This window comes from Rubellimicrobium sp. CFH 75288 (genome assembly GCF_009904055.1).
Taxonomy (GTDB): domain Bacteria; phylum Pseudomonadota; class Alphaproteobacteria; order Rhodobacterales; family Rhodobacteraceae; genus Rubellimicrobium.
The window spans coordinates 332,248-385,711 of sequence record NZ_WYDP01000001.1 but is presented as its reverse complement, the minus strand read 5'-3'; the positions used below and the strand labels follow the sequence as shown (position 1 = coordinate 385,711).

General features: G+C 73.4%; 61 protein-coding genes, 1 tRNA gene and 1 pseudogene (2 of these 63 running past the window's edge). 43 read left to right on the top strand and 20 right to left on the bottom strand.

Translation table 11 applies throughout. The annotated features are described in order from the left end of the window. The 8 genes in view from secD to GT358_RS01860 are tightly spaced (at most 41 nt apart) and all read left to right on the top strand, a layout consistent with a single transcriptional unit that may run on beyond the window. A protein-coding gene (gene secD / locus GT358_RS01895; RefSeq protein WP_166580863.1) for a protein translocase subunit SecD crosses the window boundary here: on the top strand, positions 1-1,449 show its 3' portion. 213 nt of this gene lie to the left of the window's left edge; only the last 1,449 of its 1,662 coding nucleotides appear in the window; its start codon lies off the left edge, out of view; it ends in the stop codon at positions 1,447-1,449. A 3-nt stretch (positions 1,450-1,452) separates the two neighbouring features. After that, positions 1,453-2,424, top strand: a complete 972-nt coding sequence (gene secF, locus GT358_RS01890; protein ID WP_166580862.1) for a protein translocase subunit SecF — start codon at positions 1,453-1,455, stop codon at positions 2,422-2,424. 6 nt (positions 2,425-2,430) lie between these two features. Next, positions 2,431-2,784, top strand: a complete 354-nt coding sequence (locus GT358_RS01885; RefSeq protein ID WP_166580861.1) for an Mth938-like domain-containing protein — start codon at positions 2,431-2,433, stop codon at positions 2,782-2,784. Continuing rightward, positions 2,781-3,407, top strand: a complete 627-nt coding sequence (gene ccmA / locus GT358_RS01880) for a heme ABC exporter ATP-binding protein CcmA (RefSeq protein WP_371416193.1) — start codon at positions 2,781-2,783, stop codon at positions 3,405-3,407. Before GT358_RS01885 ends, ccmA begins: the two co-directional genes overlap by 4 nt. Continuing rightward, the gene (gene ccmB, locus GT358_RS01875) at positions 3,404-4,060 is read left to right on the top strand and encodes a heme exporter protein CcmB (protein WP_166580860.1); all 657 of its coding nucleotides are present in this window, start codon (positions 3,404-3,406) and stop codon (positions 4,058-4,060) included. The genes ccmA and ccmB overlap by 4 nt, the downstream gene beginning before the upstream one ends. Before the next feature lie 41 nt (positions 4,061-4,101). Then, positions 4,102-4,836, top strand: coding sequence for a heme ABC transporter permease (locus tag GT358_RS01870; RefSeq protein ID WP_166580859.1), 735 nt, complete (start codon positions 4,102-4,104; stop codon positions 4,834-4,836). After that, on the top strand, positions 4,836-4,982 hold the full coding sequence (gene ccmD / locus GT358_RS01865) for a heme exporter protein CcmD (protein WP_371416192.1): 147 nt from the start codon (positions 4,836-4,838) through the stop codon (positions 4,980-4,982). Before GT358_RS01870 ends, ccmD begins: the two co-directional genes overlap by 1 nt. After that, entirely contained in the window at positions 4,975-5,523 is a 549-nt protein-coding gene (locus GT358_RS01860) for a DsbE family thiol:disulfide interchange protein (protein ID WP_166580858.1), read from the top strand. Before ccmD ends, GT358_RS01860 begins: the two co-directional genes overlap by 8 nt. Here GT358_RS01860 and GT358_RS01855 read toward each other — a convergent pair. Both GT358_RS01855 and acnA read right to left on the bottom strand, forming a co-directional pair. Beyond that, positions 5,520-5,846, bottom strand: a complete 327-nt coding sequence (locus GT358_RS01855) for a TM2 domain-containing protein (protein ID WP_371416191.1) — start codon at positions 5,844-5,846, stop codon at positions 5,520-5,522. The two genes, GT358_RS01860 and GT358_RS01855, sit on opposite strands and share 4 nt — an antisense overlap. A gap of 121 nt (positions 5,847-5,967) precedes the next feature. Next, entirely contained in the window at positions 5,968-8,658 is a 2,691-nt protein-coding gene (acnA, locus tag GT358_RS01850; RefSeq protein WP_166580857.1) for an aconitate hydratase AcnA, read from the bottom strand. A 231-nt stretch (positions 8,659-8,889) separates the two neighbouring features. Between acnA and GT358_RS01845 the strand changes: the two genes are divergently transcribed. Next, positions 8,890-9,594, top strand: a complete 705-nt coding sequence (locus GT358_RS01845) for a thioredoxin family protein (protein ID WP_166580856.1) — start codon at positions 8,890-8,892, stop codon at positions 9,592-9,594. 3 nt (positions 9,595-9,597) lie between these two features. Here the strand turns inward: GT358_RS01845 and GT358_RS01840 are convergent, their stop codons facing one another. The 3 genes from GT358_RS01840 to GT358_RS01830 form a co-directional block, all read right to left on the bottom strand. After that, positions 9,598-10,518, bottom strand: coding sequence for a lysophospholipid acyltransferase family protein (locus tag GT358_RS01840; protein WP_166580855.1), 921 nt, complete (start codon positions 10,516-10,518; stop codon positions 9,598-9,600). 264 nt (positions 10,519-10,782) lie between these two features. Next, complete coding sequence (locus GT358_RS01835; protein ID WP_166580854.1) at positions 10,783-11,820, bottom strand: FliG C-terminal domain-containing protein; 1,038 nt, start codon at positions 11,818-11,820, stop codon at positions 10,783-10,785. Between the two features lie 82 nt (positions 11,821-11,902). Continuing rightward, on the bottom strand, positions 11,903-12,058 hold the full coding sequence (locus GT358_RS01830; RefSeq protein WP_166580853.1) for a carbohydrate-binding module family 14 protein: 156 nt from the start codon (positions 12,056-12,058) through the stop codon (positions 11,903-11,905). A 154-nt stretch (positions 12,059-12,212) separates the two neighbouring features. On the opposite strand from GT358_RS01830, the gene GT358_RS01825 reads away from it, so the two are divergent. Continuing rightward, entirely contained in the window at positions 12,213-12,890 is a 678-nt protein-coding gene (locus GT358_RS01825; protein ID WP_243730642.1) for a LuxR family transcriptional regulator, read from the top strand. Positions 12,891-12,895: 5 nt separating this feature from the next. On the opposite strand, the gene purB is transcribed toward GT358_RS01825, so the two are convergent. Further along, entirely contained in the window at positions 12,896-14,209 is a 1,314-nt protein-coding gene (gene purB, locus GT358_RS01820) for an adenylosuccinate lyase (RefSeq protein ID WP_166580852.1), read from the bottom strand. A 103-nt stretch (positions 14,210-14,312) separates the two neighbouring features. Here purB and GT358_RS01815 point away from each other — a divergent pair, with 103 nt between their 5' ends. Continuing rightward, positions 14,313-14,726 (top strand): DUF6314 family protein, encoded by a 414-nt coding sequence (locus GT358_RS01815; RefSeq protein ID WP_166580851.1) that lies wholly within the window; start codon positions 14,313-14,315, stop codon positions 14,724-14,726. A gap of 59 nt (positions 14,727-14,785) precedes the next feature. Beyond that, entirely contained in the window at positions 14,786-15,427 is a 642-nt protein-coding gene (locus GT358_RS01810) for a biotin transporter BioY (RefSeq protein WP_166580850.1), read from the top strand. 39 nt (positions 15,428-15,466) lie between these two features. On the opposite strand, the gene GT358_RS01805 is transcribed toward GT358_RS01810, so the two are convergent. From GT358_RS01805 to GT358_RS01795, 3 genes are all read right to left on the bottom strand, one after another. Beyond that, entirely contained in the window at positions 15,467-16,399 is a 933-nt protein-coding gene (locus tag GT358_RS01805; RefSeq protein WP_166580849.1) for a hypothetical protein, read from the bottom strand. A 293-nt stretch (positions 16,400-16,692) separates the two neighbouring features. Then, positions 16,693-18,096 (bottom strand): type I glutamate--ammonia ligase, encoded by a 1,404-nt coding sequence (glnA, locus tag GT358_RS01800; protein ID WP_166580848.1) that lies wholly within the window; start codon positions 18,094-18,096, stop codon positions 16,693-16,695. A gap of 70 nt (positions 18,097-18,166) precedes the next feature. Beyond that, positions 18,167-18,505: a P-II family nitrogen regulator gene (locus GT358_RS01795; protein ID WP_166580847.1), complete on the bottom strand. Its 339-nt coding sequence runs from the start codon at positions 18,503-18,505 to the stop codon at positions 18,167-18,169. A gap of 164 nt (positions 18,506-18,669) precedes the next feature. Between GT358_RS01795 and GT358_RS01790 the strand changes: the two genes are divergently transcribed. Further along, positions 18,670-20,298 (top strand): NAD(P)H-hydrate dehydratase, encoded by a 1,629-nt coding sequence (locus tag GT358_RS01790; protein WP_166580846.1) that lies wholly within the window; start codon positions 18,670-18,672, stop codon positions 20,296-20,298. Between the two features lie 6 nt (positions 20,299-20,304). Here the strand turns inward: GT358_RS01790 and GT358_RS01785 are convergent, their stop codons facing one another. Further along, the gene (locus GT358_RS01785) at positions 20,305-20,757 is read right to left on the bottom strand and encodes a Hint domain-containing protein (protein WP_166580845.1); all 453 of its coding nucleotides are present in this window, start codon (positions 20,755-20,757) and stop codon (positions 20,305-20,307) included. Between the two features lie 150 nt (positions 20,758-20,907). On the opposite strand from GT358_RS01785, the gene GT358_RS01780 reads away from it, so the two are divergent. Together GT358_RS01780 and tig are read left to right on the top strand one after the other, a co-directional pair. After that, positions 20,908-20,992: transfer RNA gene (locus tag GT358_RS01780), tRNA-Leu, on the top strand. 141 nt (positions 20,993-21,133) lie between these two features. Further along, positions 21,134-22,465, top strand: coding sequence for a trigger factor (tig, locus tag GT358_RS01775; RefSeq protein WP_166580844.1), 1,332 nt, complete (start codon positions 21,134-21,136; stop codon positions 22,463-22,465). A 327-nt stretch (positions 22,466-22,792) separates the two neighbouring features. Here the strand turns inward: tig and rplI are convergent, their stop codons facing one another. Genes rplI through rpsF form a run of 3 tightly spaced genes read right to left on the bottom strand, consistent with a single transcriptional unit; the run spans position 22,793 to position 24,002 of the window. Beyond that, positions 22,793-23,362, bottom strand: coding sequence for a 50S ribosomal protein L9 (gene rplI, locus GT358_RS01770; protein WP_166580843.1), 570 nt, complete (start codon positions 23,360-23,362; stop codon positions 22,793-22,795). A 10-nt stretch (positions 23,363-23,372) separates the two neighbouring features. After that, positions 23,373-23,600 carry a 30S ribosomal protein S18 gene (gene rpsR, locus GT358_RS01765; protein ID WP_166580842.1) on the bottom strand — a complete coding sequence of 76 codons (228 nt, stop codon included), beginning with the start codon at positions 23,598-23,600 and terminating at the stop codon, positions 23,373-23,375. Between the two features lie 18 nt (positions 23,601-23,618). Then, positions 23,619-24,002 carry a 30S ribosomal protein S6 gene (gene rpsF / locus GT358_RS01760; protein ID WP_166580841.1) on the bottom strand — a complete coding sequence of 128 codons (384 nt, stop codon included), beginning with the start codon at positions 24,000-24,002 and terminating at the stop codon, positions 23,619-23,621. Between the two features lie 254 nt (positions 24,003-24,256). On the opposite strand from rpsF, the gene GT358_RS01755 reads away from it, so the two are divergent. From GT358_RS01755 to fabG, 3 genes are all read left to right on the top strand, one after another. Then, on the top strand, positions 24,257-24,847 hold the full coding sequence (locus GT358_RS01755; protein WP_166580840.1) for a hypothetical protein: 591 nt from the start codon (positions 24,257-24,259) through the stop codon (positions 24,845-24,847). A gap of 69 nt (positions 24,848-24,916) precedes the next feature. Beyond that, positions 24,917-25,858 (top strand): ACP S-malonyltransferase, encoded by a 942-nt coding sequence (gene fabD / locus GT358_RS01750; protein ID WP_166580839.1) that lies wholly within the window; start codon positions 24,917-24,919, stop codon positions 25,856-25,858. Between the two features lie 17 nt (positions 25,859-25,875). Beyond that, a complete protein-coding gene (gene fabG / locus GT358_RS01745) occupies positions 25,876-26,613 on the top strand; it encodes a 3-oxoacyl-[acyl-carrier-protein] reductase (protein WP_166580838.1) in 738 nt (245 codons plus the stop codon). A gap of 126 nt (positions 26,614-26,739) precedes the next feature. On the opposite strand, the gene GT358_RS01740 is transcribed toward fabG, so the two are convergent. Then, complete coding sequence (locus tag GT358_RS01740; protein WP_166580837.1) at positions 26,740-26,940, bottom strand: hypothetical protein; 201 nt, start codon at positions 26,938-26,940, stop codon at positions 26,740-26,742. A 340-nt stretch (positions 26,941-27,280) separates the two neighbouring features. On the opposite strand from GT358_RS01740, the gene GT358_RS01735 reads away from it, so the two are divergent. The 25 genes and pseudogenes from GT358_RS01735 to cysE all read left to right on the top strand — a co-directional run bounded on the left by GT358_RS01735 (position 27,281) and on the right by cysE (position 48,822). Beyond that, a complete protein-coding gene (locus GT358_RS01735) occupies positions 27,281-27,514 on the top strand; it encodes an acyl carrier protein (RefSeq protein WP_166580836.1) in 234 nt (77 codons plus the stop codon). 205 nt (positions 27,515-27,719) lie between these two features. After that, positions 27,720-28,643 carry an arginase family protein gene (locus tag GT358_RS01730; protein WP_166580835.1) on the top strand — a complete coding sequence of 308 codons (924 nt, stop codon included), beginning with the start codon at positions 27,720-27,722 and terminating at the stop codon, positions 28,641-28,643. 199 nt (positions 28,644-28,842) lie between these two features. Further along, positions 28,843-29,649: a hypothetical protein gene (locus GT358_RS01725; protein ID WP_166580834.1), complete on the top strand. Its 807-nt coding sequence runs from the start codon at positions 28,843-28,845 to the stop codon at positions 29,647-29,649. Further along, positions 29,646-30,794: a radical SAM protein gene (locus GT358_RS01720; protein WP_166580833.1), complete on the top strand. Its 1,149-nt coding sequence runs from the start codon at positions 29,646-29,648 to the stop codon at positions 30,792-30,794. Before GT358_RS01725 ends, GT358_RS01720 begins: the two co-directional genes overlap by 4 nt. Beyond that, positions 30,713-30,925 (top strand): hypothetical protein, encoded by a 213-nt coding sequence (locus tag GT358_RS01715; RefSeq protein WP_166580832.1) that lies wholly within the window; start codon positions 30,713-30,715, stop codon positions 30,923-30,925. Before GT358_RS01720 ends, GT358_RS01715 begins: the two co-directional genes overlap by 82 nt. Positions 30,926-30,997: 72 nt before the next feature. Then, positions 30,998-32,260, top strand: coding sequence for a beta-ketoacyl-ACP synthase II (fabF, locus tag GT358_RS01710; protein WP_166580831.1), 1,263 nt, complete (start codon positions 30,998-31,000; stop codon positions 32,258-32,260). 28 nt (positions 32,261-32,288) lie between these two features. Beyond that, positions 32,289-33,476: an endolytic transglycosylase MltG gene (mltG, locus tag GT358_RS01705; RefSeq protein ID WP_166580830.1), complete on the top strand. Its 1,188-nt coding sequence runs from the start codon at positions 32,289-32,291 to the stop codon at positions 33,474-33,476. Between the two features lie 322 nt (positions 33,477-33,798). Next, positions 33,799-34,131, top strand: a complete 333-nt coding sequence (locus tag GT358_RS01700) for a hypothetical protein (protein ID WP_166580829.1) — start codon at positions 33,799-33,801, stop codon at positions 34,129-34,131. Between the two features lie 96 nt (positions 34,132-34,227). Continuing rightward, on the top strand, positions 34,228-35,589 hold the full coding sequence (locus GT358_RS01695) for a DNA-packaging protein (protein ID WP_166580828.1): 1,362 nt from the start codon (positions 34,228-34,230) through the stop codon (positions 35,587-35,589). Between the two features lie 255 nt (positions 35,590-35,844). Beyond that, positions 35,845-37,053: a phage portal protein gene (locus GT358_RS01690; protein ID WP_166581067.1), complete on the top strand. Its 1,209-nt coding sequence runs from the start codon at positions 35,845-35,847 to the stop codon at positions 37,051-37,053. Further along, a complete protein-coding gene (locus GT358_RS01685) occupies positions 37,046-37,261 on the top strand; it encodes a hypothetical protein (RefSeq protein WP_166580827.1) in 216 nt (71 codons plus the stop codon). Before GT358_RS01690 ends, GT358_RS01685 begins: the two co-directional genes overlap by 8 nt. 11 nt (positions 37,262-37,272) lie before the next feature. Then, the gene (locus tag GT358_RS01680; RefSeq protein ID WP_166580826.1) at positions 37,273-37,815 is read left to right on the top strand and encodes an HK97 family phage prohead protease; all 543 of its coding nucleotides are present in this window, start codon (positions 37,273-37,275) and stop codon (positions 37,813-37,815) included. 31 nt (positions 37,816-37,846) lie between these two features. Beyond that, positions 37,847-39,034, top strand: a complete 1,188-nt coding sequence (locus GT358_RS01675; protein ID WP_166580825.1) for a phage major capsid protein — start codon at positions 37,847-37,849, stop codon at positions 39,032-39,034. Between the two features lie 76 nt (positions 39,035-39,110). Next, positions 39,111-39,710 (top strand): hypothetical protein, encoded by a 600-nt coding sequence (locus tag GT358_RS01670; protein WP_166580824.1) that lies wholly within the window; start codon positions 39,111-39,113, stop codon positions 39,708-39,710. Continuing rightward, positions 39,707-40,042 (top strand): head-tail adaptor protein, encoded by a 336-nt coding sequence (locus GT358_RS01665; RefSeq protein WP_166580823.1) that lies wholly within the window; start codon positions 39,707-39,709, stop codon positions 40,040-40,042. The genes GT358_RS01670 and GT358_RS01665 overlap by 4 nt, the downstream gene beginning before the upstream one ends. Further along, entirely contained in the window at positions 40,039-40,473 is a 435-nt protein-coding gene (locus tag GT358_RS01660; protein ID WP_166580822.1) for a DUF3168 domain-containing protein, read from the top strand. Before GT358_RS01665 ends, GT358_RS01660 begins: the two co-directional genes overlap by 4 nt. A 5-nt stretch (positions 40,474-40,478) precedes the next feature. Further along, positions 40,479-40,934, top strand: a complete 456-nt coding sequence (locus GT358_RS01655; RefSeq protein WP_166580821.1) for a phage major tail protein, TP901-1 family — start codon at positions 40,479-40,481, stop codon at positions 40,932-40,934. After that, positions 40,934-41,256, top strand: a pseudogene (locus tag GT358_RS01650) (gene transfer agent family protein). Before GT358_RS01655 ends, GT358_RS01650 begins: the two are co-directional and overlap by 1 nt. Then, positions 41,253-41,492: a rcc01693 family protein gene (locus GT358_RS01645; protein WP_166580820.1), complete on the top strand. Its 240-nt coding sequence runs from the start codon at positions 41,253-41,255 to the stop codon at positions 41,490-41,492. The pseudogene GT358_RS01650 and the gene GT358_RS01645 overlap by 4 nt, the downstream one beginning before the upstream one ends. Then, entirely contained in the window at positions 41,489-42,118 is a 630-nt protein-coding gene (locus tag GT358_RS01640; protein WP_166580819.1) for a phage tail tape measure protein, read from the top strand. The genes GT358_RS01645 and GT358_RS01640 overlap by 4 nt, the downstream gene beginning before the upstream one ends. An 11-nt stretch (positions 42,119-42,129) precedes the next feature. Further along, positions 42,130-42,762: a DUF2460 domain-containing protein gene (locus GT358_RS01635; protein ID WP_166580818.1), complete on the top strand. Its 633-nt coding sequence runs from the start codon at positions 42,130-42,132 to the stop codon at positions 42,760-42,762. After that, on the top strand, positions 42,759-43,625 hold the full coding sequence (locus tag GT358_RS01630) for a DUF2163 domain-containing protein (RefSeq protein ID WP_166580817.1): 867 nt from the start codon (positions 42,759-42,761) through the stop codon (positions 43,623-43,625). Before GT358_RS01635 ends, GT358_RS01630 begins: the two co-directional genes overlap by 4 nt. Next, entirely contained in the window at positions 43,622-44,071 is a 450-nt protein-coding gene (locus GT358_RS01625; protein ID WP_166580816.1) for a peptidase, read from the top strand. The genes GT358_RS01630 and GT358_RS01625 overlap by 4 nt, the downstream gene beginning before the upstream one ends. Further along, positions 44,059-47,943: a glycoside hydrolase/phage tail family protein gene (locus tag GT358_RS01620; RefSeq protein WP_166580815.1), complete on the top strand. Its 3,885-nt coding sequence runs from the start codon at positions 44,059-44,061 to the stop codon at positions 47,941-47,943. Before GT358_RS01625 ends, GT358_RS01620 begins: the two co-directional genes overlap by 13 nt. 72 nt (positions 47,944-48,015) lie before the next feature. Next, positions 48,016-48,822, top strand: coding sequence for a serine O-acetyltransferase (gene cysE, locus GT358_RS01615; RefSeq protein WP_166580814.1), 807 nt, complete (start codon positions 48,016-48,018; stop codon positions 48,820-48,822). A gap of 44 nt (positions 48,823-48,866) precedes the next feature. Here cysE and GT358_RS01610 read toward each other — a convergent pair whose 3' ends face one another. From GT358_RS01610 to pgk, 6 genes are all read right to left on the bottom strand, one after another. Further along, the gene (locus tag GT358_RS01610) at positions 48,867-49,205 is read right to left on the bottom strand and encodes a hypothetical protein (protein WP_166580813.1); all 339 of its coding nucleotides are present in this window, start codon (positions 49,203-49,205) and stop codon (positions 48,867-48,869) included. A gap of 12 nt (positions 49,206-49,217) precedes the next feature. Next, positions 49,218-50,621 (bottom strand): pyruvate dehydrogenase complex dihydrolipoamide acetyltransferase, encoded by a 1,404-nt coding sequence (locus tag GT358_RS01605; RefSeq protein ID WP_166580812.1) that lies wholly within the window; start codon positions 50,619-50,621, stop codon positions 49,218-49,220. A gap of 27 nt (positions 50,622-50,648) precedes the next feature. Continuing rightward, the gene (gene pdhA, locus GT358_RS01600; RefSeq protein WP_166580811.1) at positions 50,649-51,656 is read right to left on the bottom strand and encodes a pyruvate dehydrogenase (acetyl-transferring) E1 component subunit alpha; all 1,008 of its coding nucleotides are present in this window, start codon (positions 51,654-51,656) and stop codon (positions 50,649-50,651) included. 102 nt (positions 51,657-51,758) lie between these two features. Continuing rightward, the gene (locus tag GT358_RS01595; RefSeq protein WP_166580810.1) at positions 51,759-52,058 is read right to left on the bottom strand and encodes a septum formation initiator family protein; all 300 of its coding nucleotides are present in this window, start codon (positions 52,056-52,058) and stop codon (positions 51,759-51,761) included. Positions 52,059-52,199: 141 nt separating this feature from the next. Beyond that, on the bottom strand, positions 52,200-53,117 hold the full coding sequence (locus GT358_RS01590) for a class I fructose-bisphosphate aldolase (protein ID WP_166580809.1): 918 nt from the start codon (positions 53,115-53,117) through the stop codon (positions 52,200-52,202). Positions 53,118-53,201: 84 nt separating this feature from the next. Then, positions 53,202-53,464: the final stretch of a phosphoglycerate kinase gene (gene pgk / locus GT358_RS01585; protein ID WP_166580808.1), read on the bottom strand. Its footprint extends 925 nt past the window's final position; 263 of the gene's 1,188 nt are visible here — the last part of the coding sequence; its start codon lies beyond the right edge, outside the window — the gene reads right to left on this strand; it ends in the stop codon at positions 53,202-53,204.

Genomic DNA, 53,464 nt, shown 5'->3' with positions numbered 1-53,464 from the left:
GACCTGCGCGGCGGCGCCCATCTCCTCGCGGAGGTGCAGGTCGAGGACGTCTATGAAAGCCGGATGGATGCGCTCTGGCCCGAGGTGCGCGACGCGCTGGCGGCCGAGCGCGAGACCGTGGGCTTCGTCACGCGCGAGCAGATCGTGCCGACCGAACTCTCCGTCCGCATTTCCGAGCCCTCGGGCGTGCCCCGGGCGGTGGAGATCGTGCGCGGCCTCGCCCGGCCGGTGCCCACGCTGACGGGCGGCGGCGCCCCCGACATCGAGGTGACGGCGGACGGCACGCTGCTGACGGTCCGCCTGTCGGAGGCCGAGCGTGCGGCGACCGACGACCGCACCGTGCGACAGGCGCTCGAGATCATCCGCCGCCGCATCGACGAGGTCGGCACGCGCGAGCCCACCATCGTGCGGCAGGGCGCCGACCGCATCCTGGTGCAGGTGCCGGGCGTGGGCAGCGCGCAGGAGGTCAAGGACCTGATCGGCACCACGGCGCAGCTCACCTTCCATCCGGTGATCCAGCGCACGACCGACCCCGCCGCCGATCCGGGTCCCGGCGGGATGCTGGTTCCCGCGCTGGACGAGCCGGGAGTCTTCTATGCGCTCGACCGCACCCCGGTCGTCACGGGCGAGCAGCTCGTGGATGCACAACCCTCCTTCGACCAGAACGGCCGGCCGGCGGTGAACTTCCGCTTCAACCCGCAAGGGGCGCGCGCCTTCGGCGAATACACCGCGCAGAACATCGGGGAGCCCTTCGCGATCGTTCTCGACAACGAGGTGATCTCCGCGCCCGTGATCCAGAGCGCGATCCCCGGCGGGTCCGGCATCATCACGGGCAACTTCACGGTCGAAAGCTCCACCGACCTCGCGGTGCTGCTGCGGGCGGGTGCGCTGCCGGCCGGCCTGACCTTTCTGGAGGAACGCACCGTCGGACCCGAGCTGGGGCAGGATTCGATCGAGGCGGGCCGGACGGCGGCGCTGATCGGCCTGGCCGTCGTCGTGGCCTACATCATCGCCTCCTACGGGCTGTTCGGGGTCATGGCCTCGGCGGCGCTGGCCATCAACATCACCCTGCTCGTGGCGGCCCTGTCGGTGATCGGAGCCACGCTGACCCTGCCCGGCCTGGCCGGGATCGTCCTGACCATCGGCATGGCCGTCGATGCCAACGTCCTGGTCTTCGAGCGCATCCGCGAGGAGCTGCGCCGCGGCGCCGGGCCTGCCCGGGCCATCGACCTCGGCTACCAGAAGGCGATGTCGGCCATCGTGGACGCCAACATCACGACGCTCATCACGGCGGGCGTCCTGTTCTTTCTCGGGGCGGGTCCCGTCCGCGGCTTTGCCGTGACGCTCGGGCTGGGGATCGTCACCTCCGTGTTCACGGCGCTCTTCGTGACGCGGCTCATGGTCTCGGTGTGGTTCAACAGCCGACGGCCCAAGACGGTGGTGGTGTAGCACATGGCCTGGAGACTGAAGGTCGTTCCCGACCAGACCAACATCGACTTCTTCCGCGCCCAGTGGCTGTTCTTCTGGGGCTCCTGGGTGCTGATGGCGGCGGCCATCGCCGTGTGGGCGGTCATGGGCCTGAACTTCGGCGTGGACTTCCAGGGCGGCACGACGATCCGCACGGAATCGTCGCAGCCCGTGGATGTGGGCGCCTACCGGCAGGCGCTGTCGGGGCTCGATCTCGGCGACGTGGCCATCACGCAGGTCTTCGACCCCACCTTCGACGCCGACCAGCACGTGGCGCAGATCCGCATCGGCATCCAGGACGGCGAGGAGGCGGTCAGCGGCGAGGCCATCGCCCGCGCCGAGGCGGCCCTGAGGGCGGTGGACCCGGAGGTGCGCTTCACCTCGGTCGAATCGGTCGGGCCCAAGGTGTCGGGCGAGCTGATCCGCTCGGCGATCATCGCGGTCGTCGCAGCCTCGCTGCTCATCATGGTCTATCTCTGGATGCGCTTCGAGTGGCAATATGCCGTGGGCGGCGTCGTCGCCCTGGTGCACGACGTGATCGTGACCATCGGCATCTTCGCCCTGTTCCAGATCCGGTTCGATCTCACCACCGTGGCCGCGCTGCTGACCATCCTCGGCTATTCGATCAACGACACGGTGGTGGTGTTCGACCGGCTGCGGGAGAACCTGCTCAAGTACAAGACCATGCCCCTGCGCGAGGTCATGAACCTGTCGGTGAACGAGACGCTGAGCCGCACCTTCATGACCTCGGGCACGACGCTGCTGGCGCTGTTCGCCCTGCTGATCTGGGGCGGAGACGTGATCCGAGGATTCGCGCTCGCCATCATCATCGGGGTGCTGCTGGGAACCTATTCCTCGATCTACGTCGCCAAGAACCTGGTGCTCTATCTGGGGCTGCCCCGCGGCGACAAGGCCAAGAAGCCCAGCCGGAACGCCTTTGCGGATATCGACGCCTGAGCCGCCATGCGCCTGACCGAGACGGAGTTCCCCGAAGGCCAGCCGGTGGACGGCTACGGCCCCGGCTTTGTCCGGGTCGGCGGCGTCGTCCATCGGGGACCGGTCCTGGTGCTGCCCTCGGGGGTCGTGCCCTGGGGCGGCTGGGCGGACACGGGGACGCTTCTGGCCGCCGCCGCGGCGCTCGACGTGCTGTTTGTGGGCACGGGCGCCGCCCTCTCGCCGCTGCCCGCCCCGTTCCGCGCGGCGCTGGAGGGGGCGGGCCTCGCCTTCGAGCCGATGGGGACGCCCTCGGCCTGCCGCACCTACAACGTCCTTCTGGCGGAGGGGCGGCGCGTCGGCCTCGCGCTGATCCCGGTGTGACCGCGCCGGTCCTGCGCGCGGTGGCGCTCGCCGTCGCGCGGGGGGGCGTGCCGCTGCTCGAAGGGATCGACTTCGCGCTCCGCCCCGGCGAGGCGCTGGTCCTGCGCGGACCGAACGGGGCGGGAAAGACGTCGCTGCTGCGCTGCCTCGCGGGCCTCGCGCCCCCCCTTGCCGGCCGGATCGAGATGCAACCCGACGCCGCCGCCTACGCAAGCCATGCCGACGGGGTCAAGGCCGCGCTGACGGTCGAGGAGAACCTGCGCTTCTGGGCCGCGCTCCACGACCGGCCCCTGGCCGAGGAGGCGCTCGACGCCTTCGCGCTCCGGCCCCTGCGCCACCGTCGCGGGGCCACGCTCTCGGCCGGTCAGGCGCGGCGGCTGGGGCTCGCGCGGCTCGCCGTTGTCGACCGCCCGGTGCTCCTGCTCGACGAGCCCACCGTCTCGCTCGACGCGGCCTCGGTCGCGCGGCTGGCCGGATGGCTGCGCGAGGCCCATCTTGCGCGCGGCGGTGTCGCGGTGATCGCCACCCACGCGCCGCTGGGGATCGAGGCGCCCGAACTCGACCTGTCCGCCCACCGCGCCGATCCGCGCGCGACCGCGGGCCCGGACGCGGCCTTCCTGTGAGGGCGCTGCTCTTGCGCGACCTGCGGCTTGCGGTGCGGGCCGGCGGGGGGTTCGGTCTCGCGCTCGCCTTCTTCCTGATCGTCGTGGTGCTGGTCCCCTTCGCCGTCGGGCCCGAAGCGGCGGTGCTGGCGCGGATCGGGCCGGGGGTGCTGTGGGTCGCGGCGCTGCTTGCCACGCTCCTGTCGCTCGACCGACTGTTCGCGCTCGACTGGGAGGACGGCGCGCTGCCGCTGCTCGCCACCTCGCCCCTGCCGCTCGAAGGGGTGGCGCTGGTCAAGGCGGCGGCGCACTGGATCACCACGGGCCTTCCCCTTTCGCTCGCCGCGATCCCGCTCGGGGTGCTGCTGCACGGCGAGGGGGCGGCGCTCCTGTGGCTGGCGGGGACGCTGCTTCTGGGCACGCCCGCTCTGTCGGTGATCGGCGCCTTCGGGGCGGCGCTGACCGTGGGGGTGCGGCGGGGGGGGCTCCTGCTGTCGCTGCTCGTGCTGCCCCTCTATGTGCCCACGCTGATCTTCGGGGCCGAGGCGGCGCGGCGCGGGGCCGAGGGGCTGGACGCGACGGTGCCGCTGCTCATGCTGGGAGGCATCAGCGCCGGATCGCTCGCCCTTCTGCCCTTCGCCGCGGGGGCCGTCCTGCGGATCAATCTCCGCTGAGCCCGGTTGAGGCGGACGGCGCGGGGGACTAGAGAAGGTCCATGTCGGTCTGGGACTACGCCAACCCCAAGAAGTTCATCGACACCACGACCCCGCTCATCCCCTGGGTGTCGGGCCTCGCGCTGCTGTGCCTCGCGGTCGGGCTGGCCTGGGGGTTCTTCCTGACGCCCGACGATTTCCGGCAGGGCTCGACCGTCAAGATCATCTTCCTCCACGTGCCGGCGGCGATGATGGCGATCAACGCCTGGATCATGATGCTGGTCGCCTCGCTCGTCTGGCTGATCCGGCGCCACCACGTCTCGGCCCTCGCCGCCAAGGCAGCCGCTCCGGTGGGGATCACCTTCACCCTGATCGCACTCGCGACCGGCGCGCTCTGGGGCCAGCCCATGTGGGGCACCTGGTGGGCCTGGGACCCGCGGCTCACCTCGTTCCTGATCCTGTTCCTGTTCTATCTCGGCTACATCGCCCTGTGGGAGGCGGTCCCCGATCCCGACACGGCCGCGGATCTGACGGGAATGCTCTGCCTCGTGGGCTCGGTCTTCGCGCTCCTGTCGCGCTATGCGGTCAACTTCTGGAACCAGGGGCTGCACCAGGGCGCCACCCTCTCGCTCGACCGGCAGGAGAACATCCACGACGTGTTCTGGATCCCGCTTCTCGTCTGCATCGCGGGTTTCGTGCTCCTGTTCGTCGCGCTCGTGTTCATGCGCACGGGGACGGAGATCCGCCTGCGCCGGATGCGCGCCCTCGAGGCGCGGGCCCGGAGGCTCGAGGCCTGATGCCCGATCTCGGACCCTACGCCTTCGCGGTGCTCGCCTCCTACGCGGTGGCGCTGGCGCTGCTCGCCGCGATCACGGGCTGGAGCTGGTACCGCTGGCGCCGCGTGCGCGCCGAGATGGAGCGGGCGGAGCGCGGCGATGGCTAGGGTCTCTCCCCTCGTGCTCGCGCCGCTCGTGGTGTTCGCCGCGATGGCCGGGCTGTTCGCGGCCGGCATGGCCACGCGCGAGCGGGGTCCGCAGGAGCTGCCCTCGGCCCTGATCGGGCAGGTGGCGCCGCCCCCGGTGCTCGAGGCGCTGCCGGGCCATCCGCCCTTCGATCCGGCCGTCCTGACCGACGGGCGGGTGAAGCTCGTGAACTTCTGGGCCTCGTGGTGCGCGCCCTGCCGCCTCGAGCATCCCGTCCTCGTGGACCTGGCCGGGGAGGGGCTGCCGATCTACGGCATCGCCGTGCGCGACCGGCAGGCCGATTCGCTCGCCTTTCTGGCCGAACTCGGCAATCCCTATGTCGGAGTGGGAGCGGACGCGACGAACCGCGCTGGCGTGGACTGGGGCACCTATGGCGTGCCCGAGACCTTTGTTCTGGCGGGCGACGGGCGCGTGGTGGACCGGATGCCCTTTCCCCTGACCCCGCAGCTGGTCGAGACGCGGCTGCGCCCGGCGCTCGAGCGGGCGGCGGCCGGGGGCTAGAGGCCCGCGCGCAGGTCCGCCACCAGCCGCTCGCGCCGCCGGCGCGTGTCCTCCTCCACCATGCCGGGGATCAGGAAGGCGTCGATCAGCGCCCAGATGCCCCAGGCCAGCAGCAGCACGAACCCTACCGCGACCACCAGCAGGACCCAGCCCAGCACGAACAGCCCCATCTGCGCCACTGCCGTCCCCGGCCGCCCGAGATAGAACCGGTGCGCCCCGAGGCCCGACAGGAAGAGCCACAGGAGATACGCCACCCCCACGGACTTGCGGTCGTTGCCGAGCCGCTGTTCCACCAGCATCATCTGTTCGGTCGTCAACGCCACGGCCGCCCTCCGTCTCCGACCCCCTTCTGCCACGGAATCGTTAAGATCCGGTTAACGGCGCCCCACACGGCGAGAGGGGAGCCCTGCGGCTCCCCCCCTGTGGCCTGCCTGCCGCACCACCTCAGGCGGCGCGGGCAAGGTTGCGCAGCACCGTGTGCAGAACGCCCCCGTTCTCCATGTACTCGACCTCCACGGCCGTATCGACGCGGCAGCGCAGCGGCACCTCCTCGGTCCGGCCGTCGCCGAAGGTGATCCGGGCCGTCACCTCCATGCGGGGGCGCAGGTCGGCGAGTCCCTCGATCGTCACCGTCTCGTCTCCCTTCAGCCCCAGCGTCCGGCGGTTCGTGCCGGGCAGGAACTCGAAGGGCAGGACGCCCATCCCCACGAGGTTCGAGCGGTGGATGCGCTCGAACGATTCGGCGATCACGGCGCGCACACCGAGCAGCGCCGTCCCCTTGGCCGCCCAGTCCCGGCTCGAGCCCGCGCCGTATTCCTGGCCCGCGATCACAACCAGCGGCACGCCGCGTGCCTTCCACGCCATGGCGGCGTCGTAGATCGAGGTCTGCTCGCCGTCGGGGCCGAGCGTGTAGCCCCCCTCGACGCCGGGCAGCATCTCGTTGCGGATGCGGATGTTGGCGAAGGTGCCGCGCATCATCACCTCGTGGTTGCCCCGCCGCGAGCCGTAGGAGTTGAACTCGCGCACCGGGACCTGCCGCTCGAGGAGGTAGCGCCCCGCGGGCGTGGTCTCGCGGAAGGTGCCGGCGGGGCTGATGTGGTCGGTCGTCACCATGTCGCCGAGGATGGCGAGGATGCGCGCGCCCACGACATCCTCGATCCGGCCCTTCTCGCGGCTCATGCCCCGGAAGTAGGGCGGGTTCTGGATGTAGGTCGAGGCGGGCGGCCAGTCATAGGTCTCGCCGCCCTTGACCTCGACTGCCTGCCAGCGGTGGTCGCCCTTGAACACGTCGGCATATTTCTCCTGGAACGCCTCGCGCGTGACGGTGCGCTCGACCAGCTCGGCGATCTCGGCCTGGCTGGGCCAGAGGTCCCTCAGATAGACGGGCTCGCCCCTGGGGGTATGGGCCACGGGGTCGCGCGTGATGTCGATGTTCATGTCGCCCGCCAGCGCATAGACCACCACCAGCGGCGGCGAGGCGAGGTAGTTCGCCCGCACGTCCGGGCTGATGCGCCCCTCGAAGTTGCGGTTGCCCGACAGGACCGAGACGGCGACAAGGTCGTTGTCGTGGATGGCCTTGCTGATCTCGGGCGCGAGCGGGCCCGAATTGCCGATGCAGGTCGTGCAGCCATAGCCCACGAGGTTGAAGCCGATCGCGTCCAGATCGTCCTGGAGCCCCGCCGCCTCGAGATAGGCCGAGACGACCTGGCTTCCGGGCGCGAGCGAGGTCTTGACCCAGGGCTTGCGGCTGAGGCCCAGTTCGCGCGCGCGCCTCGCGACCAGCCCCGCGCCGATCATGACGTAGGGATTGGACGTGTTGGTGCAGGAGGTGATGGAGGCGATCACCACCGAGCCGTCGCGCAGCCTGTAGCCCTGGTTCTCGACCTCGGCCTCCTTGGGCGGGGCCCCCTTGCGGTAGTCCGAGACGACCTTGGCGAAGCCCTGGGCAGCCTCGGTCAGGGGGGTGTGGTCCTGCGGCCGCTTGGGCCCCGAGACGGCCGGCACCACGTCGCCCATGTCGAGATGGAGGGTCGAGGAATAGACGGGCTCGTAATCCGGGCCCCGCCACATCCCGTTGGCCTTGGCATAGGCCTCGACAAGGGCGATGCGCGCCTCGTCGCGGCCCGTCCCGCGCAGGTAGCGCAAGGTCTCGGCGTCGATGGGAAAGAAGCCGCAGGTGGCGCCGTATTCGGGGGCCATGTTGCCGATCGTCGCCCGGTCGGCCAGCGGCAGGTGGTCGAGTCCCTCGCCGTAGAACTCGACGAACTTGCCCACCACGCCATGCGCGCGCAGCATCTGGACGACCTTGAGCACGAGGTCGGTCGCCGTCGTTCCCTCGCGCAGGCGGCCCGTCAGGCGAAAGCCCACCACCTCGGGGATCAGCATGGAGACGGGCTGGCCCAGCATGGCGGCCTCGGCCTCGATGCCGCCCACGCCCCAGCCGAGGACGGCCGCGCCGTTGACCATGGTCGTGTGACTGTCCGTGCCCACCAGCGTGTCGGGATAGGCTACCGTCGCGCCGGTCTGATCCGTGTCGGTCCAGACCACCTGGGCGAGGTATTCGAGGTTGACCTGGTGGCAGATCCCCGTCCCCGGGGGCACCACGCGGAAGTTGCGGAACGCCGTCTGCCCCCACTTGAGGAACTCGTAGCGCTCGATGTTGCGCTCGTATTCGCGGTCCACGTTGATCTGGAAGGCGCGCGGGTTGCCGAACTCGTCGATCATCACCGAATGGTCGATCACGAGGTCCACCGGGGTGAGCGGGTTGATCTTCTGCGGATCGCCCCCCAGCGCCTTGATCCCGTCGCGCATGGCGGCGAGGTCCACGACCGCGGGCACGCCGGTGAAGTCCTGCATCAGGACGCGCGCGGGGCGGTAGTTGATCTCGCGCTCGCTGCGCCCGCCGTTCTCCACCCACTGCCCGAAGGCGCGGATGTCGTCGAGATCGACCGAGAAGCCGCCGTCCTCGAAGCGCAGCAGGTTCTCGAGCACCACCTTGAGCGAGGCGGGCAGCCGGGCGAAGGCGCCGAGGCCGGCTTCCTCGGCCGCGGGGATGGAGTAGTAGGCATAGCTCTGTCCCGCCACGTCGAGGGTCCGGCGGACCCCGGCGGAATCGTGACCGGTCTGGATGGGCATGGGCGGGCTCCTTGCGCTGGCAGGTCGCGTCGGGCCGGACGGCATGGCCGGGCGGCGCGGCGGGTTCGGCGGCGGTATACCATTGCACACCGAAAAGGGAAGGGGGGCGTGGCGCATCTGCCGCAGGACGGCGCGCTCTGCGCAGGCCGGGGCGGCCTCTCAACAAGCCTTGATTGGCACCTGGCAGGCCGCCCGCTTAAGCGGGAGCGACCCCTGGCGACGGACCCGTTCATGCGACTCCTTCCGGCGATGGGCCTGGCAGCCCTTTCGAGCTTCGCGCCGCCCCCGGCCGGAGCGGATTCGCCCCTGCCCGTGGTGGTGGAGCTGTTCACCTCGCAGGGCTGTTCGTCCTGTCCGCCGGCCGATGCGATGATGGCGGAACTGGCCAAGATGGACGGCATCATCGCGCTGTCGCTCCATGTCGATTACTGGGACTATATCGGCTGGCCCGACAGTTTTGCGTCACCCGCCTTCTCGGCACGACAGGAAGCCTATGCCCGCGCGGCCGGCGAGCGGATGGTCTATACGCCGCAGATCATCGTGGGCGGCACCGACCGGCTGGTGGGGGGCGACGCCGTCGCGGTGATGGAGCGGCTCCATGCCCATGGCGGGCGGACCACGCCGGTCGCCCTTCACCTGTCGCGCGAGGGGGGGCGGCTGCGGATCGAGGCCGAGGCGAGGGAGGCCGTGCCGCCCCTCGTCGTCCATGTGGTGCGCTACGATCCCCACGAGGAAGTGGAGATCACCGGGGGCGAGAATGCGGGCCTGACCGTGGCCTACAGCAACATCGTCACCGCCTGGGAGCGGGTCGGCGAATGGGACGGGCGGGCGCCGCTCTCCCTCGAGGTGCCGCTCGACGGCGAGGGGCCGGTGGCCGTGCTGCTGCAGGAGCCCGGCCCCGGGCGCATCCGCGCGGCGGCCCTTCTCGAGGAGTGACGCCTAGACTCCGGCCGGCGGGGGGGCCGCCTTCCAGCGCCGGTGCACCCAGAACCACTGGTCGGGATGGGCGCGGATGCGCGCCTCGAGCCGGCGCGTCGCGTCCGTCATCATGGCAAGCGGGTCGGTGTGCGGGATCGGCGCCTCCACCTCGATCGCGAAGCCCAGCCCGTCGGGCAGACGGATGCCCCAGGCCGGGATCAGCGGCGCCCGGAAGCGCAGCGCGAGATCCGCGGCCGTGGTCGCGGTCCGCGCGGGGCGCCCCAGAAAGGGAATGGCCGGTCCGGCCTCGTCGTGCAGGTCGAACAGGATCGCGGCCACGCCGCCGCGCGCCATGTAGCGCACGAAGCCCAGATTGCCCTTCGCGCTCCGCGCGAAGACCGGACCCGAGACGGCCTCGAGCGTGCGGACATAGTGGCGGTTGAACAGGGGATTGGCCATGTCCTTGTAGAGGCCCGCGATGGAATAGCCCATCCGGGCCAGCACGTGCCGCGGCGCCTCGTAATTGCCGAAATGGCCCGAGACCATGATGACCGGCCGCCGGGCGGCCACGGCCTCGGCGAGGACGGACAGCCCCTCGCCCCTCGCCTCGGTCCGGGCGAGGTGGCGGCGGAACTCGTCGGGCGAATAGTTCTCGATCAGCGTGCGGCCGAAATTGTCGAGGCAGGCGGTCGCGATGGCGCGGCGCTCGGCCTCGGGCCTGTCCGGCCAGACCAGCGCGAGGTTCTCGAGCGCGCGGCGACGATAGCCTGCCAGCGGTCCGGCGACGAGGCGCGCGACCCGGCCCATGAACGGCACCCGGCGCTCGAAGGGCATGGCCCGGGCCGTTGCCACGAGCGCGCGGAACGCGCCGTCCGTGATCCGGTCGAGCGGCGTGGGAGAGCGGGCGCCCTCCGCGGGCGGGGGTTCGGGGCGGGACGCCATGACCCGAGCCATAGGAGCGGGCGGGGCGAAAGCCAAGCGGCTCGGCCCGGACCCGCGGCCGGACCCCCCGGCGCGGTCGGGGCGCTCCGCCGCCGGGGTCCGGCTGGCGGACGGGCGCCCCCGATCCGGCGAGCGGAGGGGCCCGCGTCCGACCCGGCCCCGCAGCGCAGGCCCCGCCCGCAGCGGGCGCGAGGGCGTTCCGGCCCCGGGCGGGCGAGGGGCGGCGGGGGGCCCGGGGGCCACGGGGTTCGCGGGGGGGGACGCCTACTCCTCCTCCTCGTCGGGGGGGCGCAGCGCGATCTCGCCCGCCTCGGCCCGGGCCCGGATGGCGGCGATCAGCTCCGCCTTGGCGGCATCCCCGTCCGCCGCGCGCCAGCGGCCGAGCCCGGCCATCTCCTCGCGGATGGTGTCCGCCAGCCGCTGGGGCAGGGCCCCGAGCAGGAACTCGGCCGCCTCGGCCTCGGGCGGGGGACCGGTCCGCGCGGCGGCGAGCGCGAGCGCCGTGCGGCGTCCCTCCAGCCCGCGCAGCACGCGGGGCACGTCCTCGGCCCGCAGGCGGCGCGGGATGTGCCCGAAGGTGAACAGGGCGCGGCGGACATCCGCGGCGAAGGCGCCGTCCTCCGCCTCCAGCCCATCGAGCAGCGCCTCGCGAGAGGCGGCGGGCGCGGCGTTCAGGATGGAGCCCAGGCGCACGCCGGGCGGGGCGGCAAAGGCCGCGGCGGAGGGGGTCGCATGCTCCGCCGCCAGCGTGGCGCCCAGCCGGGCCACCGCATCGGGTGCCACCCGTGCCGTGCGGCCGATCGCATGGGCGATGCGGCGCGCGCGCTCTCCGGGGATCAGGGCCAGCGCCGCGGAGGCGCCGGCCGGCGGAAGCCGCGACAGGGCGATGGCCGCCACCTCCACCGCCTCGCCCGTCAGGGCGCGCGCCAGATCCGCAGGGGGGAGGGCCGCCAGCGCCCCCCACGGGTCCGGCGCGGCGCCCGAAGGCTCGCCCCGCAGGCGGCGGGCCGCGCCCTGGCTGATCGCGTCGCCCAGAGCGGCGATCGCCGCCTCCGCCCCGCGCGGGGCGGCAAGCCCAATCCCGTCCAGCCGGTCCGCGAACTCGGCCAGGACGGCATCGAGCTCCCCGCGATCCACCACGCCTAGCGCCGCCACTGCCCGCGCGAGGGCAACCTGCGCCTCCTCGCTCAGGGCGTCGAGCGGCAGCCGGCGCCCGTCCCCCGCGAGGAACTGGACCACGATCGCCGCCTTGCGCAACGGGGGGATCGCGTCGGGGCAGGGGGCGGCGGAAGAAGGGGCCATCGCGAATCGTCCGGGGTGGAGCCCCGCCAGATTCGCCGCCGGAGGTTGAGATCGGGTTAAGGCGCCCCGGCCGGAACCGGTCTCAGCCCGTCACGACCGGCACGCAGGTGGCAGTCTGCGGGTCCCAGACGGTCCCCTCGGCGCAGGTCATGGCCTGTTCCTGGCCGCGGGTGCAGCCGGCGGCCCAGGCGGACAGGGGCGCCATGCTGAGAAGGAGGACAAAGGCCACGCGCTTCATCGGACGGTCTCCCGGCTTGTGACGCAACGGAACCTAGCATGGCGGTCCCGTTCGCCAAACGGCCGGCCCATCACGGAGCGGTGATGTCCTCGGGGCTGCAACCATGACGGCGCATCAGTCGTTGCCCCCGGGCCGGGACGGGGGATATGCTCACATGCGAAACAAGGCACGGCCGATGAGCTTGGAACGGTTCGAAACGAGCGGAAGGCACGACGCTCCCCTCGGGACGGCGCCGGGCGGGTCCGGTGCGGACATCGCCGCCCTCGCACCGGGCGGGCATTACCTGGCCTACCGCGTGGGCTTTGCCCTGCCGATGGAGGAGGTGATCGCCCTTCCGGCGGAGTGGGTCTCCGTCTACACGCGGCGGGGCTACATGCTCCACGATCCGGTCATGCGCTGGGCCTTCGCGACGCAGGGCACCATCCGCTGGAGCGATCTGCGCGACGAGGATCCCCACGGCCTTCTGGCCGAGGCCGCCTCTTTCGGCCTGCGCTTCGGGGCCGCCGTCTCCGTGCTCGATCCGGCCACGGGCGAGCGCAGCATCGGCAGCTTCGTCCGGCCCGACCGGGAATTCCGCGACGTCGAGATCCTGGCGCTGGAGGTTGCGGTCCAGACCCGCCATGCGGCCCTGCGGCCGCCCGTCAACATCACCCCCGCCGAGGTGGAGGCGCTGCGCCTCGTCCGCTCGGGCCAGCGGCTCAAGCAGATCGCCTGGCAGCTCGGCGTCTCGGAAGGGGCGATCAAGCAGCGCCTGCGCAGCGCCCGCGTCAAGCTCGAGGCCAAGACCGGCCCCGAGGCGATCTCGCGCGCCGCCGCGCTCCGGCTGATCTGACGCGCTCAGGCGTCGGCGCTGCCGAAGACCCGTTCGAAGATCGTGTCCACATGGCGCAGATGGTGGCCGAGGTCGAACAGCGCCTCCACCCCGTCGCGGCCCAGCGCGCCCGCGACCTCCGGATCGGCGAGCAGCAGGGCCTTGAAGTCCGCCTCCCCCTCCCAGGCGCGCATGGCATTGCGCTGGACCGCCGCATAGGCGTCCTCGCGCGTCAGCCCGGCCTGCGTGAGCGCGAGCAGAACCCGCTGGCTGTGGACGAGCCCGCGGAAGCGTTCCAGATTGGCCTGCATCCGTTCGGGATAGACGACCAGCTTCTCGATGACGCCGGCCAGACGGTGCAGCGCGAAGTCGAGATGGATGGTCGCATCCGGCGCGATGCCCCGCTCGACCGAGGAATGGCTGATGTCGCGCTCGTGCCAGAGCGCCACGTTCTCGAGCGCGGGCACCACCGCCGAACGGATCAGCCGGGCGAGCCCCGTGAGATTCTCGGTCAGGACCGGGTTGCGCTTGTGCGGCATGGCCGAGGAGCCCTTCTGGCCGGGCGCGAAGTATTCCTCCGCCTCCATCACCTCGCTGCGCTGCATGTGTCGGATCTCGGTGGCGACGTTCTCGATCCCCGAGGCGATGACGCCCAGCGTGGCGAAGAACATCGCGTGCCGGTCGCGCGGGATGACCTGCGTGCTGATCGGCTCGGGCCGCAGGCCCATCCGTTCGCAGACATGGGCCTCCACCGCGGGGTCGATGCTGGCGAAGGTGCCCACGGGGCCGGAGATGGCGCCCGTCGCCACCTCCTCGCGCGCGGCGCGCAGGCGGGCGCGGTTGCGGTCCATCTCGGCGTAGAAGCGCGCAAAGGTGAGGCCCAGCGTCGTGGGTTCCGCATGGATGCCGTGGCTGCGGCCGATGCGGGGCGTGAGCCTGTGCTCGAAGGCGCGGGTCTTCAGCGCGGCACAGACCCGGTCGAGCCCCCCCATCAGCAGGTCCGCGGCGCGGCAGAGCTGGACGTTGAGCGCCGTGTCGAGCACGTCCGACGAGGTCATCCCCTGATGGACGAAGCGCGCCTCCTCCACCCCCACGATCTCGCCCAGATGGGTGAGAAAGGCGATGACGTCATGCTTCGTGACCGCCTCGATGGCGTCGATGCGGGCCACGTCGAATTCGGCGTCGCGGGCCTTCCAGACGGCCTCGGCGGCTTCCTTGGGGATGACGCCGAGGGCGGCCTGGGCGTCGCAGGCATGGGCCTCGATCTCCCACCAGATGCGGAAGCGCGTCCGGGGCTCCCAGATCGCGACCATCTCGGGGCGGGCATAGCGGGGGATCATGGGCGCGCTCCGTCCTGGGGGGGCCGGGCACCCCTAGGGCGCGCGCGGCGGACGGGCAAGACCCCGCTGGCCGACGGAGTCCGGCCGCGCTAGGGCAGGGGCCATGCTCGCGGCCGAGGACTTCCTGCGCCCCTGGCGTCTTGAACGCCGGCTCGACGACCGCCTGGCCGGCCGGACGGGGCGGCTCGAGGGAGTCCTGCGGGTCCTGGCGGAACCGGATGGCCTGCGGCTCGAGGAGGAGGGGTGGCTGCACTGGGGCGATGGGCCGCCGCTGCCGGCCCGGGCGGCCTGGCTCTGGCGGTGGGAGGGCGGAGAGGTCGCGGTCGCCTTTGCCGATGGCAGGGCGTTTCACCGCTTCCGCCCCGCGGGCCTGGTCCGCGGCACGGAGCATTGCTGCGGGGCCGACCTCTACCGCGTGCGCTACGACTTCCGCGCCTGGCCGGTCTGGCGGACCGAATGGACGGCGCATGGCCCCCGCAAGGACTACCGGCTGGAGAGCGTCCACCGCCCCGCCTGACGCTTGCGCAGGTCGGGGTCCTGCGGCAAACCCGGTCCACCGGAACAAGGGAGACCCAGATGGCCCAGAACATGACGGCTCGGCCCGTCCTGGCCGAGATCGGCGCCGCCGAGGCGGGCGCGCTCCGCCTGGCGCGGCAGGCGATGCTGGTGGCGGTGGGCGTGGCGCTGCTGACGGCGGCGGCCAAGCTCAAGCTGCCGCTGCCGCCCTCGCCCGTGCCGATCAGCATGGGCACCTTCGCCGTGCTGGGGATCGGCGCGGCCTACGGGCCGCGGCTCGGGCTGGTGACGATCCTCGCCTATATGGCGCTCGGCGCGCTGGGTGCGGACGTGTTCGCCAACTCGTCGGCCACGAACAGCGGCCTGGCCTACATGATGGGCGGGACCGGGGGCTACCTGCTGGGCTATGTGCTGGCCACCGTGGCGCTGGGCCTTCTCGCGCGGCGCGGCTGGGACCGGTCGGTGGCCTGGATGGCGCTCGCCATGCTGATCGGCAACGTCATCATCTACGTCCCCGGCCTCGTGTGGCTGCACGGCATCGTCGCGGGCGGCGCCTTCCAGCCCGACGCCTTTGCCACGCCGCTCGCCCAGACGCTGGCCTGGGGGCTCTGGCCCTTCCTCGTGGGCGACGCGCTCAAGCTCGCGCTCGCGGCGCTGCTCCTGCCGCTCGCCTGGCGGATCGTGGGCGACGCGCGCGCCTGACGGGTTGCGGGCGCGCGTCCCGCGCAGGGCGCGCGCCCGTCAGAGCGACGGCAGGAGGGTGCTGACGATGCCGGGGCCGCCCAGGCCCTCGAGGGCGACCATTCCGATCCCGCACAGCGCCAGCATCCGCCCGCTGCGATAGACGTCGCCGCCGCGGACGAGGCCGTAGGTCATCATCGCTGCGCCGACCGGCAGCGCCACGACCATCAACGTGGCATCCATCATGTGACCGGCCAGCCGTAGGGGTGCCGAGGGTCGGTTGTCCGCCCGCAAGGCGGCCAGCGTCTCGCGCACCTCGGCCGCCTCGAGCCAGCCCGACCGCAGGGGGGGCGGCGCCGTCTCTCCGCCGGCGCCGGCATCCGCCTCGGGCGACGGGGGTTCGCGGCCCTCGCGCCGGGCCTGGTCGGCGGCCGCGCGGGAGGCAAGGCGCCGCTCCAGCCGCGCGAGGATCGGCTCCACATCGGCCGGCTCGCGCAGGCGGCGCGCCCGGTTGCTGCGTTCCCTGGTCTTGCGGCGCGTCCGCTCGCTCTCCTCGGCGTCGAGCCGCTGGGCGAGGGCATCGTTCAGCCGGTCGAACAGGTCGGAAGTGGCAATCTCCGGGCTGTCGGTCCAGATCGTCTCGGCCGGGGGGAACCGCTCGGCGATCCGCCCGGCGATCAGCCGCGCCAGCACGGCCTGCCGCTGGGCCAGGCGGGTGTCGCCCCCGCGATCGTCCAGGCCGAAGCCCGTCGTCACGGTGATTGCCGCGCCCTTGCAGCGGCCCAGATCCTCGGCCAGCGACAGCGCCACGCGCGAGCCGCCGACATCGATGATGGCGACGTCGTCGTGATCCCAGGCGAGGGCGCGGTCCTGGACGCCGCAGCCCGACAGGGCGGCGTGCAGGTCCGAGACGAGGCGGGCGAAGTTCAGACGCGGGGGCTCGGGATAGACGAGCTGCCCGATCGTCGTGCGCGGCAGGGGCATGTCGGTCATCGCGGGTCTCCATCGGGGGGCGGCGCACCCTCGGGTGGCCGACAGGTCCTGTCTGGAGGGCGGATGAGGCGCGGATTCGGAGCATTTGGGGAAAGTTGTTGTTTTCGGGGCGACCCCTTGCCCCGTTTCCGTCGCAATGACAGTGCCCCGGTCCTGCTCCGGGCTGCGTCCCGCGGGACGGATGGCCTCGACCGGGAGTTGCAGGCGCGCTCGCCTCCGCGGCGAGAGGCGCACGGTCCCGGAAACGGCAAGGGGCGCCCGGAGGCGCCCCCGTCCTGCCCGGCCGGACCGGATCAGCAGGAATAGTAGAGCTTGTACTCGACCGGATGGGGCGTGTGCTCGAAGGCGTACACCTCCTCCCACTTGAGCGCCATGTAGCCCTCGAGCTGGTCGCGCGTGAACACGTCCCCCGCGAGCAGGAAATCGTGGTCCTTCTCCAGCTCCTGCAGCGCCTCGCGCAGGGAGCCGCAGACCGTCGGGATCGAGGCCAGCTCCTCGGGCGGCAGGTCGTAGAGGTCCTTGTCCGAGGACGGGCCGGGATCGATCCGGTTCTTGATCCCGTCGAGCCCCGCCATCAGGAGCGCCGCGAAGGCCAGATAGGGGTTGGCCGAGGGGTCGGGGAAACGCGCCTCGATCCGCTTGGCCTTGGGGCTCTCGGTCCAGGGGATCCGCACGCAGCCCGAGCGGTTGCGGGCCGAATAGGCGCGCAGGACGGGGGCCTCGAAGCCGGGGATCAGCCGCTTGTAGCTGTTGGTGCCCGGATTCGTGATCGCGTTCAGGGCCTTGGCGTGCTTGAGGATGCCGCCGATGTACCACAGCGCCTCCTGGGAGAGGTCGGCATACTTGTCGCCTGCGAAGAGCGGCTTGCCGTCCTTCCAGATCGACTGGTTGACATGCATCCCCGATCCGTTGTCGCCCGCGATGGGCTTGGGCATGAAGGTCGCGGTCTTGCCGTAGGCCTGGGCGACGTTGTGGATGACGTACTTGTACTTCTGGATCGCGTCGGCCTGCTTGGTCAGCGTGTCGAAGATCAGGCCCAGCTCGTGCTGCGTGGAGGCGACCTCGTGGTGGTGCTTGTCCACGCGCATGCCCATCCGCTTCATGGTGGACAGCATCTCCGAGCGCAGGTCCTGCCCGTCATCGATGGGCGGCACCGGGAAATAGCCGCCCTTGACGCCCGGACGGTGGCCCATGTTGCCCGACTCGAACTCGGCATCCGTGTTCCAGGAGGCGTCCACCCCGTCCACCTCGAAGGCGACCTTGTTCATGGTCACGGCGAAGCGGACGTTGTCGAAGATGAAGAATTCGGCCTCGGGCCCGAAATAGGCCGCATCCCCGATGCCCGATTCGCGCAGATAGGCCTCGGCCTTGACGGCGGTCGAGCGGGGATCGCGGCTGTAGGGCTCGCCGGTGTCGGGCTCGACCACGTTGCAGTGCACGCAGACGGTCTTTTCGGCGAAGAACGGGTCCACATAGGCCGATTCGGCGTCGGGCAGCAGCTTCATGTCCGACTGGTCGATGCTCTTCCATCCGGCGATGGAGGAGCCGTCGAACATGAAGCCCTCCTCGACGAAGTCGGCATCGACCAGCTCGGCCAGGACGGTGACGTGCTGGAGCTTGCCGCGCGGGTCGGTGAAGCGGATGTCGACATATTCGGCCTCTTCCGAGGCGATGAGGTCGAGAAGGGTGCTGGCCATGATGTTCCCTTGTGGTCCTTCTGCTGCGGGGCGGGCGGCCCGCCCCCTGATCGTCTCCGGCGGTCCGCGCTCAGATCGCGTCGTCGCCGGTCTCTCCCGTGCGGATGCGGATCGCCTGCTCGACCGGCATGACGAAGATCTTGCCGTCGCCGATCTTGTCGGTGCGCGCCGCCCGCACGATGGCGTCGACGGCGCGCTCCACCTGGTCGTCGGGCAGCACGACCTCGATCTTCACCTTGGGCAGGAAGTCCACGACGTATTCCGCCCCGCGGTAAAGCTCCGTGTGGCCCTTCTGGCGGCCGAAGCCCTTCACCTCGACGACCGACAGGCCCTGCACCCCCACCTCCTGAAGCGCCTCCTTCACCTCGTCGAGCTTGAACGGCTTGATGATCGCCTCGATCTTCTTCATCGGCGCCTCCTGTCCCCGAGGCGGTATGGGATCGGCGGAGGGGAGGGGCAATCCGCCCCCCGGGCCCGTCCGGCGGACCTGCCGGCGAAACCGCGGGGGGTGCCGAAAGACAATGCAGAGTGCACAGGAGATAGGCACTTTGCGAACTGCCAGAGGAACAGGCGATGGCGACGATCCTGACGGCAGAGGAGATGCGGCAGCTCGAGGCCCACGCCTTCGCCGCCCCCGGCGGGCCGGATGCCGAGACGCTCATGGAACGGGCGGGGCAGGGGGTTGTCGCCGCCATGCTGGAAACCTGGCCCGATGCCGCCGAGGGCTCCCATCGCGCCCTCGTCCTGTGCGGGCCGGGGAGCAACGGAGGCGACGGATTCGTTGTCGCCCGGCTCCTGCTCGGGCGCGGCTGGGCGGTCGAGGCGTGGTTTGCGGGCGACCCGGCCCGCCAGCCCCCAGCGGCCCGCGCCATGCGCGAGCGTCTGGCCGCGGCCGGCGGCCGGATCGTCGCGCTCGACCTGCCGCTCGGCGCGGCGTCCCCTCTGCCCGCCTTTGCCGCCGGGGGGCAGGGGGCCGGCTTTGTCGTCGATGCGCTGTTCGGCATCGGGCTCGCGCGGCCGCTCGACGGACCCGAGGGGCTCTGGCGCCTCCTCGGGGCGGATCTCGGCCCCGGAGAGCCGCCGCCGCGGCGCGTGGCGGTGGACATCCCCTCGGGCCTCTGCGCCGACAGCGGCCGCGTCCTGCGGGCCGGGGACGGCCGCGCCGCCTGCTTTTCCGCGGACCTGACGGTGACGTTCCACGCGCCCAAGCCCGGCCACCTCCTGGCCGAGGGCCCGCAGCTCTGCGGGCGGCTCTCGGTCGCCTCGCTGGGCCCGCTCGATCCGCCGCCGGGCTGGAGCCCCGCCATCCGCCTCATCGACGAGGCGGAGGCCGTCCCCGAGCGCCGCCCCGCCGCGGACGGCCCTCCTCTCGGGAAGCGGACGGGCCACAAGTACGACCACGGGCACGCGCTGATCCTCGGCGGGGGGCCGGGCCGCGGCGGGGCGGCGCGGCTCGCGGCGCGCGCGGCGCTGCGCGTGGGGACGGGGCTCGTCACGCTGGCCGTGCCCTCCGGCGCGATCCCCGAGAACGCCGCGCGCCTCGACGCCGTCATGCTGCGCGAGGCCGACGACGCGTCCGACCTGTCCGCGCTGCTGGAGGACGGCCGGTTCGGCGCGGTCTGCGCGGGGCCGGCCTTCGGGACCACCCCGCGCGAGGCCGCCTGCCTGGCCGCGCTCCTCGACGCGACGGGGAGAGGGCGCGCCGCGATCCTCGACGCCGATGCGATCACGCTCCTGGCTCGCGAGGCCGCGCTGCGCCGCAGGCTCCATCCGCGGGTGATCCTCACCCCCCATGACGGCGAGTTCGCGCGCCTGTGCCCCGGGATCGCCGCCCGCCTGCACGAGCTGCCGCTGCGCGGTCCGGCCTTCTCGCGCCTCGATGCCGCGCACGAGGCGGCGGCGGCGCTGGGCTGCGTCCTGCTGCTCAAGGGGCCCGACACGGTGATCGCCGACCCGCAGGGGCGCCTGGCGATCCATGCCGCCGCCTATGACCGGGCTGCGCCCTGGCTGGCCACGGCGGGGGCGGGCGATGTGCTGTCGGGTCTGGTCTGCGGGCTGCTCGCGCGCGGCTTTGCGCCGTTCGCCGCGGCCGCCAGCGCCGCCTGGCTCCATGTCGAGGCCGCGCGCGCCTTCGGGCCTGGCCTGATCGCCGAGGATCTGCCGGAGGCGCTGCCGGGGCTGTTCCGCCGGCTCGGCCTCTGACCGGGTTCAGACGACGAGTTCCACCCCGTCGGCATAGAGGACATGCGGCCCGTCCAGAAGCGGCCTGTGCAGGGTCAGGCCGCGCGGACGCTCCTGCACGACGAACTCGCCGTCGGCCAGGCGGGCCGCCTCCGCCACGGCGCGGGCGGCGCCGTGCAGCACCCGCGCGCGCCAGTCGCGCAGATGGATCAGCGTGCCCGGTCCCACCACCAGATCGCGCCCGGGCCGGTTGTGGCCCAGCGTGCCGGCGACGATCCGCACCGGCGCCACCCGCGCCGCCAGCGATTCGACCGCGCGCAGGGTCTGGGCCCCGGCATCGCGCGTGATGATCCGGTCGCCGGGCAGCAGGTCGTCCACCGCGACCTCGCCCCGCAGGGTCAGCACGAGCGTGCCGCCCGCCAGGCCCGCCAGCGGCGCCAGACGCGCATCGGGCGCAGCGATCCGGGTCTGAAGATGCATCGATGCCCTCCGGCTGCCTCACCGGCCGCACCTTATCCCCAATTGTGGCAACAAGAGGTTGAGGGCCGCCCCATTTTCGCCGCATTTCCCCCTCGCGGCCCCGCGCCGGGAATGCTAGGCGCCTGCGCAGGGGCGGGTCGGCCGTCCCGCGCGGGTGTGGCGGAACCGGCAGACGCACCGGATTTAGGTTCCGGCGCCGCAAGGCGTGGGGGTTCGAATCCCCCCACCCGCACCAGCCGCCCCGGCCTGCGGTTGCCCCCCCGTCCGCAAGCTGATAGGGGCGCGCGAACAGCCCCGGACAGGATGCGTCGCGCCGAGGTCGCGCGCCGAAGGCAGGGACGGCGGCCCAGCGCCCGCGAGGCACGAGAGGAAAGAGATGGACGTCACCGAAACGCTCAACGAGGGGCTCAAGCGCGGCTACCGGGTCACCGTCACGGCCGCCGAGCTCGACCAGAAGGTCACCGCCAAGCTCCAGGAGGTCCAGCCCCAGGTGGCCATGAAGGGCTTCCGCAAGGGCAAGGTGCCGCTCGCGCTGCTGCGCAAGCAGCACGGCGCGCGCCTTCTGGGCGAGGCGATGCAGGAGACGATCGACGGCGCCGTGTCCTCGCACCTCGCCGCCACGGGCGACCGGCCGTCCATGCAGCCCTCGGTCCGCATGACCAACGAGAGCTGGAAGGAAGGCGACGATGTCGTGGTGGAGGTCACCTATGAACGCCTGCCCGACGTGCCGCAGGTGGACCTCTCCGACCTGTCGCTGACCCGCCTCAAGGTCGAGCCCGACGACGCGGCCGTGGACGAGGCACTGGCGCGGCTGGCCGATCAGGCCAGGACCTACGAGGACCGCCGCAAGGGCACGAAGGCCAAGGACGGCGACCAGGTCGTGATCGACTTCACCGGCCGGCTCGACGGCGAGGCCTTCGAGGGCGGCTCGGCCACCGACTATCCCCTCGTGCTCGGCTCGGGCTCGTTCATCCCCGGCTTCGAGGAGGGTCTTGCCGGCGTCAAGGCGGGCGAGGAGCGCGAGGTCACCGTGACCTTTCCCGAAAGCTATGGCGCCAGGCATCTGGCGGGGCGCGAGGCGGTGTTCGCCGTCACCGTCAAGGCCGTCAGGGAGCCCAAGCCCCACCCGATCGACGACGCGCTCGCCAAGCGCTTCGGCGCCGACGATCTCGAGGCGCTCAGGGTGCAGGTCCGCGACCAGATCGCCCGCGAATACGAGGGCGCGTCCCGCGCCGTGCTCAAGCGCCAGCTTCTCGATGCGCTCGACGCCCGCGCCGACTTCCCGCTGCCCGAGAACCTCGTCAAGGCCGAGGCCGACCAGATCGCCCACCAGCTCTGGCACGAGGAGCACCCGGAGGTGCACGGCCACGACCACGGCGCCATCGAGCCGACCGAGGATCACCTGCGGCTCGCGCGCCGGCGGGTGAAGCTGGGCCTGCTGCTGGCCGACATCGGCACCCGCGCCGAGGTCAAGGTGACCGAGCAGGAGCTGACCCAGGCCGTCCTGAACGAGGCGCGCCGCTACCGGGGCCAGGAGCGGCAGTTCTTCGAATACATCCAGTCGAACGCCGCCGCCCGCCAGCAGCTCCAGGCGCCGATCTTCGAGGACAAGGTCGTGGATCACATCCTGTCCACCGCCTCCGTCGAGGACAGGCCGGTATCGCGCGAGGATCTCCAGAAGGCCGTCGAGGCGCTGGACCAGGAATAGCCCCATCCCGGCCGGGCGCCGCCGCCTCGGGCGGCCCGGCGCCCGTCCCCCTTCCGTCACCCCGTCGCCGGAGTCTCCTGCCGGATCGGCGACGGGCCGGAAGGCCGTGGCGGGGGATGACGGCGGCGCGCCCGCCCACCTCCCCCGCGCCTGAACCATCCCCCGCCCCCGGACCCGGCCTCCGCCACAGGGCCGCGCAGGACGCGGCCGACGCGGCGGCCATCGGGACCCGGCCCGGCGTCTCACCCCGTCCTCCCGGCCCAGACGCGAAGGGGGCCGCCCCGTCCCCGGAGCGGCCCCCCTGTCGCGGCGCGCGGGGCGCGCGCCTCACTCCTCCTGGGCGGCCCCGCCCAGATCGTCGAAGAGCTGGCTGACCTCGAACTCGGCCTGCGCCTCCTCCTCGGCGGCCAGGTCCTGGATGCTCTTGCCGCTGGCCTGCATCTCGGCCTCCTCGGGGGTGCGGGCCACGTTGACCGTCACCGTCACCTCCACCTCCGGGTGCAGCCGCACCGTGACCGGATGCAGCCCCAGTTCCTTGATGGGCGCGTTGAGCACGACCTGCCCGCGCGAGACCGCAAAGCCCGCCGCTGCCGCGGCTTCCGCCACGTCGCGCGTCGTGACCGAGCCATAGAGCGCGCCGCCGTCCGAGGCGGAGCGGATCACCACGAAGCTCTGCCCCTCGAGGCGGCCGGCCTCGGCCTCGGCGGCGCGCCGCGTCTCGGCGTTGCGCGCCTCGAGTTCGGCCTTCTGCGCCTCGAACTGGCGGATGTTGGCCTCCGAGGCGCGCAGCGCCTTGCCCTGCGGCAGAAGGAAGTTGCGCGCATAGCCGGGGCGGACGTTCACCACCTCGCCCATCTGGCCCAGCTTGGCCACGCGCTCCAGAAGGATCACCTGCATCGCTCGGTCCTCACTTCACGGCATAGGGCAGAAGCGCCAGGAACCGCGCGCGCTTGATTGCCTGGGCGAGCTTGCGCTGGTTCTTGGCGCCGACGGCGGTGATGCGGCTCGGCACGATCTTGCCGCGCTCGCTGATGTAGCGCTGCAGCAGGCGCACGTCCTTGTAGTCGATCTTCGGCGCGTCCTTGCCCTCGAACGGGTCGGACTTGCGGCGGCGGAAAAAGGGCTTGGTTGCCATGTCCTGTCTCTCCCCGGATCAGCGGCGGTCGCGCGGGCGGTCGTCGCGGTCGCGCCGGTCGCCCCGGCCCTCGCGGTCCTCGCGCTTCTGCATCTGGACGGACGGGCCTTCCTCGTGGGCGTCCACCTTGACCGTCAGGACGCGCATCACGTCCTCGTGCAGCCGCATCAGGCGCTCCATCTCCTGCACGGCCTCGGCCGGCGCGTCCGTGCGCAGGAAGGCGTAGTGGCCCTTGCGGTTCTTGTTGATCCGGTAGGACATCGTCTTGACGCCCCAGTATTCCTGGCCCACGACCCGGCCGCCGTTGTCGGCCAGGACGCTGCCGAAATGCTCGATCAGCGCTTCGGCCTGCGCATTGGCGAGGTCCTGGCGCGCGATGAACACATGCTCGTAGAGAGGCATGCTGTCTCCTGTCAGGGCGCATGTCACCGGGAGGGGCCTGCCTTCCGCGCCCGTCCCTCGAGGGATGCGCCGGTCCGATGGGCTCCGCGGAAGGAATGGGGCCTTATACCGGCCGACCGGCCGGGTGCAAGGGGGCGAAGCCCGGCCGGGCGCGAATGACGTGCAACTGCCGCGCGACTGCCATGGTCGCGCCACAACCTCTACCAACGCTCCTCCCAGGCCCCGCGCCGCCGCTGCCCAGGATGGAGCCCGCCATGACCACCCCCTCCCGCCCTTCCGCCTCCCGCTTCCGCGTCGACGAGACCCGCTGGGGCTATGTGATCCGCGCGCCGCAGGGTGTCCCCGTTCTGGTCCAGGTGGCCCAGGGGGTCGTGCTCGCCGCCGGATCGGGGCTCAGCGCCGCGGCCGTCCTCCTCGTGCTTGCGGCCGAGGGGGACGGCATGACGACGGGGCTGGCCGTCCTGTGTGCGGCGGCGGCCGCGCTGCTGCTGCGCTTCGCGCTCTGCGGGGCCACGGTCGAGCTTCAGGTGGATCTCGCCCGCGGCGAATTGCGGGAAACCCTGCGCCACTGCCTCGGCCGTACCAGCGTGATCGGGCGGCACGGGCTGGGCGCGGGGGCCTCGCTGGCCGTCCAGCCGGGGGACGGGGGCGTGGCGACGCTCTGGCTGCGCCTCGGCACGAACCGCCGCTCCATCCGCATCGCCCAGGGTCCCGAACCCGTCCTGCAGGCGCTCAAGCGGCGGCTGGACGGGGATCTTCTGGCCGGCTGCCAGACGATCCTGCGCCCGGCCCCGGAGGCGGAGGGCGCCGCAGGGCTCGGCCATCTGGACCGCCGCTTCGCCTGACGCCGCCCCTTCCTTGCCCGCCTGCGCCCGAGCGGCTAAGCCCTCGGGCGCGATCGAGCGGAGGGGGCCATGCGCGCATTCGTCTTTCCGGGCCAGGGAGCCCAGACCGTCGGCATGGGCCGCGCGCTGGCCGAGGCGTCCCCGGCGGCCCGCGCCGTCTTCGACGCCGTGGACGAGGCGCTGGGCGAGCCGCTCTCGCAGCTGATCTGGGAGGGCGAGGCCGAGGCGCTCCAGCTCACCCGCAACGCCCAGCCCGCGCTGATGGCGACCTCGCTCGCCGCGCTCGCCGCGCTCGAGGCCGAGGGGGCGGGTCTCGATCGCGCGGCCTTCGTGGCCGGCCATTCGCTCGGGGAATATTCCGCCCTCTGCGCCGCGGGCGCGCTGTCGCTCGGGGATGCTGCGCGGCTTCTGCGCCTGCGGGGCGAGGCAATGCAGCAGGCCGTGCCCGTGGGAGAGGGGGCGATGGCCGCGCTTCTGGGGCTCGACCTCGCCGCGGCCGAGGCGGTCGCGGCCGAGGCCGCCGGCGCCGGGATCTGCGAGGCCGCCAACGACAACGATCCCGCCCAGGTCGTCGTCTCGGGCCACCGCGCCGCGGTGGAGCGGGCGGTCGCGCTCGCGCGCGAGCGGGGGGCTCGGCGCGCGGTCCTCCTGCCCGTCTCCGCGCCCTTCCACTGCGCCCTGATGGAGCCCGCGGCCCGCGCCATGGAGGAAGCGCTCGCCGCCACCGAGATCCGGCCGCCCCGCGTGCCGCTCGTGGCCAACGTCACCGCACGCCCCGTCACCGATCCCGAGATCATCCGCCGCCAGCTGGTCGAGCAGGTCACCGGCCGCGTCCGCTGGCGCGAGACGGTCCTGTGGCTCGAGGCCGCCGGCGTGACCGAAGCGTGGGAGATCGGGGCGGGTCGTGCGCTGTCGGGCATGATCCGCCGCATCGCGCCGGCCCTTGCGACCCGCGCCGTCTCCACCCCCGAGGAGGCGCGCGAGGCCGCGCTCTCGGCCCTCGCCGCCTGATCCCGCACGGAGTTCCCATGTTCGACCTTCACGGCAAGACCGCCCTCGTCACCGGCGCCTCGGGCGGCATTGGCGCCGCCATCGCGCGCGCGCTCCACGGCGCGGGGGCCACCGTCGCGCTCTCCGGCACGCGCGAGGGGCCGCTCGAGGAACTGGCCGCCGCGCTGGGCAGCCGCGCCCACCCGGTCCCCTGCGACCTCGGCGACGCGGACGCCGTCGCTGCCCTGCCCGCCCGCGCGGCCGAAGCGGCGGGGGGGCTCGACATCCTCGTCAACAATGCGGGCATCACGCGCGACGCGCTGCTGATGCGCATGAGCGACGAGGACTGGGACCGCGTTCTCGCCGTCAACCTGTCGGCCGCGGTGCGGCTGGCGCGCGGGGCGCTGCGCGGCATGATGAAGGCGCGCTGGGGCCGGATCGTCTCCGTGGGCTCGGTCGTCGGCGCCACGGGCAATCCCGGCCAGGCCAACTACGCCGCCGCCAAGGCGGGCCTCGTGGGCTTCTCCAAGGCGCTCGCGGCCGAGGTCGCCTCGCGCGGGGTGACGGTGAACGTGGTCGCGCCGGGCTTCATCGCCACCGCCATGACCGACAAGCTGTCCGAGGACCAGAAGGCCGCGATCCTGCCGCGCATCCCCGCCGGCCGCATGGGCACCCCCGAGGAGGTGGCCGCCGCCGTCCTCTATCTCGCCAGCCCCGAGGCGGGCTATGTCACGGGGGCCACGCTGCACGTCAACGGCGGCATGGCGATGATCTGAGGCACGGGGCAGGGGCGTCTCGTCGGACGGGGCGCCTCCGCCGCCAGAAGGCGCCCCGCCCTGTCGGCGGCCGCCGCCGGGCAGGGAGGACCCCCGCGGCGGCCGCCTGTTCACCCGTTCCGGCGCTCAGCGCGCCGGTGTCATCCGGCGTGGGGCCGGGCTGCCCCGCCAGCCGCCGAACCACCGCCGGGCCCGTCGCCGGGCGGCGGGCGAGGGCAGCGCCGCGCCCAGCACGCTGGCACCCAGCAGAAGCGCGCCCAGCATCCCGGCCTGCCGGGCGATCGGCAGATCGGCAAAGGTCGCGACAAGGGGCGTCAGATTGTCCATGAGACGGAAACTCTGTGCCGAATGCGGCGGGAATGGGGCGCGGATGTGGTCCTGCCGGGGCATCCCGGCCCGCGCCGGGGGCTCGCCGCGCCGGCGCCCGGACGGCGTGGCCGGGCGGCCACAGCGCCCGGCCCGCACCGCTCCGGCGCCCCCCGGGGAAAGCGTTTGCCCCCGTCCGATCTTCTGCTATGTCCGCCGTGAGCCGGCCGGGGCCTCCCCGCGCCCGGACCCGAGCAGGTCCCTGCGGGGCGCGAGGGAGGAACCGCAGACCCGTCCCGCAAGGGGCGGGGGTGCCAAGGCAACAGCGGGCCGCTGGCCCGGAACGACGCGAGGAATACCGATGAGCGACGTCGCAGACCGCGTGCGCAAGATCGTGGTGGAGCATCTCGGCGTGGAGGAGGAAAAGGTGACGGAGAACGCCTCCTTCATCGACGACCTCGGCGCGGACTCGCTCGATACGGTCGAGCTGGTCATGGCCTTCGAGGAGGAATTCGGCATCGAGATCCCCGACGACGCCGCCGAGACGATCCAGACCTTCGGCGACGCGGTCCGCTTCATCCAGGAAGCCCAGTAGGACCCCTGCCTCGGCGCCGCCGCAGGCCGGCGCCCCGGGGACGCGGCTCCGCACACGGCGCTCCCGCGGGGGGCGCCGTTTCTCGTCGCGGGCCGGACGGCGCCCCGTGTGTGCTTGCCGTGTGTCCTCCGGGCGCACCGGCCGCGCAGGGGCCGCTTGCAACCCGTCCCCGCTCCTGTCACCCCTTGGGGGGGGAGGACCGATCATGGCATCACGCGACGGGGGCCCCTCGCTCGGGGCGATGTTCGGCGCCGGACGGGCCGAGACCTTCATGGGCCTGCCCCGCTGGGACGGGGGGCCCGCCCCGGCGGTCCTGCTCGGGGCGGATGGCTGCACGCCCTATCCGTCGGTCGGCTTCTACTGCGCGGGCGGTCCGGCGGCGATCCGTGCCGCGGCCTCGGCCTTCGCACTCGCCCATCACAACTGGAACTTCGATCTCGGCCGCCCCGCCTTCGGCGCGCGGCTGCCGGCCGATGGCGGCGACATCCCCGTGGACCCGTCCCGCCCCGAGGAGAACCGCCGCGCCATCCGCGACCGCGTGGCGGCGGTGATCGCGCAGGGCGCCGTTCCCGTCCTGGTCGGCGGGGACGATTCGCTGCCCATCCCGATGCTCCAGGCGCTCGACGGGCCGCTCTGCGTGCTCCAGATCGACGCCCATATCGACTGGCGCCGCGACGTGGAAGGCGAGCGCTGGGGCCTCTCGTCCACCATGCGCCGCGCCTCCGAGATGGGGCAGGTCGAACGCATCGTGCAGGTGGGCGCGCGCGGCATCGGCTCGGCGCGTCCCGCGGACGTGGAGGATGCCCGCCGCTGGGGTGCCCGCCTCGTGCCCGCCACCGATCCCGACCCGGTCGAATCCGCCCTCGCCCAGATCCCCCCCGGCGCCCGCATCGCGGTCTGCCTCGACTGGGACGGGCTCGACCCCTCGATCATGCCGGCCGTGATCGGCCGGAGCGCGGGCGGCCTGTCCTATGCCGACCTTCTCGATCTGCTGACGGGGGCGGCCGGGCGGGGCCGCATCGTGGCGTTTGCCGCGACCGAGTTCATGCCCTCGCGCGACATCGACGGGCAGGGAGCCACCCTGGCCGCCCAGGCCCTGATCGCGGTCCTCGGGCTCCTCTGCGCCTGAGCGCAGGCTGACCCTGCGTCACTTTCCGTTGGACTTCGCGCCCCGGTTGTGCCACGCTTTGTCCATGCCGCCCGGATAAGGTTCAGCCCGGCCGGCGGTCCGGCCCGGTTCGGGCCGGGCGGTGCGCACGTCGATTTTCTTCGCCCATTTCCCGTCCTCGCGGGTGCCCTTGGGGTTGCCCGATGGCCAAGGTGCGTTCATGCCCGACTATTTCCGCGATTCCGTCGTCCTGAAGCTCAAGCCCTTCCGCAAGCCCGTCGCCGCCATTCTGGACGAGCTCAACGACGGCACGGTGCTGGAGGAGGAATTCCTGCCCGATCCGGCGGGCTTTCTCGCGCTCCGGCTCCACGGCGCGGCCGCGCTGCGCGTGCCGCGCCGCAGGCTCGACGCGGCCAACCGCTTTCTCTTCTCGGCCATGAGCAACGAGCGCTTCCGGGCCTGGATGGAATCCTACCAGGAGGAGCGCCTGTCCGAGATCGAGAAGGACCCCTACGCGGTCGTGGACAAGGAGCGGCTGCTGAGGGACCTCGCCCAGGCCATGGTGGAGGCGGCCGATCCCGAGATCATCGCCTCGCTGCTGCCCGGCCGGTTCAAGCCCCGCTGGGACGACCCCGATCTCGTCTTCGACGTGATCGGCACGATCAAAGGCCCCCCCGACTGGCCGCCCGGCGCGGTGGTGCTCAACCAGGTCGTCTCCCAGACGGTGGTGCAGGAGGTGACGCAGACCGTCACCGTGATTCCGACACTGGCCCTGAGCGGCCGCCTCGCCCCCGGTGGCGAGGTGGCTGACGTCGCCGTGGAGATCGAGACCGTCGCCTATGCGGTCGCCGCCGTGGCGGTGTTCATCGTGGCGGTGGCCGTGGCCGTGGTGGGCGCCCAGGCGCGCGACCGCTTCGCCGGCCGACCGGTCCTGCGCGACGTGTTCGTCAACATCCACGACATGGCCCGCATCGCCGACAGCATGGCCCGGATCGGCGGCGAGCTGCGGGGCAGGGGGATGCTGTGACCGCCCATGCCCCCCGTCCCGCCCCCGCCGCGCCGGCGCACCTGCCCGTCGCGCGCACCCTCTCGGTGATGCTGACGCACAAGTGCAACGCCGAATGCGCCCATTGCGGCACCTTCTCGGGGCCGCGCGTGGGCGGCCGTCTCGACCTGCCGCGCCTTCTCGCCGCCATCGACCAGGCGGCCGCCCTGCGCTTCGGCAACGTCGTCTTCACCGGCGGAGAGCCCACGATCTACTGGGCCGACCTGCTCGCGGGCCTTGCCCATGCCCGCTCGCGCCGCCTGATGACCCGCGTGGTCACCAACGGCCACTGGGCGAAAACCCCCGACCGCGCGCGCGAGCGGCTCTCGGCCCTCGTCGCCGCCGGCCTCGACGAGATCAACTTCTCCGCCGGGGACGAGCATCAGCGCTTCGTCCCCCTCGAGCACGTGCTCCAGGGGGTCGCCGCCGCGCTCGACCATCCGCTGCCCGTGCACCTGATGGTGGAAAAGGTCCGCGACCGCGGCATCACGCGCGAGGCGGTGCTCGACCATCCCCTCCTGCGCGACCGCGCCGACCTCGAATGGCTGGGCATCTCCGAGAGCCCGTGGATGCCGCTCGACCCGTCCGAGCGCGCCGACTATCCCGAAGGCTCCTGCGCCAACCGCGACAACCTCGACCGCTTCCCGGGCTGCGACAGCGTGCTGCAGACCTATGTGCTCCACCCGGGCGGAGAGATGACAACCTGCTGCGGCATCGGCGCCCGCGTCATCCCCTCCCTGCGCGCCGAGGAGACCTTCGACGGCGCGCCGGGCCGCCTCGCCGCCATCGTGGCCGAGGCCGAGGAGGACGTGCTCAAGCTCTGGCTGCGCCACGAGGGGCCCGAGAAGATCCTCGCCTGGGCTGCCTCCCTCGATCCCTCCATCGAGTGGGAGGACCGCTACGCCCACCGCTGCCAGGCCTGCGCGCGGATCTACGCCGACCCGCGGGTGGGCCGCGTGATCGCCGCGCATTACGGCGAGCGGCTTGCCGATCTGGTCGCGCGCGCCTTTATCGTCGAGCACGGAGCCAGATTGGGGGAAGGGCCATGGACATCGAGGGCGTGGACCGATTCTGGGTCAAGGCCGTCATCGGCCAGGACGGCCGCCGCGCCACGGTCCTCGCCGTGATGACGGCCGTGCCGCTCCACCCGGTCCAGCCCGGCCACGACCCCGCCCGCGCGGCCCGCCTCATGGACGCGCTCGAGGAGGCCCGGCGGCGGCACGGCTTCGACGCGGTCGAGGTGCTGAACGGCGGCTGACCGCCTCCCCCCTCGGTTGCAGGCCCCCCGCGCCGCCGCTAAGACCGGACGGGGCCTGCAACGGAGGAGTTCATGCGTCGTCGTGTCGTCGTGACGGGCCTCGGCCTCGTGACCCCGCTGGCCGACGGCGTCGAGGAGACGTGGTCGCGCCTGCTCGCGGGCCGGTCCGGCGCGCGCACGATCCAGAGCTTCGACGCCACCCACCTGCCCACCAACTACGCCTGCGAGATCCGCCACGGCGACGGCACGGACGGCACCTTCGACGCCTCGCGCTACGTGGACCCCAAGGAGCGGCGCAAGCTCGACGACTTCATCGTCTACGGCCTCGCCGCCGCCGCCCAGGCGGTCGAGGATGCGGGCTGGACCGACCCCCCCGAGGCCGAGAGGCTGCGCACGGGCGTTCTGATCGGATCGGGCATCGGCGGGCTCAAGGGCATCGAGGAGACGACGCTTCTGATCCGCGACAAGGGTGCGCGCCGCGTCTCGCCCTTCTTCATCACGGGCTCGCTCATCAACCTGATCTCGGGCCAGGTCTCGATCCGCTACGGCTTCAAGGGCCCCAACCACTCGGTCGTCACCGCCTGCTCCACGGGCGCGCACGCGCTGGGGGATGCCGCCAACCTCATCCGCCACGGCATGGCCGACGTGATGGTGGCCGGCGGCGCCGAGGCCGCCATCTGCGAGATCGGCATCGCCGGCTTCAACGCCTGCAAGGCCCTCTCCACCAGGCGCCGCGACGAGCCCGAGCGCGCCTCGCGCCCCTATGACCGCGACCGCGACGGCTTCGTGATGGGCGAGGGGGCAGGCATCGCCGTCCTCGAGGAGCTCGAGCATGCCCGCGCCCGCGGCGCCCGGATCTACGCCGAGGTGCTGGGCTACGGCATGTCCGGCGACGCCTATCACATCACCGCCCCCCCCGAGGACGGCGAGGGGGCCGAGCGGGCGATGCGCGCGGCCCTCGCCGATGCGGGGCTCGAGCCCTCGGCGATCGACTACATCAACGCCCACGGCACCTCGACCATGGCCGACGTGATCGAGCTTGCGGCCGTCGAGCGCCTGCTCGGCAACCACGCCGCGCAGGTCACCATGTCCTCGACCAAGAGCATGACGGGCCACCTGCTCGGGGCCGCGGGCGCGCTCGAGTCGATCGTCTGCGTGCTCGCCATCCGCGACGGCGTCTGCCCGCCCACGATCAACCTCGACGACCCGGCGGTGGAGACGCCCCTGGACCTCGCCCCCAACGCCGCGCGGCAGCGCCCCGTCAGGGTCGCACTCAACAACTCGTTCGGCTTCGGGGGCACGAACGCCTCGCTGCTGTTCGGGGCCGCGCCGTGACCGGGGCCGGGACGGGGGGGGCGGGCTGATGTGGCGCCATGTCGCGGCCAATGCGCTGACCTTCTTCGCCGTCGCCCTGTTCCTCGTGGCCGGGCTGATCGCCTGGGGCGGCGCGCAATGGTCCGGCCCCGGCCCGCTCGCCCAGCCGATCTGCCTGCGCGTCCCCGCCGGCGGCACGATGCGCCAGGTGTCCGAGGATCTCGCCCGGCAGGGGGCCATCGCCTCCGCGCCCGTGTTCCGCATCGGCACGGATTACGCCGGGCTCCGGACCCAGCTCAAGCAGGGCTCGTTCCTGATCCCCGAGGGCGCCTCCATGCAGGAGATCGCCGCCCAGATCACCCGCGGCGGCGCCAATACCTGCGGCACCGAGATCGTCTGGCGCATCGGCGTGACGCGCAGCTCGGCCGACCTGCGCGAACTCGACCCCGCCACCGGCCGCTATGCGGAGATCGCGAGCTTCGACCCCTTCGCGGACGCGCCGCCCCCGCCCGAATTCGTCCGCGCCGCGGCCGAGCCCGACACGACCTTCCGCGTCGTCGTGGCCGAGGGCACGACCTCCTGGCAGATCGTCCAGGCGCTCAACGCCTGGGACGTGCTGGAGGGCGAGGCGACCGAGATCCCGCCCGAGGGGATGCTCGCCCCCAATTCCTACCCTGTCACCCCCGGCATGGCCGTGACCGACCTGCTCGCGCGCATGCAGGCCGAGCAGGAGCGGATCCTGAGCAGCCTGTGGGAGAACCGGGCCGAGGGCCTGCCCTTCGACACGCCCGAGGAGGCGCTGACTCTGGCCTCCATCGTCGAAAAGGAAACCGCCATCCCCGAGGAGCGCGCGGTGGTCGCCTCCGTTCTCGTCAACCGCCTGCGCACGGGGATGCGCCTCCAGTTCGACCCCACGATCATCTACGGCATCACGCGCGGGCAGGGGGTGCTCGACCGCCCCATCCGCCAGTCCGACATCCAGGGCCAGACCGAGCGCCAGCTCCACGGCGCGATCCTCTACAACACCTACCAGATCGACGGCCTGCCCGCGGGCCCGATCGCCAATCCGGGCCGCGCGGCCATCGAGGCGGCGCTGAACCCGGCCGACACGCCCTATCTCTATTTCGTGGCCGACGGCACCGGGGGCCATGCCTTCGCCACCACGCTGGCCGAGCACAACCAGAACGTCGCCCGCTGGCGCGCGATCGAATCGGGCAGCGCGGCCGGCACGCCCTGAGCGCCGCGCAACAGCCGCCCCTTCCGCCGGTCGGCCGGGCCCCGCGCCCGGCCCCGTGGTTAACGAAATCCTGACCCACCGCGCGGTGGCGTTGCGCGCCCGCGGGCCCCGCGGCGGCGGCCTGCCCGCGCGGAGTCCTGACGAGTGGTTAACGCACCGCGCGGTGGCGTTGCGCCGGCCCGCGCCCCCCGCGATTCGTCAACCTTCCGTTAACCCATGCACCGCGCGGTGCGGTAACGGATCGTCAACCATTCCGGCCCAGCCTTCCGGTCATCCGCCGGCCCTCGCGCCGTCGGCCTCCCCCAGCAGCCGGAGACCCCCCATGAAGGCCCAGCCCACCCTCGCCACGCCCCAGGACCACCGCCGCCATTTCGAGGATTCGCTCGTGCTCCTGCGCGCGGTGCGCACCACGCTCGCCGACCTGCTCGCCCGCGCCGAATCGGGCGAGGACATGCCCTTCCGCGAGATCGCCGCCAAGCAGGCCGAACTCGAGACCGCGCTGCGCCGCGCCTTCGAGGCCGAGGCGCGCTGGAACGGCTTCGCGGCCGAATCCGCCGCCGCCTCCCCCGACGGCCCGCTCGACCTCGAGGCGCTGCGCGCCGACCTCGCCTGCCGCCTCTCGCGCATCGCCGCCTGCTGCGCCGAGGGGGCCTGACCGGCCCCCGACCCCTCCCCCCGGACGGACCGTCCGGCCCCGCCGGGGGGTGCCCCGCCGCCCCCATCCCCGCCGCCCCCACCCAGGACTCCCGCCATGACCCGCCAGATCGCCGCTCCCACCTCCCCTCTCGCCCGCCGCCTCGCCGCCCTCGGCCCCGCCGCGCTCGACGCGCTGCCCCCCGCCACGCTGGCCGCGCTGCCCTTCCTGTGGGACCTCTGGGCCCTGCCGCACCAGCTCCCCCCGCCCGGCCCCTGGCGCACCTGGGTCGCGCTGGGCGGCCGCGGGGCGGGCAAGACGCGCGCGGGCGCCGAATGGGTCCGCTCCCTCGTCGAGGGGCCGCGCCCCGCCGATCCCGGCCGCTGCCGCCGCGTCGCGCTGGTGGCCGAGACCGCCGACCAGGCGCGCGAGGTCATGGTGATGGGCGAATCGGGCATCCTCGCCTGCTCGCCCCCCGACCGCCGGCCGCGCTGGATCGCCACGCGCCGGATGCTCCTCTGGCCCAACGGCGCCACCGCCCAGACCTTCTCGGCCTGCGACCCCGAATCGCTCCGCGGCCCCCAGTTCGACGCCGCCTGGGCGGACGAGCTGGCCAAGTGGCGCCGCGGCCCCGACGCTTGGGCCATGCTCCAGATGGGCCTGCGCCTCGGCCCGGACCCGCGCGCGGTCGTGACCACCACGCCGCGCCCCTCGCCCCTTCTCGACGATATCCTGCGCGCGCCCGGTACGGTGCAGACCCACGCCGCCACGGGGGCCAACCGCGCCAACCTCGCCCCCGACTTCCTCGACCGGCTCGACGCGCTCTATGGCGGCACCCGCCTCGCCCGTCAGGAGATCGCGGGCGAGCGGCTCGAGACCCAGGCGGGCGCCCTCTGGAGCCCCGCGCTTCTCGAGTCCTGCCGCGCCCCGTGGCGCCCCGCCTTCGACCGCGTCGTGGTCGCCGTCGATCCGGCCGTCTCCACGGGCAAGAGCGCGGATTCGACCGGCATCGTCGCCGCCGGCGCGGTCATGCAGGGCGCGCCCCGCGACTGGCGCGCCGTGGTGCTCGAGGACGCGACCGTCCGGGGCGCCTCGCCCGAGGAATGGGGCCGCGCCGCCATCGCCTGCGCGCGCCGCCACGACGCGGACCGCATCGTGGCCGAGGACAACCAGGGCGGCGCGATGGTCGAATCGATCCTGCGCGGCATTGACCCGACGATCGCCGTGACCCGCGTGCGCGCCCGCTCGGCCAAGGGCATCCGGGCCGAGCCCGTGGCCGCCCTCTACGAACAGGGCCGCGTCCACCACCTGCGCGGCGCCGATCTCGCCGCGCTCGAGGACCAGATGCGCGCCATGACGGCCGCGGGCTGGCGGGGCAGGGGCTCGCCCGACCGGCTCGACGCGCTCGTCTGGGCGGTGCACGCGCTCCTTGTCGCCCCCGCTGCCACCTGGTCCGAGCCGCGCCTGCGCGCCCTCTAGGGGCCCGATTCGCCCTCGCCCGACCCCCAGTCCGACCCCCTGTCAAGGCGTTGCGCGAATCCGCAGGGGTGCGCGCGGTGGCCTAAGAAACCGTTAACCTTTCGGGGGCATGGTGTCCCCGAGAGCGCAAGAACCGCCGAGCAGACCCCCACAGCCCAGCCGCCTCCCACCGGGGCGGCCCCGCCCAGGAGACGACCCATGTTCCCCTTCCGCCGGTCCCAGGCCGCGCCAGCCGGCGCGGCCGCCGACCCCGCCATGCCCCTCGCCGCCGCCGCCGCGCGCCCCGTGCCCGCCGCGTGCCCCGTGCCCGCCGCGCCGACCGCGCCCGCGCTCAAGACCGGCCTCCGGTCCGCGACCGGTCCGGTCGCGGCCGGCACCGGGCGGAGCGCGCCTCCGGCGGTTGCCCTGATCGCCGCGGGCTTCCTGCGCAACCCCGTGGGCTTTCGCGCCGTCCGCCTCGTGGCCGAGGCCGCGGCCTCGCTGCCGCTCGCGCTCTCCGACCGCGCCTGCCGCTACGCGGAGCATCCCGTCCTCGACCTGCTCGCCCGCCCCAACCCTGTCCAGGGCCGCGCCGAGCTGCTCGAGGCGCTCTACGGCCAGCTTCTCCTGACCGGCAACGGCTATCTCGAGGCCACAGCTGCGCCCGGACCCGGCACCGGCCTGCCCGCGGCGCTCCACGTCCTGCGCTCCGACCGCGTCAGCGTCGTGCCCGGCCCCGATGGCTGGCCCGTGGCCTACGACTACACGGCGGGGGGGCGCCGTCACCGCGTGGCGTGGTCGCCCGACGCCTCTCCCGTCTGCCACGTCCGCGCCTTCCACCCCCAGGACGACCATTACGGCCTCTCCCCCCTCCAGGCCGCCGCCGCCGCCATCGAGGTCCACAACGGCGCCTCCCGCTGGAGCGTGGCCCTGCTCGAGAACGCTGCCCGCCCCTCCGGCGCGCTGGTCTACAGGGGCGGCGACGGCCGCATGAGCCCCGACCAGTTCGACCGCCTCGCCGCCGAGATCGAGCGCCAGCACCAGGGCGCGCGCAATGCCGGCCGGCCCATGCTGCTCGAGGGTGGGCTCGACTGGAAGCCGATGGGCTTCTCGCCCTCCGACATGGAGTTCCACCGCACCAAGGAGGCCGCCGCGCGCGAGATCGCCACCGCCTTCGGCGTGCCGCCCATGATCCTCGGCATCCCCGGCGACGCCACCTATGCCAACTACGCCGAGGCCCACCGCGCCTTCTACCGCCTCACCGTGCTGCCGCTCGCCGCCCGCGTCACCCGGACGATCGGCGAATGGCTGGGGGACTTCTCCGGCGAGCGGCTCGAGCTCGCCCCCGACCTCGACCGCATCCCCGCCCTGTCGGCCGAGCGCGACGCCCAGTGGCGCCGCGTCGCCGAGGCGCCGTTCCTGACCGATGCCGAAAAGCGCGCCCTTCTCGGCCTGCCCCCGCTCGAGGAGCCCTCCCATGCCTGAGACGCGCTCGTTCCTCTGCGCCCCCGGCCTGCGCATCGAGGCCCAGGAGCGCCTGTCCGAGCTGCAATTCGCCCAGCTCAACCAGGCGCTGGGCAAGATCGAGGCCACCATGGAGCGCCTCGAGAAGCGCCTCTGGCTCGCCGTCTACGGGGTCGTGGCGACCGTTCTCGCCACCGCCGCCCAGTCCCTCCTCGCCGTCTCTCCGTGAAAGGACCGGCCATGCTGCCCCTCCGCCCCCCCGAGACCAAGGCCGCCGCGCCCCTCTCCGCCTCCGCCGACGGCACCGCCGTCTGGGGCTATGCCTCGCTCTGGGGCATTCCCGACCGCGGCGGCGACATCGTCGAGCGCGGCGCCTTCGCCGCCTCGCTGCGCCGCCTGCGCGAGCGCGGCGAGGGCGTGCGGATGCTCTGGCAGCACGACCCGGCCCAGCCCATCGGCCTGTGGGACGAGGTCGAGGAGGACGCGACCGGCCTGCGCGTCAAGGGCCGCCTCCTGCCCGAGATCGCCCGCGCGCGCGAGGCGATGGCCCTTGTCGCCGCCCGCGCCCTCGACGGGCTGTCGATCGGCTACCGCACCCTGCGCGCCGCCCGCGACGACGGGGGCCGCCGCCGCCTGCGCGAGGTCGAGCTGTGGGAAGTCTCGCTTGTCACCTTTCCCATGCTCCCCGGGGCGCGGCTGGCCGCCAAGTCTGCCGAGGCCGCCCTTCTGGGCGATCTGTCGGCCCATTGCGCCGCGCTGCGTGCCCGCCTGCGCCGCGCCTGACCCTCCAACCCCCCAAGGAGTCCCGAGCCCCATGACCGACACCCTCTCCGTCCAGGACTGCGACCGGACCTCGCCCCCCGCCGCCCCGCCCGAGACCAAGGCCGCCTTGGCGGGCCTCGTCTCCGAACTGCGCGGCCTCGCCGACGACGTGACCTCCCGCCTCCAGCAACAGGATGCCCGCATGACCCGCCTCGCCTCCGCCCTCGCCGCCCGCCCGATGCTCGCGGCCGACGGCCCCGACGCGCTTGCCGCCCCCGCCGCCAAGGCGTTCGACGCCTATCTGCGCCGCGGCGACGAGGGGGGCCTGCGCGACCTCGCCCTCGAGGGCAAGGCGCTCTCCACCGCGGTGGCCGCCGATGGCGGCGTGCTGGTGACGCCGCAGACGGCCGGCGCCATCCGCGAGATCCTCCACTCCGCCGCCTCGCTGCGCTCGCTCGCCACCGTGGTCGAGGTCGAGGCCGGCGCCTATGACGTGCTGATCGACCGCGCCGACATCGGTGCCGGTTGGGCGACCGAGAATGCCGCTACGGCCGAGACCGCCACCGGCGCCATCGAGAAGATCACCATTCCGCTGCACGAGCTGGCCGCGATGCCCAAGGCGTCCCAGCGCATCCTCGACGACTCGGCCTTCGACCTCGAGGGCTGGCTCGCCGCCCGCATCGCCGAGCGCTTCGCCCGCTCCGAGGGCGCGGCCTTCATCACGGGCGACGGCGTGGACAAGCCGCGGGGGATCCTGTCCTACCCGCTCGTCGCCAACGCGTCCTGGACCTGGGGCAGCATCGGCTTCGTGCCCTCGGGCGTGTCGGCCGGCCTGACCACGCTCGACCCGGTGGTGGACCTCGTCTATGCGCTGCCCGCCCGCTACCGCGCCGGCGCGGCCTTCGTGATGAACTCGCGCACGACCGCGCTCATGCGCAAGCTCAAGGACGCCGACGGCCGCTTCCTGTGGTCGGACGGCCTGTCCGAGGGCGAGCCCGCGCGCCTGATGGGCTACCGCGTCCTCGTCAGCGAGGACATGCCCAACGTCGCCGCCAACGCGCCCGCGGTCGCCTTCGGCAACTTCGCCGCCGCCTACACGATCGCCGAGCGGCCCGACCTGCGCATCCTGCGCGACCCGTTCTCGGCCAAGCCGCACGTGCTCTTCTACGCCACCAAGCGCGTGGGCGGCGCCGTGACGGACTTTGCCGCGATCAAGGTGCTGCGCTTCAGCGCCAGCTGACGGCGCTGCGCGCCCGCACCGGGGCCGCCCTGCCGGCGGCCCCCTCCCCGAGGCCCCCCACCCAAGGGATTGTCCGATGAACCTGGTCGAACTGACCGAAACGCCCCTCGCGGCCCTGCCGCTCGGCGCGCTCCGCGAGCACCTGCGCCTGTCGTCCGGCTTCGGCGACGACGGGGTGCGCGACGCGCTGCTCGCCGGGTTTCTCCGCGCCGCCGCCGCGGCGGTGGAGGCCCGGACGGCCAAGGCGCTGCTCGCCCGCGACTTCGCGCTCACCCTCTCCGCCTGGTCCACCCCCGAGGCCCAGCCCCTCCCGCTCGCCCCCGTCACCGCCGTCCACGCCGTCACCGTGACCGCCGCCGACGGGGCCGAGGCGCCGCTCCCCGCCGCCCTCTGGGCGCTGCGCCCGGACGCCCAGCGCCCGGCCCTGGTCGGCCGCGCCGGCGCGCTGCCCCCGATCCCTCCCGGCGGGGGCGTCCGCATCGCCTTCCGCGCCGGCCTCGCCGAGGCCTGGGGCGGGCTTCCCCCCGACCTCGCCCACGCCGTCCTGATGCTCGCCGCCCATTACCACGACTGGCGCGAGGACACGGGCCTCGCGGCGGGCTGCATGCCCTTCGGCGTCACCGCCCTGATCGAGCGCTTCCGGCCCCTGCGGCTCGGCGCCGGGGGGCCGGCATGAGGCCCTTCCGCCGCCGCCTCGTGCTCGAGGCGCCCGCGCGCCTGCCCGACGGCTCGGGCGGCCACGCGACGCAATGGACCGCGCTCGGCACGCTCTGGGCCGACCTGCGCCCGCTCTCCACCGCCGAGCGCACGGTGCCGGCCGGCGCCGCGGCCACCGCCCGCGCGCGCATCGCCTGCCGCGCCGCGCCGCCCGGCGCGCCCTCGCGCCCGCGGCCCGGCCAGAGGCTGCGCGCCGGCGACGGCCGCGCCTGGCGCATCCTCTCGGTCGCCGAGGGGGACGCGCTCGGCCGCACCCTGACCCTTGAGGCCGAGGAGGAGGCCCGGCCATGACCTTTGCCCTCTCCCACGCGCTCCAGCAGGCGGTGTTCGCACGCCTCTCGGCCGACCCCGCCCTCGCCGCGCTCGTGGGCCCGCACCTCTACGACGCGCTGCCCCCCGGGCCCCCGCCCGCCCTCTATGTCGCGCTCGGTCCCGAGGAGGCGCGCGACCGCTCGGACGCCACCCTCCGGGGGGCCGAGCACGACTTCCTCGTCTCCGTGGTCTCCACGGCCGAAGGCTTCGCCCAGGCCAAGGCCGCGGCCGCGCTCGTCTGCGACGCGCTTCTGGGCGCGCCCCCCGCGCTCGGGCGCGGCCGCTGCGCCTTTCTCGCCTTCCGCCGCGCCACGGCCCAGCGCCGCGGTCCCGGTGGCGAGCGGCGCGAGATCGCGCTCACCTTCCGCGCCCGCCTCGAGGACGCGCCCCCCCCACCCAGCCAGGAGTGACCCCCATGCCCGCCCAAGCCGGCAAGGACCTTCTCATCAAGATCGACATGACCGGAGACGGCCTGTTCGAGACCGTCGCGGGCCTGCGCGCCACGCGCCTGTCCTTCAACGCCGAGCCCGTAGACACCACCGCGCTCGACAGCCCCGGCGGCTGGCGCGAACTCCTGCCCGGCGCGGGCCTGCGCTCGGCCGCCGTCTCGGGCTCGGGCGTGTTCCGCGACGCCGCCTCCGACGAGCGGATGCGCGCGCTGTTCTTCGCAGGCGCTATGCCCGCCTTCCAGGTGGTGATCCCGGACTTCGGCACCCTCGAGGGGCCGTTCCAGATCGGCTCGCTCGAATATGCCGGCACCCATGACGGAGAGGCCACCTTCGAGGTCTCGCTCGCCTCCGCGGGCGCGCTCGCCTTCGTGCCCCACGACGCCGCGCCCCCCGCGCCGCCCGTCCCGCCCGAGGTGCCGTGATGGCCAATCCCCATGCCGGAGAGGTGGAGGTCGTCATCGACGGCATCCCCCGCACCGCCCGCCTCACCCTGGGCGCGCTGGCCGAGCTCGAGGCCCGCCTCGGCGCCGACAGCCTGCCCGCGCTCGCCGCCCGGCTCGAGGGGGGGCGGTCTCGGCCCGCGACGTGCTCGCGCTTCTGGTCGCGGGCCTTCGGGGCGGCGGCTGGCCCGTGACCGAGGCCGACCTGCTCTCGGCCCGGATCGCCGGCGGCCCCCTCGCTGCCGCCCGCGCCGCCGCGCTGCTGCTCGCCCGCGCCTTCGGCGCCGAGGAGGGGCCGGCATGACCCCCGCGCCCCGCTCCGTGCCCTCCCTCGACTGGCCCGCCATGCTGCGCGCGGGGCTGGGCGGGCTCGGCCTGCGCCCGGCCGAGTTCTGGGCGCTGACCCCGCACGAGCTCGCGCTGATGCTGGGCCTCGACCGCGCGCCCGCCCCCCTCGGGCGCGACCGCCTCCGCGCGCTGATGGCGCGCTTCCCCGACCGGCCCGCCCCGCGCGCCCCATCCGAAAGGCCCCTGCCGTGACCAGCCCCGACCTCCAGGACCTCGACGCCTCCCTCGCCGAGGGCGGCCGCCTCGCCGCCGCCTTCGCGGCCGAGCTGGGGCGCCTCTCCTCTGGCCTCGACGCCGCCTCGCGCGAGACGGGGCGCCTGGAGCGCGGCCTCTCGGGCGGCCTGCGCCGCGCCATCGACGGGCTCATCTTCGACGGCGACAGGCTCGGCGACGCGCTGCGCAAGGTCGGCCGTTCGGTCGCCGACACGGTCTATGCCGCGGCCCTCAGGCCCGTGACCGACCGCCTGGGCGGCGCGCTGGCCCAAGGGATCGGCGCCGCGCTCACCCCCTTCGCCAAGGGCGGCGCCTTCACGGGGGGCCGCGTGATGCCCTTCGCGCGCGGCGGCGTTGTTTCCGGCCCCACCGCCTTTCCCCTGCGCGGCGCCACCGGCCTGATGGGCGAGGCCGGCCCCGAGGCGATCATGCCCCTCCAGCGCGGCCCCGACGGCCGCCTCGGCGTGCGCGCCGAGGGGGGCGGCCGCCCCGTCCGGGTCACGATCCACGTCTCCACCCCGGACGTGTCCGGCTTCCAGCGCTCCCAGGGGCAGATCGCGGCGGAGCTTGCCCGCGTCCTCGCCCGCGCCGCCCGCCACCGCTGAGGGACCCCGCCATGGCCTTCCACGACCTCCGCTTCCCCCCCTCGCTGTCCTTCGGCGCCCTCGGCGGGCCCGAGCGGCGGGTGGAGATCGTCGCCCTCGCCTCCGGCCACGAGGAGCGCAACGCCCCCTGGGCGCATGGCCGCCGCCGCTGGGATGCGGGCCTGGGCCTGCGCTCGCTCGACGACCTCCACACCGTGGTCGCCTTCTTCGAGGCGCGCGGCGGCGCGCTCCACGCCTTCCGCTGGAAGGACTGGGCCGACCACAAGTCCTGCGCCCCCTCCGCCACCCCCGGCCCGCTCGACCAGGAGATCGGCACGGGCGACGGCACGACCACGACCTTCCCGCTGCGCAAGGCCTACCGCTCGGGCCCCCACACCTACTGGCGCCCGATCACCCGCCCCGTCCCCGGCACGGTCCGCGTCGCCGTCGGCGCCACCGAAACGGACGAGGGGTCCGACTGGACCCTCGAGGCCGCGACCGGCGCGATCCGCTTCGCCCGCCCCCCCGAATCCGGCGCCGCGATCACCGCGGGCTACGAGTTCGACGTCCCCGTCCGCTTCGACACCGACGCGATCCGCGTCCAGCTCTCCGCCTTCGGCGCGGGCGAGGTTCCCTCCATCCCCGTCATCGAGGTGCGCGAATGAGCCTCGCCGCCCATCTCGCCTCCGGCGCGACGACCCTCTGCCGGTGCTGGGCCGTCACCCGGCGCGACGGCGTCGTGCTGGGCTTCACCGACCACGACCGCCCGCTCTCCTTCGCGGGCATCGACTTCCGCCCCGAGACGGGCCTCTCGGCCCGCGCGCTCGTCAGCGGCACGGGGCTTGCGGTGGACAATGCCGAGGCCGCGGGCACGCTCTCCTCCGACGGCATCGCCGAGGCCGACATCGAGGCGGGCCTCTTCGACGGCGCCGAGCTGCGCCAGTGGATCGTCAACTGGGCCGCCCCCGCCCAGCGCCGCCTGCGCTTCCGCGGCCATCTGGGCGAGATCCGGCGCGAGGGCGCGGCCTTCCACGCCGAACTGCGCGGCCTGTCCGAGGGGCTGAACCGCCCCCTGGGCCGCCTCTACGAGCGGACCTGCCCCGCGGCCCTGGGCGACGCGGCCTGCGGCTTCGACCTCGGCCGCCCCGGCTACACCGCCGAGGCCGAGGCCCCCCGCGGCACCGAGGGCGGGGCCTTCCGCCTCTCCGGCCTCGGCGCCTTCGCCCCCCGGTGGTTCGAGCGCGGCCGCCTCCTTGTCCTGTCGGGCCCCGCGCGGGGCCTCTCGGGGACGATCAAGCACGACCGGATCGAGGGCGAGACCCGCACGCTCGAGCTCTGGGCCCCGCTCGCCCGCGCCCCCCGCCCCGGCGACCGCCTCCGGCTCGAGCCCGGCTGCGACAAGCGCGCCGAGACCTGCCGGCTCAAGTTCGCCAACATCGCCAACTTCCGCGGCTTTCCCTTCATCCCTGGCGACGACTGGCTCCTCGCCGCCCCCGCCCGCGGCCCCGCCCCGGAGACCACGCCATGACGACCGACCCCCCCGTCGTCGCCGCCGCCCGCGCCTGGATCGGCACGCCCTACCTCCACGGCGCCAGCCGCCGGGGCGCGGGCTGCGACTGCCTCGGCCTCGTGCGCGGCCTCTGGCGCGAGATCCACGGCCCCGAGCCCGTGCCGGTTCCTCCCTACACCCCCGACTGGTCCGAGCCCCAGGGCGAGGAGCGCCTGTGGGAGGCCTGCGCGCGCCTGCTGCCGCCGGGCCGGGGCGGGGTGGGGGACCTGCTCCTGTTCCGCATCCGCCCCGGCGCGGTGGCCAAGCATCTGGGCCTCCAGTCCCGCGCCGGCGACGTGCCCGCCTTTATCCACGCCCATAGCGGGGCCGGCGTCGTCGAGAGCCCCCTTTCCGCCCCCTGGGCCGCGCGCATCGTGGCCCGCTTCGACCTCCAGCACGGGAGTGCCCCCGCATGGCGACCCTGATCCTCGGCGCGGCCGGCGCGGCCATCGGCGGCGCGGCCGGCGGCTCCGTCCTCGGCCTTTCGGGCACCGCCATCGGCCGCGCCACCGGCGCCGTCCTCGGCCGCGCCCTCGACGAGCGCCTGCTCGGATCGGGCTCCGCCCCGGTCGAGACGGGCCGCATCGACCGCCTCCGCCTGACCGGCGCAGCCGAGGGCGCCCCCGTCGCGCGCATCCACGGCGCCGTGCGCCTCGGCGGACAGGTCATCTGGGCCTCCCCCCTGCGCGAGACGGCGACCACCACCCGCCGCGGCGGCAAGGGCGCCCCCCGTGCCGCGACCACCGAGTACGGCTATTCCGTCAGCCTCGCCATCGCGCTCTGCGAGGGCGAGGTCACGGGGCTCGGCCGCATCTGGGCCGACGGCGCCGAGATCGCGCCCGATTCGCTCACCCTGTCGCTCTACCGCGGCACCGAGGACCAGCTTCCCGACCCCCGCATCGAGGCCGAGGAGGGCGCGGGCCGCGTCCCCGCCTTTCGCGGCATCGCCTATCTGGTGATCGAGGATCTCGACCTCGCCCCCTTCGGCAACCGCATCCCCCAGTTCGCCTTCGAGGTGTTCCGCCCCGGCCCGCGCCGCTCCGACGCGGAGGCCGAGGACCTCTCGCAGCTGCTGCGCGCGGTCTGCCTGATCCCCGGCACGGGCGAGTATTCCCTCGCCACCCGCCCCGTCCATCTCGACCGCGGCTTCGGCGAGGCCGAGGCGGCCAACGTCAACTCCGCTTCGGGCCGCGCCGACCTTCTCGTGTCGCTCGACCGCCTCGCGGCCGAGCTGCCGCGCGTGCGCTCGGTCTCGCTCGTCGTGTGCTGGTTCGGCGACGACCTGCGCGCGGGCCAGTGCCGCCTGCGCCCCAAGGTCGAGCAGACCGACACCGACGCCCCCGACATGCCCTGGCGCGTCTCGGGCCTCCCCCGCGCCTCGGCCCTGGCCGTGCCGCAGGCCGACGGCCGCCCCGTCTATGGCGGCACCCCCGCCGACGCCTCCGTGATCGAGGCGATCCGGGAGCTGCGCGCCCGCGGCCAGAAGGTGATGTTCTACTCCTTCATCCTCATGGAGCAGATGCCCGGCAACGCGCTGCCGGACCCCTACACGGGCGCGACCGGCCAGCCCGTCCTGCCCTGGCGCGGCCGCATCACCCTCTCGGCCGCGCCCGGCCGCCCCGGCTCTCCCGACGGCACCGCCGCCGCCGAGGCCGAGGTCGCGGCCTTCTTCGGCGCCGCCCGGCCGGGCGACTTCCGCCGCACCCCCGACGGCGTCCTCTACGAGGGCCCCGAGGAATGGTCCTTCCGCCGCATGATCCTGCACTACGCCCATCTCTGCGCCGAGGCCGGGGGCGTGGACGCCTTCTGCATCGGCACCGAGATGCGCGGCCTCACCACGATCCGCGGCGCCGCGGGCTATCCGGCCGTGGACCGGCTGCGCACCCTCGCCGCCGAGGTGCGCGCCATCCTGCCGGGCGCCAGGATCACCTATGCCGCCGACTGGAGCGAGTATCACGGCCACCAGCCGCCGGGGACCCAGGACAAGGTGTTCCACCTCGACCCGCTCTGGGCCGACCCCGCGATCGACATGATCGGCATCGACAACTACCTGCCCCTGTCGGACTGGCGCGACGGCGAGGACCATGCCGACGCCCGCTGGGGCGCGATCCACGACCTCGGCTATCTTCAGTCCAACGTCGCGGGTGGCGAGTACCACGACTGGTTCTACCACTCCGACGAGGCGCGCGAGGCCCAGATCCGCACCCCCATCACCGACGGGCTGGGCGAGCCCTGGATCTGGCGCATCAAGGACATCCGCTCCTGGTGGGAACGGCCCCACCACGACCGCGTGGGCGGCGTCCGCTCGCCCCAGCCCACCGCGTGGGTGCCGCGCTCCAAGCCCATCTGGTTCACCGAGATCGGCTGCGCCGCCATCGACAAGGGCACCAACGAGCCCAACAAGTTCCTGGACCCCAAATCCTCCGAATCGGTCCTGCCGCGCGCCTCCTCGGGCCTGCGCGACGACCTGATCCCGATCCAGTACTACCGCGCGCTCTTTCGCCACTTCGCCGACCCCGAGGCCAACCCCGTCTCGCCGCTCTATGGCGGGCGCATGGTGGACATGGACCGCGCCCATGCCTGGGCCTGGGACGCGCGCCCCTGGCCGCGCTTCCCGCTCGATCGCGACCTGTGGTCGGACGGCGACAACTACGCCCGCGGCCACTGGCTCAACGGCCGCGCCACCGCCCGCCCCCTCGCCTGCGTCGTCGAGGAGGTCTGCCGCGAGGCGGGCGTCACCGCGCTCGACACGGCGCGGCTCCACGGCGTCGTGCGGGGGATGGCCACCGACGGCCCCGCCACCGCGCGCGAGACGCTCCAGCCCCTGATGCTCGCCCACGGCTTCGACGCGGCCGAGCGCGACGGCCGCCTCGTCTTCGCCTCGCGCCGCGCCACCGGCGCGATCGCGCTCGACGCCGCGCGCCTCGCCCTGCCGCCCGGCGAGGAGACGGCCCTGCGCCGCCTCCGCGCGCCGGAGGCCGAGGCGGCGGGCCAGGTCTCCGTGGGCTTTCTCGAGGCGGGGGGCGACTATGCCGCGGCCTCGGCGGGCGCGCGGCTGCCCGACGACCCGCGCCCCGCCCTTTCGCGCCACGACCTGCCCCTCGTGCTCCTGCGCGAGGAGGCGCGCGGCCTGGCCGAGCGCTGGCTGGCCGAGGCGCGGCTCGGCCGCGAGACGGCGCGCTTCGCGCTGCCCCCCTCCATGGGCCATGTCGGCCCCGGCGACACCGTGCGCCTCGACGGCGCGCTCTGGCGCGTGGACCGGCTCGAGGATCGCGGCCTCCTCCTGCTCGAGGCCCAGCGCGTCGAGCCCGAGAGCTACCGCCCCTTTGCGGGCGAGGCCGACCCGGCCTCCCGGCCCCAGATCGTCCCCGCCCTGCCGGTCGAGGCGGTGTTCCTGGACCTGCCGCTCCTGCGCGGCGACGAGGCGCCGCACGCCCCCCACGTGGCCTTTGCCGCCCGCCGCTGGCACGGCCTCGTCACCCTGCTCCAGTCCGAAGACGACAGCGACTACGCCCCCGCGCTTTCCCAGCGCAGGCCCGCCGTCGCGGGCACCACGCTCACGCCCCTCGCCGCGGCCCGCCCCGGCCTGTGGGACCTCGGCCCCGCGCTCCGGGTGCGGCTCGCCTCCGGCGCGCTTGCCTCCGCCTCGCTGCGCCGGGTGCTCGGGGGCGCGAACGCCGCCGCCATCGGCGACGGTCAGACCGACCTGTGGGAGGTGTTCCAGTTCGCCGAGGCCGAGCTGGTCGCCCCCCGGACCTGGGACCTCCGCCTGCGCCTGCGCGGGCAGGCTGGCACGGACGGGGTGATGCCGCGGGACTGGCCCGCAGGCTCGCGCTTCGTGCTGCTCGACGGGGCGGTGGGGCAGTGGGCCTTTCCGCCCGCCTGGCGGGGCCGGCCGCGGCACTACCGCTGGGGCCCGGCCTCGCGCCCGCCCTCCGACCCCGCCTGGCGCCACCGCGAGGTGGCCTTCCGCGGCGTGGGCCTGCGCCCCTATGCCGTCTGCCACCTGCGCACCCGGCGCGGCCCCGGCGGCCTCGCGGTCTCCTGGACGCGCCGTACCCGCATCGAGGGCGACCGCTGGTCCCCGCCCGAGGTGCCGCTTGGCGAGGAGCGCGAGGCCTATCTGGTGCGCCTGACCCGCAACGGCCGCCCCCTGCGCGAGGTCGAGGTGACCGAGCCGCGCTGGACCTGGACCCCCGCGATGCAGGCGCAGGACGGCCCGGCCGTGCTCTCGGTCGCCCAGATCTCCGACCGCTGGGGCCCCGGCCCCTTCCGCTCGATCGAGGTGGCGCCGTGACCCTCCCCCTTTCGACATGGGCCCGGATGCCCTATGTCCCGGGGGGCAGACCCGTCACGGAGGACGGCCCCCATGGCCAACCCGGCCCTTCAGATCGCCGAACTGGACCCCGTCTGGTCGCGCATCCGCCACGAGGCGGAGGCGGCCCACCGCGCCGAGCCGCTTCTGGGCGGGATGATCCATTCGAGCGTGCTCCACCACCCCAGCTTCGAGCGCGCGCTCGCCTTCCGCATCGCCATGAAGCTCGCCTCCGAGGAGATGGGCGCCCAGATCCTGCGCGAGATCGTGGACGAGGCCATGGCCGAGGAGCCGGCGATCGCCGCGGCCGCACGGGCGGATATCGTGGCCATCCACGACCGCGACCCGGCCTGCCATACCTTCCTGCAGCCCCTTCTCTACTTCAAGGGCTTCCAGGCGGTGCAGGCCTACCGCGTCGGGCACGTCCTGTGGACGCGCGGCCGCTCGCACATGGCGTGGTTCTTCCAGATGCGCGTGTCCGAGGTGTTCGGCGTGGACATCCACCCGGCCGCGCGGCTGGGGCAGGGGATCATGATCGACCATGCCCATTCCATCGTCATCGGCGAGACGGCCGTGGTCGGCGACAACGTCTCCATGCTCCACTCGGTCACGCTGGGGGGCACGGGCAAGGAGGACGGCGACCGCCACCCCAAGATCGGGGACGGTGTGCTGATCGGCGCGGGCGCCAAGGTGCTGGGCAACATCCGCGTGGGCCGCTGCTCGCGCATCGCGGCGGGATCGGTGGTCCTCCACGACGTGCCGCCCTGCAAGACGGTGGCGGGCGTGCCCGCCCGCATCGTGGGCGAGGCGGGCTGCGACCAGCCGGCCGTCAGCATGGATCACGTGGTGCCGGGGGAGTAACTAGAAGCCCATCTAAGTGCGGCGAACGAACGCGGTCGCCATTACTACTCTTGAGACTTATCCCAGCCAGCAAAACCGGGGGTCACCCAACGAGGTTGCTGGCCCCTGCCTTCCTCTGGATTCGGCACTTCCAAATCCCGCTGTGCGAAGAGCTTCCAAGTAAGGTATTCATCGGCAGCGGTGACAGCATCCAAATCGGCGGGAATGAGGTAAGATGCCTTGATGGCATCACACATTTCATTCTTCACGCCCAAGCCGCTATATTCATGGCGACGCTGATCGCGATAGGCATCCTGTGCGGCCATATTAATACCATTTGCAAGATAGGTAGACTGGACGATCCAGAGAAAATCACTTCTCTTGCTCGCGTCTGCTTTCCTCATTATGTGGACCTCCTATGCCAGCATCCCCATCGGGTTCTCGAGGTTCGCCTTGATCGCCTCGAGCAGCTCCGCCCCCAGCGCCCCGTCGATGACCCGGTGATCGACCGAGAGCGTGACGGTCATCACCGTCGCGGCCTCGATCTCGCCCCCTTCGCCCACGACCGGACGCTTCACGCCTGCGCCCACGGCCAGGATCGCCCCGTGCGGCGGGTTGATCACCGCGTCGAAGCTGTCGATCCCGTACATCCCGAGGTTGGAGATCGCGAAGCTCCCGCCTTGGTATTCGTGCGGGGCCAGCTTCCTGTTCCGCGCCCGCGCGGCGAGGTCCTTCATCTCGACCGAGAGCCGCGACAGCGACTTCGCCTCCGCGTCCTTGAGCACGGGGGTGAACAGCCCGCCCTCCACCGCGACGGCCACCGCCACGTCCGACGCCTTCATCCGCAGGATGCGGTCGCCCGCCCAGACCGCGTTGGCCGCCGGCACCTGCTGAAGCGCCAGCGCGCAGGCCTTGATGACGAAGTCGTTGACCGAGAGTTTGACCCCGCGCGGCTCCAGCGCCGCGTTGAGCTGCGCGCGGAACGCCAGCAGCGCGTCGAGCCGGATGTCGCGGCGCAGGTAGAAGTGCGGAATGGTCTGCTTGGCCTCGGTCAGCCGCTGGGCGACGACCCGGCGCATCCCGTCCAGCCTGACCTCCTCGAAGGGGCGGCCCTCGTAGAGCCGCATCACCGCCTCGGCCGAGGGCCCGGCGGCGGGGGCGGAGGCGGGCTGAGCGGGCGCAGGGGGCGCGGCCGCCGCTGCGGGGGCCTCGGCTGCGCACCGCGGCGCCGCCTCGGCCTTCTCGACATCGGCCTTGACGATCCGCCCGTTGGGCCCGCTGCCCCGGATCGCCGACAGGTCGAGGCCCCGTTCGGCCGCGATCCGCCGTGCGAGCGGCGAGGCGAAGATCCGCCCGCCGGCCTTGCCCCCGGTGCCGGCATCTGCCGCAGGCCCTGCGGCGGCCCTGTCCACGAGGCCGCCCGCCTTCGCATCCGACCGCTCCGGCACCGGCCCGAGCGAGGATCCGGCGACGGCCCCGTTCGCCCCCTTCTGCGGCGGAGCCTCCGCCTTGGCTGGGGCGGCCTTCGGGGTTGCCCCGGCGGGATCGGCGGCGCTGTCGGCCGCGTCGGCGCTTTCGCCCTCGGCCAGCAGCACGGCGATGGGCGTGTTGACCTTCACACCCTCGGTGCCCTCGGGCACCAGGATGCGCCCCAGCACGCCCTCGTCCACCGCCTCGAACTCCATCGTGGCCTTGTCGGTCTCGATCTCGGCCAGCACGTCGCCCGACCGCACCGCCTCCCCCTCCTTCTTGAGCCAGCGCGCCAGCGTGCCCTCCTCCATCGTCGGCGACAGGGCAGGCATCAGGATCTCGGTGGGCATGCTCGGCTGTTCCCTGGTCTGGTGCGGTCAGGCGACGATGTCGGTCCAGAGCTCCGAAACGTCGGGCTCGGGGCTCTGCTGGCTGAACTCGGCGGCATCGTTGACGATGTCGCGGATCTCCCTGTCGATCGCCTTGAGGTCGTCCTCCACCGCGTGGCCGCCGTCCAGCAGCAGCGACCGGACCTGCTCGATCGGGTCGCGCTCCTCCCGCATCTTCTGGACCTCCTCGCGCGTGCGGTACTTGGCAGGGTCCGACATGGAATGGCCGCGATAGCGGTAGGTCTTGACCTCGAGGATGTAGGGTCCCGCGCCCGAGCGGCAGTGCGCCACCGCCTTCTCGCCCGCCTCGCGGACCTTGAGGACGTCCATCCCGTCCACCTCCTCGCCGGGAATGCCGAAGGCGGCACCCCGCTCCCAGAACGACGGCGACCGGGTCGATCGCTGGACCGAGGTGCCCATCGCATACTGGTTGTTCTCGATCACGAAGATCACGGGCAGCTTCCACAGCATCGCCATGTTGTAGGTCTCGTAGACCTGGCCCTGGTTGGCGGCGCCGTCGCCGAAGTAGGTGAAGGTGACGCGGTCGCGCCCCATGTACTGGTCCGCCAGCGCGAGTCCCGCCCCGATCGGCACCTGCGCCCCCACGATCCCGTGGCCGCCGTAGAAGTGCTTCTCGCGGCTGAACATGTGCATCGAGCCGCCCTTGCCCTTGGAATAGCCCCCCGCGCGGCCCGTCAGCTCCGCCATGACGCCGCGCGGGTCCATCCCGCAGGCCAGCATGTGCCCGTGATCGCGGTAGGAGGTGATGCGCTTGTCGCCCTCCTCGGCCGCGGCCTCCAGCCCCACGACCACCGCCTCCTGCCCGATATAGAGGTGGCAGAAGCCCCCGATCAGCCCCATGCCGTAGAGCTGTCCGGCCTTCTCCTCGAACCGCCGGATGAGCAGCATCTCGCGGTAGAACTTCAGCAATTCGTCGCGCGAGACGTTGGGGAGGACGGGACGATCCTCTGCGGCGGCGGCTTGCGCAGTGGCCATGGCGATCCTCCCTCGAAACAACCCCTCGGCCGTGACTTAGCGGAGGGGTCGGGGCTTGGCGAGGGGGGCGTCACGCCGCATTGCGGCGAGACTGGCCGCCTTTCAGCGGATCACGATCTCGTCCGCGCGGATCACGCCGAGCACGTCGCGGGCCTGCTGATCGAGCAGGTCGAGGTCGAGGTAGCGGTCCGACAGGCGCCGGGTCAGGTTCTCCATGCGCTCGATCTCGCCCTGCAGATCGGCCAGACGCAGGCGGAGCTGCAGGGTTTCCGCCTGGATCTCGGCTCGCCGGAAGACGCCGTAATCGCCCTGCACGGCCGCAAAGGCGAAGTAGAGCCCGATCAGGACCATTCCGCCCGCAAACAGGAGATAGCCGAGCGGCGCGCGCGTGCTGCGGATCATGCGGTCCTCACTGCCCCGGCGCCTCTGCGGGCGCGTGGGGGGAACCCTCGCACGGCGCAGCCCCCCTGCCAAGCCGCACCGTGTCCCGGACGCCGCACGCTGCGGCGCCGCGGTCACGCTCCGCTCGGCACCGGGGCCGGCTCAGCCCTGATAGATCGACACCAGCTCGTCCAGCAGGCGCACGGCCTCGCCCCGGGGACGCTGGAACACGTTGCGCCCGATGATCGAGCCGTTGCCTCCGCCGGCCCGGATGTCGCGAGCATCCTGAAGGACCGAGTCCTCGCCCTTGGCGGCGCCGCCGGAAAAGACGACGAGGCGACGGCCGCCCAGACAGGCCTGCACGATGTGGCGCACCCGATCGGCCTGCTCGGCCACGGGGATCTTCTCCTTGTCATAGACCTTCTTGGCCTCGGCCTGCGCGACATGGGCGGTGGGCAGCTTGACCTTGATGATGTGGGCGCCGAGGAGCGCCGCGATATGGGCGGCATAGGCGGTGACGTCCACGGCCGTCTCGCCGTCCTTGTCGAGCTCCTCGCCGCGCGGATAGGACCAGATCACCGTGGCCACGCCCTTGGCCGCGGCCTCCTTGCGCATCTCGGCGATGTCCTCGAACATCTCGAGCGACCGCGACGAGCCCGGATAGATCGTGAAGCCGATCGCCGCGCAGCCCAGCCGCAGCGCATCGTCCACCGTCGCGGTGATCGCCTGGGTCTTGGGCCCGGCGGGCATCAGGGAGTTGGACGAGTTGACCTTGAGGATCAGCGGCACCTGCCCGGCAAACGTGTCGGCGCCCGCCTCGAGCGGGCCCAGCGGGGCGGCATAGGCCGACAGCCCCGCATCGATCGCCAGACGGTAGTGGTAGTGCGGATCGTAGGCGTCGGGATTGACGGCGAAGCTGCGCGCCGGTCCGTGCTCGAAGCCCTGATCGACCGGCAGGATGACCATGCGGCCCGTCCCTGCAAGTCGCCCCTGCATCAGCATCCGCACCAGATTGGCCTTCACGCCGGGCGTCTCGCCCTCGTAGTTCCTCAGGATGGCCTGCACGGCGGGCGTGGTCATGGGGTTCCTCCTGTAGCCGCTCGGTCCAGCGTTAGGACGGGGCGACGGCCGGGGCAAGGCGCCGGCAGCGGTAACGGCCCGGCCTCAGCCGAGCGCGGCGACCCCCGGCAGCACCTTGCCTTCCATCCATTCCAGAAAGGCGCCCCCGGCCGTGGAGACATAGGTGAAGTCGCCCGCGACACCCACCTCGTTCAGGGCGGCGACCGTGTCGCCGCCGCCGGCAACAGAGACGAGCGCGCCCTTGCGCGTCAGTTCCGCCGCCTTGAGCGCGAGAGCATGGGTCCCGGCGTCGAAGGGCTTGGTCTCGAAGGCGCCGACCGGCCCGTTCCAGATCAGCGTGCGGCAGC

Coding starts and splice junctions, on each gene's coding strand:
- secF (WP_166580862.1), top strand. CDS start 1,453: ATGGCCTGGAGACTGAAGGTCGTTCCCGACCAGACCAACATCGACTTC.
- GT358_RS01885 (WP_166580861.1), top strand. CDS start 2,431: ATGCGCCTGACCGAGACGGAGTTCCCCGAAGGCCAGCCGGTGGACGGC.
- GT358_RS01870 (WP_166580859.1), top strand. CDS start 4,102: ATGTCGGTCTGGGACTACGCCAACCCCAAGAAGTTCATCGACACCACG.
- ccmD (WP_371416192.1), top strand. CDS start 4,836: ATGCCCGATCTCGGACCCTACGCCTTCGCGGTGCTCGCCTCCTACGCG.
- GT358_RS01860 (WP_166580858.1), top strand. CDS start 4,975: ATGGCTAGGGTCTCTCCCCTCGTGCTCGCGCCGCTCGTGGTGTTCGCC.
- acnA (WP_166580857.1), bottom strand. CDS start 8,658: ATGCCCATCCAGACCGGTCACGATTCCGCCGGGGTCCGCCGGACCCTC.
- GT358_RS01845 (WP_166580856.1), top strand. CDS start 8,890: ATGCGACTCCTTCCGGCGATGGGCCTGGCAGCCCTTTCGAGCTTCGCG.
- GT358_RS01840 (WP_166580855.1), bottom strand. CDS start 10,518: ATGGCGTCCCGCCCCGAACCCCCGCCCGCGGAGGGCGCCCGCTCTCCC.
- GT358_RS01835 (WP_166580854.1), bottom strand. CDS start 11,820: ATGGCCCCTTCTTCCGCCGCCCCCTGCCCCGACGCGATCCCCCCGTTG.
- GT358_RS01830 (WP_166580853.1), bottom strand. CDS start 12,058: ATGAAGCGCGTGGCCTTTGTCCTCCTTCTCAGCATGGCGCCCCTGTCC.
- GT358_RS01825 (WP_243730642.1), top strand. CDS start 12,213: ATGCGAAACAAGGCACGGCCGATGAGCTTGGAACGGTTCGAAACGAGC.
- purB (WP_166580852.1), bottom strand. CDS start 14,209: ATGATCCCCCGCTATGCCCGCCCCGAGATGGTCGCGATCTGGGAGCCC.
- GT358_RS01815 (WP_166580851.1), top strand. CDS start 14,313: ATGCTCGCGGCCGAGGACTTCCTGCGCCCCTGGCGTCTTGAACGCCGG.
- GT358_RS01810 (WP_166580850.1), top strand. CDS start 14,786: ATGGCCCAGAACATGACGGCTCGGCCCGTCCTGGCCGAGATCGGCGCC.
- GT358_RS01805 (WP_166580849.1), bottom strand. CDS start 16,399: ATGACCGACATGCCCCTGCCGCGCACGACGATCGGGCAGCTCGTCTAT.
- glnA (WP_166580848.1), bottom strand. CDS start 18,096: ATGGCCAGCACCCTTCTCGACCTCATCGCCTCGGAAGAGGCCGAATAT.
- GT358_RS01795 (WP_166580847.1), bottom strand. CDS start 18,505: ATGAAGAAGATCGAGGCGATCATCAAGCCGTTCAAGCTCGACGAGGTG.
- GT358_RS01790 (WP_166580846.1), top strand. CDS start 18,670: ATGGCGACGATCCTGACGGCAGAGGAGATGCGGCAGCTCGAGGCCCAC.
- GT358_RS01785 (WP_166580845.1), bottom strand. CDS start 20,757: ATGCATCTTCAGACCCGGATCGCTGCGCCCGATGCGCGTCTGGCGCCG.
- tig (WP_166580844.1), top strand. CDS start 21,134: ATGGACGTCACCGAAACGCTCAACGAGGGGCTCAAGCGCGGCTACCGG.
- rplI (WP_166580843.1), bottom strand. CDS start 23,362: ATGCAGGTGATCCTTCTGGAGCGCGTGGCCAAGCTGGGCCAGATGGGC.
- rpsR (WP_166580842.1), bottom strand. CDS start 23,600: ATGGCAACCAAGCCCTTTTTCCGCCGCCGCAAGTCCGACCCGTTCGAG.
- rpsF (WP_166580841.1), bottom strand. CDS start 24,002: ATGCCTCTCTACGAGCATGTGTTCATCGCGCGCCAGGACCTCGCCAAT.
- GT358_RS01755 (WP_166580840.1), top strand. CDS start 24,257: ATGACCACCCCCTCCCGCCCTTCCGCCTCCCGCTTCCGCGTCGACGAG.
- fabD (WP_166580839.1), top strand. CDS start 24,917: ATGCGCGCATTCGTCTTTCCGGGCCAGGGAGCCCAGACCGTCGGCATG.
- fabG (WP_166580838.1), top strand. CDS start 25,876: ATGTTCGACCTTCACGGCAAGACCGCCCTCGTCACCGGCGCCTCGGGC.
- GT358_RS01740 (WP_166580837.1), bottom strand. CDS start 26,940: ATGGACAATCTGACGCCCCTTGTCGCGACCTTTGCCGATCTGCCGATC.
- GT358_RS01735 (WP_166580836.1), top strand. CDS start 27,281: ATGAGCGACGTCGCAGACCGCGTGCGCAAGATCGTGGTGGAGCATCTC.
- GT358_RS01730 (WP_166580835.1), top strand. CDS start 27,720: ATGGCATCACGCGACGGGGGCCCCTCGCTCGGGGCGATGTTCGGCGCC.
- GT358_RS01725 (WP_166580834.1), top strand. CDS start 28,843: ATGCCCGACTATTTCCGCGATTCCGTCGTCCTGAAGCTCAAGCCCTTC.
- GT358_RS01715 (WP_166580832.1), top strand. CDS start 30,713: ATGGACATCGAGGGCGTGGACCGATTCTGGGTCAAGGCCGTCATCGGC.
- fabF (WP_166580831.1), top strand. CDS start 30,998: ATGCGTCGTCGTGTCGTCGTGACGGGCCTCGGCCTCGTGACCCCGCTG.
- mltG (WP_166580830.1), top strand. CDS start 32,289: ATGTGGCGCCATGTCGCGGCCAATGCGCTGACCTTCTTCGCCGTCGCC.
- GT358_RS01700 (WP_166580829.1), top strand. CDS start 33,799: ATGAAGGCCCAGCCCACCCTCGCCACGCCCCAGGACCACCGCCGCCAT.
- GT358_RS01695 (WP_166580828.1), top strand. CDS start 34,228: ATGACCCGCCAGATCGCCGCTCCCACCTCCCCTCTCGCCCGCCGCCTC.
- GT358_RS01690 (WP_166581067.1), top strand. CDS start 35,845: ATGCCCCTCGCCGCCGCCGCCGCGCGCCCCGTGCCCGCCGCGTGCCCC.
- GT358_RS01685 (WP_166580827.1), top strand. CDS start 37,046: ATGCCTGAGACGCGCTCGTTCCTCTGCGCCCCCGGCCTGCGCATCGAG.
- GT358_RS01680 (WP_166580826.1), top strand. CDS start 37,273: ATGCTGCCCCTCCGCCCCCCCGAGACCAAGGCCGCCGCGCCCCTCTCC.
- GT358_RS01675 (WP_166580825.1), top strand. CDS start 37,847: ATGACCGACACCCTCTCCGTCCAGGACTGCGACCGGACCTCGCCCCCC.
- GT358_RS01670 (WP_166580824.1), top strand. CDS start 39,111: ATGAACCTGGTCGAACTGACCGAAACGCCCCTCGCGGCCCTGCCGCTC.
- GT358_RS01665 (WP_166580823.1), top strand. CDS start 39,707: ATGAGGCCCTTCCGCCGCCGCCTCGTGCTCGAGGCGCCCGCGCGCCTG.
- GT358_RS01660 (WP_166580822.1), top strand. CDS start 40,039: ATGACCTTTGCCCTCTCCCACGCGCTCCAGCAGGCGGTGTTCGCACGC.
- GT358_RS01655 (WP_166580821.1), top strand. CDS start 40,479: ATGCCCGCCCAAGCCGGCAAGGACCTTCTCATCAAGATCGACATGACC.
- GT358_RS01645 (WP_166580820.1), top strand. CDS start 41,253: ATGACCCCCGCGCCCCGCTCCGTGCCCTCCCTCGACTGGCCCGCCATG.
- GT358_RS01635 (WP_166580818.1), top strand. CDS start 42,130: ATGGCCTTCCACGACCTCCGCTTCCCCCCCTCGCTGTCCTTCGGCGCC.
- GT358_RS01630 (WP_166580817.1), top strand. CDS start 42,759: ATGAGCCTCGCCGCCCATCTCGCCTCCGGCGCGACGACCCTCTGCCGG.
- GT358_RS01625 (WP_166580816.1), top strand. CDS start 43,622: ATGACGACCGACCCCCCCGTCGTCGCCGCCGCCCGCGCCTGGATCGGC.
- GT358_RS01620 (WP_166580815.1), top strand. CDS start 44,059: ATGGCGACCCTGATCCTCGGCGCGGCCGGCGCGGCCATCGGCGGCGCG.
- cysE (WP_166580814.1), top strand. CDS start 48,016: ATGGCCAACCCGGCCCTTCAGATCGCCGAACTGGACCCCGTCTGGTCG.
- GT358_RS01610 (WP_166580813.1), bottom strand. CDS start 49,205: ATGAGGAAAGCAGACGCGAGCAAGAGAAGTGATTTTCTCTGGATCGTC.
- GT358_RS01605 (WP_166580812.1), bottom strand. CDS start 50,621: ATGCCCACCGAGATCCTGATGCCTGCCCTGTCGCCGACGATGGAGGAG.
- pdhA (WP_166580811.1), bottom strand. CDS start 51,656: ATGGCCACTGCGCAAGCCGCCGCCGCAGAGGATCGTCCCGTCCTCCCC.
- GT358_RS01595 (WP_166580810.1), bottom strand. CDS start 52,058: ATGATCCGCAGCACGCGCGCGCCGCTCGGCTATCTCCTGTTTGCGGGC.
- GT358_RS01590 (WP_166580809.1), bottom strand. CDS start 53,117: ATGACCACGCCCGCCGTGCAGGCCATCCTGAGGAACTACGAGGGCGAG.